The sequence below is a fragment of the Microbacterium radiodurans genome (assembly GCF_008710705.1).
Classification (GTDB): Bacteria; Actinomycetota; Actinomycetes; order Actinomycetales; family Microbacteriaceae; genus Microbacterium; species Microbacterium radiodurans.
Window position 1 is genome coordinate 57,672 of sequence record NZ_VYRZ01000004.1, and the last position, 57,671, is coordinate 115,342.

Genomic DNA, 57,671 nt, shown 5'->3' on the forward strand with positions numbered 1-57,671 from the left:
AGCGACGTCGTCGCCTCGGCCGTGCGCGCGGTCGCCGAGCGCGCCGAGCGGCGCGGCACGTCCATCCAGCAGATCGGCGTCACGCGCGACGAGGTCGTCGTCGACCCGGTGCGCATCCACCAGGTGCTCGAGGAGCTACTGGTGAACGCGGTGAAATTCAGCCCGCCGTCTTCCGCCGTCGTCGTCGGACAGCGCCTCGACGCCGACCGCATCAGCATCGCCGTCAGCGACCCCGGCCCCGGCATCGACCCGGCCGAGCGGGGACGCGTCTTCGACCGCTTCTACCGCACGAGCTTCGCGCGGCAGCAGGCCATCCAGGGCTTCGGCATCGGACTGTCGGTCGTCCGAGACGCCGTGCTCGCGCACGGGGGCTCGGTGGTGGTCGACGCGTCCGCGATGGGCGGCACCGCGATGACCGTCGTCCTGCCGACGGGCACGGCCGAGCTCCCGGTGCTGGCGACACCGCTCGCGCTCCGGCACTGACGTCCGCGCGGCCACCGACACCGGAAAGCCGGGGCGTGTCGGCGACGTGTCAAGGGTCGGCGCCGCCAGAGCTCGACGCGGCACAATATCGCTCACCACCGGGGCTGCCCGAGGCTCCGGCAGATGCCGAGGTGACCATGACGCTGTCCGCTGCGCCCCCCGACCTGCTCGCCGACGTCGCACCCGCCGACGCCGCGCCACCCGAGGCCGCACCGCCCGCCGCAGCCCCTTCGGTCGATTGGGTCGCTCAGGTGACCTCGGTCGCGATCGTGTCGCTCGATCCGTCGGGCATCGTCCGCTCCTGGAACGCCGGCGCGACGCGCATCAAGGGGTACACCGCCGCCGAGGTCGTCGGCACGTCGTTCGAGCGGTTCTACCGTCCCGACGACCGCGTCCGCGGCCTGCCCGCCCGGCTGCTCGCCGCCGCGGCCCGCGACGGCTCGGTCGAGGACACCGGATGGCGCATCCGCGCCAACGGCTCGACGTTCTGGGCGAACGTGCTCATCACCGCGATGCGCGATCCCCGGGGCGGGCTCACCGGGTTCGTGAAGATCGTCCGCGATCGCAGCGACGCCAAGCGGCACGATGAGGAGCAGGACGGGTTGCTGCGCACGTTCGCCCACGACCTCCTCTCGCCGATCACGGCCCTGCGCGGCTACGTCGACCTCCTCGAGGACGAGCAGCCCGAGCCGTCGGAGCTGCTGCAGCGCGTCTCGCGGGTCAGCGATCACCTGATCGCGATGATCGGCGAGTTCGCGGCGCACGTGAGAGGCGTCGACCCCGAGCCCGACACGGCGACGGATGCCGACATCCGCCCGCTCGTGCAAGAGGCGGCCGAGCTGGTGCTCCCCGGGGACGTCAACGAGCGCGTGCGGGTGAGCGGGCACGGGCGCGCCGCCCTGGCGACCGACCGTGCGGCTCTGCGCCGCGCCGTCGCGAACGTCGTGGAGAACGCGGCGAAGTACAGCGAGGACGTCATCGACATCGCCGTCGCCGAGACCGCCGAGGCGACGACGATCACCGTGAGCGACAGCGGCCGCGGCATCCACCCCTCCGACCTCGACGGGATCTTCGACCCGTTCGAGCGCGGTCGTCGCGCCGATGCCGACGACGGCGGCACGGGACTCGGCCTCGCGAGCGTCCGGGATCTCGTCCGTCGCTCGGGCGGCGACGTCGCGATCGACAGCGAGCCCGACCGCGGCACCACGGTCACCCTGCGACTGCCTCCGGGCGGGTAGGCGGGACCGGCGACAGCGTCACGTCGGCCTCGAGCACGACGCGGTCGCCCTCCTGGAAGATGCGGGCGGCCGCCGAGCCGAGCCCCGCCGGCGACGCCGGCGCGAGGGTGCCGGGAGACTCCACCCGCACGCGCAGCGCGTCCTCGCCCACCCCGGCGACCGCGACCGTCGCGCTTCGCGCCCCGGAATGCTTCACGGCGTTGACGAGTCCCTCCGTCACGATCGTCACGACCGCGTCCGCGACGTCCGTGCGGGCCAGGCCGGCGCGAGCGGACGGGTCGACGACGCGGGTGATCGACACGGCCGCGTGCCAGGCGCGCAGCAGCGCGTCGAGCGCGTCGACGGCGCGGGCGGCGATGAGGTCGGCGCTCGGCGGCGCGAGGATGTCGTCGAAGACCGCATCCGTGGCCCGACGGAAGGCCGCCACCTCCGACGTCGCCGGCGCCCGCTCGTCGACGAGGGCCGCGAACACGACGCACTTGCCCTGCACGCCGCCGTGGAGCAGCTCGGTCGCACGACGGAACGGCGCTGCGGCCGCCCACTCGTCCGCCGCGCCGTCGGACGCGATGCGTGCGACACCGGCGCTCGCGCGGGACTCCTCGTCCCGCGCTCGATGCAGCGCGTCGCGGCACAGGCTCACGAGCAGCGCCACGACCGGCACGGCGAGCACGGGCACGAATCCCAGCGAACCGATGTCGGGCAGGAGCGCGAAGGTGACCCCGAGCATCGCCAGTCCTGCGCCGATCCAGACCGCGCCGAAGACGACCGGGGACACCGCCGACGTCCGTCGTGCGCCGCGCACTCGTCGGCCCGCGCGCAGCAGCACGCCGGCGAGCGCGTCGACGACGACCGAGGCTCCCAGTCCGGCCGCGGCGACACCCGGGCCGCCGGCCGCCGCGGCGAACGGCGCGCAGGCGACCGCGTAGAGCGGACCGACCGTCAGCCACGGCGGCGGGACGAGACGCTCCCGCCCGGGAACCCGTTCGGGTCGGCGCGGCACGGGGGTGTCGGGGGCGGTCCGTCGTCGACGCGAGCGGGCGTCGAGGCGGTGGCTGGCGGCGCGCACCTCGTCGGCGTAGGCGCGCACGGCGTCGAAGTCGGGATCGCCTTCGAGGAGGTCCTCCCGGCTCGAGCGCAGCCCCGCCACGACCGCGGCGAGGTCGTCGCGCGCCGCGGCGGCGTCGAGTCCGCTGCGCGCACGGGCCGCCGTCAGACGTGCCGAGGCCTCGTCGAGGCGGCGGGCAGCGCGCTGCCGGGCGCTGTGCCGTGTGGTGATGATCGCGACGATCGAGAACAGGGCGAGGGCGGTGACGAGGTTCGTGACCCCGCGCGCGATCATCGACCCACCCGTGGGCAGGCCGAACAGCGCTCCACTGATCGCGTCGTTGACGCCGGCGCGGGATGCCGCCACCACCACGAGCCCGCCGAGGACCAGCGCCGCACGCCCCGCCGCTGAGCGCACCCGGCGCTCGGCGATCGCGACGGGGACGATCACGAGCGCGAGGACGACCCAGCCGACGACCGCGACGACGACCCCGCGCAGATAGCCCTCGCCCGAGGGCGCGCCGATCGACGGCACGGAGAAGACCCCGGCGACGATGAGCGACACGAGCGCGCTCCACCGCGTATAGAAGGCGCCGCCGACGACGGCGCTCCACCAGACCCTCATCGTTCGGTGCGCCTTCGGCCGCGGGGCATCACCCGGCGAGGGCGCCGACGACAGCGAGCCCGAGCCCCGTGACGTTGTACACGACGTGCGCGAGCACCGCCGGCCAGATGCGGCCGGTGAGCAGCACGAGCACGGCGCAGACAGCCCCGACGAGAGTGAGCGAGAGCAGGGTGTCGGACGACGGCATCCCGCCGATCAGATGCACCGCGACGAACGCGAGAGTGGTGAGGCTCGCCGCCGCGATGCCGGCGGCGACGTGACCGAACGGGCGACGCAGCAGCGAGTAGAGCGCCACGAGCAGGACGACCCGGAAGAACAGCTCCTCGATCACGGGCGCGACGATCCCCGTCGGCAGCGCCTCGAGCAGCCACCACGACACGGGGATGCGGCCGTCGATGAGAAGGATGCCGGGAAAACCCGCCTCGCCCTGGACGGTCTGCTGGAACCACCCCTGCCCGAGGCGCAGGACGATGCCGAACGCGATGCCGACGAGGAGGTCGGTGGCGCGGAACCGGAACAGCCCGATCGGGCGCGAGCGTCGCAGCGCGAGCACGACGGGGACCAGCATCCCGAGCCACAGCAGGACGGTGGCGGCCGCGCCGGCCCAGGGAGCGGTGGGCAGGGCGGCGACGACGGCGTAGCCGGCGAGGATCCCGAGGCCGAGGCTGAGCACCGACCAGGCGAGGAGCATCTCGCGCCAGCCGCGCACCGTCGACCCGCCGAGCCGCCAGTCGGTGCGTCGACGGCGGCCGCGGCCGCGGGACTCGCTCGGGACGACCGCCTCGCTCGCCTCGCTAGGGTGAGTGTGCACGCGCCCACAGTACCCGGGAGGTCCCCGTGCTCGAGATCCTCACCGTCTGCACCGGGAACATCTGCCGGTCTCCGCTGGCAGCCGCCCTCCTGTCGACGCGCCTCGCCGGACGCGGCGTCACCGTGCGAAGCGCCGGAACGCGGGGAATGGCCGACCACCCCATGACGGCCGAGACGCGACGACTCGCCGACGGCCTCGGCGTGCCGGGCGTCGTCTCCGACGCGCACCGGGCCCGCTTCCTGACCGAGGCGCACCTGGGCTCCCCCGACCTGATCCTCGCGATGTCGCGCGAGCACCGCCGCGCGGTCGCCGAGCTCGCCCCCGCGCGCGCCCGCTCGGTGTTCACGGTGCGGGAGTTCGCCCGACTCGCCGCGTCGATCCCTGACGCCGCTCTCGCGCAGGCCGCCGACGCCGCCGCTCCCGCCGACCGGCCCGCGGCCGGCGGCGAGAGCGCCGCGACCGCGCGGCTGCGCGGCCTCCTCGGCGCGCTCGCCGGTCAGCGCGGACTCGTGCTGCCCCCGGCGGATCCGGCGGACGACGACGTCATCGACCCGTATCGGCGGTCGTGGACGACGTACGAGCTCGCCGCCTCCCAGCTCACGCCCGCGATCGATCAGGTGGTCCGCGTCGTGGGATGGGCCGCGCCGGTCCGTGTCGCGCCGTGACTCAGCCCGGAAACACGGCTGTGGCAGACTGATCGGAGATCCCCCGCCGCCGTCTCGGCGCATGCACCGAAGGGCAGCATGGAGCTCTCCGACTACATCCGCATCCTCCGCAAGAACTGGGTCGTCATCCTCGTGGCGACGCTGGTGGGGCTCGGAGCCGCCGCCGCGTTCTCCCTGACCCGCACCCCGACCTACGAATCGTCGAGCACGGTGTTCGTCTCGACGCAGACCTCGGGCAGTGTGGCCGAGCTGCAGCAGGGGTCGACGTTCGCCCAGGCCCGCATCAACACGTACGTCGGTCTCGTCTCGACCCCGATCGTCATGAACCCGGTCATCGCCGAGCTCGACCTGGGAACCACCGCCGGGCAGCTCGCGACGCAGGTGAACGCCAGCGCCGCGCTGAACACCACCCTCATCACCATCACCGCCGAGGACACCGATCCCGTGCGGGCAGCCGACATCGCCAACGCCCTGGCCGCGAGCCTCTCGGCCGCGGTTCCCGCGATCGAGCCGGCGAGCGAGGGCGGCGCGAGCCCCATCCAGCTCTCCCGCGTGCGCGACGCGCAGCCGGCGCTCGCGCCGTCGAGCCCCAACGTGCCGCTGAATCTCGCCCTCGGCCTGCTCGTGGGCCTCGCCCTCGGCATCGGGATCGCGGTCCTCCGCACCGTGCTCGACACCCGCATCCGCAACTCGCGCGACGTGACGCAGGTCACCGAGACGCCGATCATCGGCGCGATCGCCTTCGACCCGAAGGCGAAGGAGCGTCCGCTCATCGTCCACGCCGACCCGTTGAGCCCGCGCGCCGAGTCCTTCCGGGCACTGCGGACCAACCTGCAGTTCCTCGACATGGGCGGCCGGTCGAGCTTCGTCATCACCAGCTCCGTGCCGAGCGAAGGCAAGTCGACGACGACGATTAACCTGGCCATCGCGCTGGCCGACGCCGGCAAGAAGGTCGCGCTGATCGACACCGACCTGCGCAAGCCGAAGGTCGACGAGTACCTCGGGCTCGAAGGCGGCGCCGGCCTGACGGACGTGCTCATCGGCCGCGCCCGCCTCGGAGACGTGATGGTCCCGTGGGGTGGGCGCAGCCTCTACGTCCTCCCCTCGGGCAAGATCCCGCCGAACCCGAGCGAGCTCCTCGCCTCCCCGCAGATGCACAAGCTGCTCGAGGTGCTCGAGCGCGACTTCGACGTCGTGCTCTGCGACGCGCCGCCGCTGCTGCCGGTGACCGACGCCGCGATCCTCGGGCGCGCCACGAGCGGCGCGATCGTCGCCGTGGCCGCCGGCCGCACGACGCGGCACCAGCTCACCGGAGCCGTCGACGCCCTCCAGCAGGTCGACGCGAAGGTCGCCGGCGTCGTGCTCACGATGGTTCCCACGCGCGGTCCCGACTCTTACTACAACGGATACGGCTACGGCGGCTACGGCTACGCCGAGAACCGCGAGAGCGCGAAGGAGGCCCCGCGCGGACGCACGCAGGCCAAGCGCACGCGCGGACGTCGCGGCGCCGCGGCTCCGGCTGCCCCGGAGGCGTCGCCGACCCTCGGCGATCTCGGGTTCCGCACGCGTTCGGACGACGACACCGACGGCCGACCCCGGGGCTGAGCGCCGATGGCCCCTCGTCACCGCGATCGTGATCTGAGCACATCGCCCCTGGCCCGGGCGGTCGCGCTGGTCTCCGTCTCCGCTCTCGCCGTCGGCGTCATCGCCCTGTCGGTGCTGGCGCTGCAGCGCGATCGCGGCGACGTCGGATCCGACGCATCGGCGGCGCCCGCTCCGACGTTCTCGTTCGCACCGGCCGACGGCGGAACGACGGCATCCCCCACCGCGACACCGGCCGCGATCGCCTCGCCCGGCGCAGCCGAGCGCTTCCTCGCGCGCGGCTCGGCCGGCACCCTCTGGCGAGCGACCGGCGGTGCGTGCGACGCGGGAGCGCCGGGTGTCGAGCCGCTCGTCGAGCGCTCGGACGACGACGGCCGCAGCTGGGTCGACGTGACGCCCCGGTATCGGCAGATCGGCCAGGTGCGCGCGCTTTCGGGCTTCTCGGGCACCGAGGCCGAGATGGTCGCCGACCTCGCCGACTGCGAGCCGGAGCTGCTGCGCACCTTCACGCAGGGTCGCTTCTGGGAGCCGTACCCCGAGCTGCTCGCCGCCGCCGAGTACCTGGCGGCCGGCGCGACGCCCGACGCCGCCGCGACGCTGCAGACACCGGCGGGAACCGAGCCGCTGCCGTGCGTCTCGCCGTGGAGCCTGCGTGTGGGCGCGCAGCAGTCGGCCCTCGTCTGCGACGGCACCGCGCATCTCCGCGTGGGCGACGGCGAATGGTCGCCACTCCCGGTCGCCGAGGCCCGCGCCGTCGATGTGGTCGGTCGCGAGAGCGCCGTCGCCCATCTCTCCCCGGCCTGCCCGGGCGGCGTCGGCATCTCGCTCGTCGACGCCGACGGCGCCGTGACCGCGCTCGGCTGCGTGCCGGACGTCGACGCGACCGGACCGATCGCGCTCGCCGCATTCGACGAGGACGTCCTCGTCTGGGCCGGCGATGATCTCACCGCGCTGAGCCGCTGATGCGGGCGGCTCCGCGGGCCCCCATTCCCGCGGAACCGCCCCTCCGGCGCGCGTCCCCAACCGCGTCGCCGGTCACCGATCCGGCGATGCGTCGAGTCTGCCCGCGCGGGCACCGTCGAGCGCGAGCGTTCGGGACGACCGGGGACGCCGTGCCGTCGTCGACGGCTGGGGAGGAGGCGCCGCACGTCGGTGCCGACGGCCCGTGGCGAGCCGAGGTCAGCGCAGCCGGCCGTCCCCCGGGCGGCACACCCGCATCCGGCGGGTGCCGTACCCGTCGAGCTCCATCTCGACGCGACCGTCCGCTCCCGGCTGCCAGCGCTCCCCCGATGCCAGGCACAGCAGCTCGGTGCCGGCGGGCTCATCGCCGACCGAGAGGGTGAACTGCACGGGTTCGGCCGCGAAGCTGTGAAGCGCCACGAACCGGTTCTGGTCGGTGCGGGCGCCGTGCGCGAGCACCGAGGGCGCGGTGACGTCGAGGATCTCGAGGTCGCCCCACCCGATCTCCGGCGACTGCCGATAGGTGCGCGCGAGATCGCGGATGAACGGGAACAGCGCGTCGGGATCCATCACCTGATCCTCGACGTTGACGTGCGCGGGCGCATACGGCCCGTCGGGCGCGGGGAGCGGATGCTGCGACGCAGGCGCCGTCGAGAACCCGCCGTCGGCCTGCCACTGCATCGGCACGCGCACGGCGTCGCGCTCGGGGATGTCGAGGTTCTCGCCCAGCCCGATCTCCTCGCCGTAGAGCAGCACCGGCGTACCGGGGAGCGAGAACATGAGGCTGTAGACCATGCGCACCCAGCGCGGATCGCCGCCGAGCATCGGCGGAAGACGGCGACGGATGCCGCGACCGAACACCTGCATCGATTCCTCCGGCGCGAACGCGGCGAAGACCTCCGCACGCTCGTCGTCGGTGAGCTGGTCGAGGGTGAGCTCGTCATGGTTCCGCACGAAGTTCGCCCACTGCGAGATCGTCGAGATCTCGGGACGGCTCCGCAGGGACGCGCGGAGCGGCTCGGGGTCGTGCCGCGCGAGGGCGAGGTAGAGCGCCTGGTTGCTCGGGAAGTCGAACTGCATGTGCAGCTCGCCGTCGCCGTCCTCGCCGAAGTACGCCGCCTGCTCGTCGTGGGGGACGTTGACCTCCCCGACGAGCATCGCGTCGCTCGATCGGCGCTGCGCGAACCGGCGGAGCGCCCGCAGCACGTCGTGGTCGCGCTGCGGCTCGCGGCGCTCGGGCGACGAGACGAACGAGGGGACGGCGTCGACGCGGAATCCCGAGACGCCCAGCTGCAGCCAGAAGCCCATCACCTTGGCGAGCTCGCGCTGGACGTCGGGGTTCTCGGCGTTCAGATCGGGCTGATGCGAGTAGAAGCTGTGGAGGTAGTACTGCTCGGTGCGCTCGTCCCACTCCCACACGCCGTCCTCCTCACCGGGGAACTGGGTCTCGCGCGGGTCCTCGGGGATCTCGTCGCGCCACACGTAGAAGTCGCGGTAGCGGGAGTCGCGGCTGCTGCGGGCATCGAGGAACCACGGATGGCGGTCCGAGGTGTGGTTCATGACGAGGTCCACGATGACGCGGATGCCGCGGTCCTCGGCCGTCCGGATGAGCTCGACGACGTCGCCGTGGGTGCCGACGCGTTCGTCGACGCCGTAGTAGTCCGAGACGTCGTATCCGTTGTCGCGCCCGGGGGTCGAGTAGAAGGGCATGAGCCACAGGCAGGTGACGCCCAGGTCTGCCAGGTAGGGCAGCCGCCGCGACAGGCCGGCCAGGTCGCCGGTGCCGTCGCCGTCGTCGTCGAGGTACTTGTCGACGTCGACGCAGTAGACGACGGCGTTCTTCCACCACAGGTCGCTGGTGTCGGCGATCTTCATCGCGCACCTCCGATCCGCTCGCGCAGCGCCGCGAGCAGGCGCGGCGCGCGAGCGGCGAGGAAGTGGCGCTGGTCCTGCGAGATGTCGTGGAGGTACAGCCGCTCGAAGCCGGCGCCGACGAGGTCGGCGAGGCGGTCGGCGAGATCGTCGAGCGTGTCGTCGGTGGCGATGAGCACGTGCTCGGCGAGCTCGTCGTCGGACGGCGTGCCCGCCCGCGAGGCGAACTCTTCGGGATGGGCGATGTCCCACGCGTCGGGCGGGGTGATCACCCCGTGCACCCACTGGTCGCGAACGAGCGCGAGCGCCTCGTCCCGGGTGCAGCCGATGGCGACGTGGACCTGCAGCGCGGTGTCGCCGAGGCCCCCGGCATCCAGATACGCGTCGATGACCTCCGCGACCTGCGGCCGCGTCGTTCCGACCGTCATCAGCCCGTCGGCCCAGCCGGCCGCCCACCGCGCCGTCTCGGGCGAGGCGGCGGTGGCCATGAGCACGGGCGGCACCGGCGGGAGGCTCCACAGGCGGGCGTCGCTGACGCGCACCCGGCCGCGGTGGTCGACGGTCTCACCGGCGAAGAGCCCCCGCATGACCTCGACGCATTCACCGAGACGGGCGGTGCGCTCGTCCTTCGGGGGCCAGGGGTCGCCGGTGACGTGCTCGTTCAGCAGCTCGCCGCTGCCGAGGGCGGCGAAGTAGCGCCCGGGGAACATCTCGGTGAGCGTGGAGATCGCGTGGGCCGACACGACCGGGTGGTAGAGCTGGCCCGGGGTGGCGATCGATCCGATCGGGAACCGCGTCGAGGCCAGGGCTGCACCGAGCCAGGCGATCGTGTTTCCCGAGTGCCCCTGCTGCGGCGTCCACGGCGCGAGGTGGTCGGCGCTGAAGGCCCCGTCGAATCCCACGCGTTCGGCTTCGATCACCGCCTCGAGCATGGCGCTCGGCGCGAGTTGTTCGTGCGATGCGTGGTATCCGATGAAGGCCATGCCCCAGTCTTTCCGGACCGACGCCTCGGACGCCTGTGGTTGCCTCGCTCCCGCCCCGTGAGGTATCGCCCCCTCCCAGCACGGGGGTGAGGACAGCGAGACGCCCCGGATCCGAAGATCCGGGGCGTCTCGTGTGAAGGAGCGTCTTTACTTGAAGGCGTCCTTGACGTTCTCGCCGGCCTTCTTGACGTTGGCGGCGGTCTGGTCCTTGTGACCTTCGGCTTCGAGGCGCTCGTTGTCGGTGGCCTTGCCGGTGGCTTCCTTCGCCTTGCCGGCAACGTCCTGAGCTGCGTTCTTGATCTTGTCGTCGAGTCCCATATCGGCCCCTTCCCTCGATCTGCGTCCGGAGTACGTGACCCCGGATGCCGGAACGGATCATTCCGGTCCCATCACCGTAGGTCGGCGCATTCGATCGCGCATGTGCTCGCATTTTCGGCGGATGTGCGCTACAAGGCGAGCGACGACGCGTCAACGGGGTTCCTCCTCGGCGGCGGGGGCCCTGGACTGGGGTCATGAACGAGCGAGGAATCGACGACCCCGACCGAGCCACCGACCCGGAGCTGGGGAACGAAGCCGGGAACCCCGGCGCCATCGAGCCCGGCCCCGAGCCCGACACCTCCACCGCCGCCGAGCCCGATCACGGTCAGGCGCCCGAGGGCGAGGAACCGGAGTTCGAGATCTGAGCTCGGGCGGGTCGCCGCTTCCGCGCTACCGGGGTCGCTACGGTCGACGCGAGCGTCCACCCGCGCGTCGGCCCGCGAGCCCACGGCCCCGCAGGAAGCCGGCGACGACGAAGAGGGCTGCCACGACCAGGTACAGCCACCCGGTTCCCGTCGACCCGCCGACGAAGGAGAAGACGCCCGCCAGCGCGAAGAGGGCGGCGGCGACGAACGACAGAACGGCGATCACACGGGGAGACATCGGCACCTCACAGGGGGACGCGGCCGCATCCGGCCGTCGGCGCCCACGATAGCCCACTCCGCCCGGCTCCCAGCTTCCGTTCGTCCGGATGCGCGACGATCGATGGATGGTCTCGCGAACCCGATTGCGGCGCCGACGCCGTCGCATCGCGATCGTCACGACGCTGATCCTCGTCCCCACGCTGTTCGTGGCGCTCATCGTCGCGATCGGCACGACGACGGCGACCATCATCGCGGCCGTCCCCGATCGTCCCGTGAGCGACGACCCCGCGCTGCCGCCGAACGCCGGCGAGATCGACCCCGGCAACCTCATCGACGACGCGCTGTTCTACGACGACGACGCGATGACCACGGACGAGATCCAGCGCTTCCTCGACGATCGCATCGGCTCCTGCGCGAACGATCGGTGCCTGAACGTCGTGACGGCGGGCATCTCCTCTCGCCCGGCGCGCGTCTCCGAGCGCACGGGCGAGGTCGTCTGCCGCGCGGTCGAGGGCGGCGAGCTCCGGGTCGCCGAGATCATCGATCGGATGCAGCGGGCGTGCGGCATCTCGGCCCGCGTCATCCTCGTGACGCTCCAGAAGGAGCAGTCGCTCGTGTCGGGCCGGGCGGCGCGAGCACCCTCGGAAGCCCGCCTGCGCACGGCGATGGGTGCGAGCTGCCCCGACGACGCCCCGTGCGATCCCGCCTACGAGGGGGTCGGCGCGCAGATCGTCGCGGGCACCACCGACCTCGCGTCGTACCGTGCCTCGCGATTCATGCGACAGCCCGGCACCCACTTCATCGGATTCCACCCGAACCGCGACTGCGGCGGCACCGATGTCGTCATCGAGAACGACGCGACCGCCGCCCTGTACAACTACACGCCGTACCAGCCGAACGACGCAGCGATGAGCGCCGGATGGGGCACCGGCGACGCCTGCTCGTCCTACGGCAACCGCAACTTCTCGTACTACTTCGCCCTCTGGTTCGGTTCCGTCCGCGCGGGCTGAGCCGCCCACCAGCGCGCTCCTCACCGCGCGGGCTATCGTGCAGGGTGATGAGCACGACACCCGAACGCACCGGCACGGCCCCGGGCCGTGTCCGCGGCGCCGCGCGAGACCTGCGGCGCAGCACGAGCCGCGTGCTCGCCTGGTCGCGCGTGCGCCCCGTCACCCTGACCATCGTCGCCCTGACAGCGGTGCTCAGCATCCTGCGCTTCGCCCTGCGGCCCGTCGACTGGGGCTTCGACCCGGGCATCGAGCCCGAGTCCGGAGCACGGATCGCGCACCACTGGTGGAGCACGCTCACCTCGCTCTTCGTCATCGAGAACGGGCCCGCCCTGCTGGCGTTCCTCGTGCTCGCGATCGTCGCCGTCGGGGCCGCCGAACGCGTCATGGGGAGCCTTCGCACAGCGATCGCCTACCTCGTCGGCGGGATCGCGGCATCCTTCCTCGGCCTCGCGATCGATCTCTTCGAAGAGGCGTACCTGCCGGGATTGCCGCTGAACGCCCCCGCGGTCGACGTCTTCTCGCCGACCGCGCCGCTGATCGCGACGGCGGTCGCCGCGAGCGGCTTCTTCAGTCCGCTCTGGCGCCGCCGCATCCGTCTGCTCGCGGTCTTCACCGCCGTCACCCTGTACCTCTACTCCGGCGGGGCGAACGACCTCTTCTCGCTGCTGGCGATCCCCGTCGGTTTCGTGCTCGGCTTCGCCCTCGGCGCACGCCGGACGCGCGGATTCCGGCTCGTCCGCAGCTCGTTCCACGAGAAGCGCGTGCTGCTCTCGGCGATCGTCGCGATCACCGCGATCGGCCCGGTGATCGCTACGGCCTCGGGCACGGGCGCGGGCCTGCTGTCGGTGTACGGCTATCTCTCGGTCGACCCCCTGAGCGTCGTCGACGGTCAGGTGTGCGCCTTCGGCTCGCCGGGCGCTCCGTGCCCGGGCGAATTCGACACGATCGCCGACCTGCAGGGATGGTCGGGCATCGTCGCGCTCCTCCCCCTCATCGTGCTGCTGCTGGCGGCCTGGGGCATCCGCGGCGGACGACGCATCGCCCTCTCGATCGCCGTCGTCGTCAACCTGCTCATCTTCGCCGGCATGCTGTACACGTTCGCCGTCGTCGAGCCCGAGACCGTCGCCGCCATCGGCGAGGTGCTCGACGCCGACACCACCGACTACGTCTGGCAGACCCTCACCGGTGTCATCGTCGGCGCGCTCGTGCCGCTGCTCGTGGCCGTCGCGCTCGTGCTCTTCCGCGGCGCGGCCCGCGTGTCGACGGCGACGCGGGCGAAGCGCACCTTCGTCGTCACCGTCGGCGGCACCGCGCTCGGCGTCCTCGCGGTCTCCCTCGTCGCGGCGCTCCTCGCCCCCGGCGGTTTCCGTCCGGTGGTGGATGCCGCCGTCGTGCTGCGCGGGCTGCCCCTGCGACTCGTCCCCCCGACGCTGCTGCCGTCCGACATCCTCGAGTTCGTCCCCGAGAGCGGCCTCGCGCAGGCCCTGTGGTACCTCCCGTCGCTGCTGTTCTGGCTCGTGCTGACCATGGCCGTCGCCCTCGTGCTGCTGAACCCCGCGGCGGTCCAGGACGCCCCCGACCGCCGGCGTGCCCGCACGGTGCTCGAGCGCGGCGGTGGTGACACCCTGTCGTTCATGTCGACGTGGCGCGGCAACTCCTACTGGTTCGCGCCGCAGGCCGATGCGGCCATCGCCTACCGGGTGCGCGGTGCGATCGCCGTGACCCTCGGCGGACCGTTCGGGCCCGATCACGACCGCCCCGACGTCGCCGCCGCGTTCGTCGAGTTCTGCGGTGCGCACGGCTGGACGGCGGTGTTCTACAGCGTCGATACGACCGACGGCGACGGCTACGACCGGCTCGGCTGGCAGCGGATGCCGGTGGCCGAGGAGGCCGTGCTGCGCCTGCCCGACTGGAACACGGCCGGAAAGAAGCGGCAGGACATCCGCACCGCCACCAATCGTGCGGCTCGAGAGGGCATCGCCCCGGTCTGGACGTCGTGGCAGGAGCTCTCGTCCGCGCAGCTCGCGCAGATCCGCGACATCTCCGAGGCGTGGGTGGCGGACCGGTCGCTGCCCGAGATGGAGTTCACCCTCGGCGGTGTCGACGAGCTCGACGACCCGGCGGTGCGGCTCATGCTCGCCGTGCACGAGAGCGGCCGCATCGATGCCGTGACGAGCTGGATGCCGATGTTCGGCCCCGACGGCGTCACCGGCTACACGCTCGATTTCATGCGCCGCCGGGGCGATTCGATGAACGGCATCATGGAGTTCGTCATCGGCGCGGCCGCCGACCGCATGAAGGCGGACGGGCTCGCGCTGCTGAGCCTGTCGGGGTCGCCTCTCGCGTCCACCCGGCTCGACGACGACGCGGCTCGGTCCAACGTCGCCCGCCTGCTCGATCTCCTCGGCTCGCTCCTCGAGCCCGCCTACGGCTTCCGCTCGCTCCTGAACTTCAAGCGCAAGTTCCAGCCGGAGTTCGTGCCGCTGTACGCGGTGTACCCGGATGCGACCGTGCTGCCCGCCCTGGGCGTGGCGCTCACGCGGTGCTACCTGCCGACCCTGACGCTCGGGCAGGCCGTGCGGATGGCGGGCTCGCTGCGCGAGCCGCGGCCCGGGGAGCGCGCCGGCGCCCGCTGAGTCCCGCGCGCGCCGTGCGGGGTCAGCGCCCGAGCCCCCAATGGTCGGCGATGGTCTCGAGGCCCTGCTGGAAGATGTAGCTCCACGCGGTGGCGTCGTGGGCGCTGCCCTGCGCCTCGACGTACGACGCCGTCATGCCCGCGGCCTGCGCCTCCTGGTAGATGCGCTGCACGCCGGGCAGGAACCCCGCGTCGTCGCTGCCCACCCCGAAGACGGCGATCATGTCCTGGTACGGCGCGTGCGCGGCCATGATGGCAGCGGGCTTCGCCGCCTCGTAGGCGGCCTGGTCGCCGGCGAAGCCGCGCGCGATCGTCGTCGCCTCGTCGCCGAGTGAGGGGAACTCCTCGCCCGACGCGTCGAGGATCGCGCTGAAGAGCTCGGGATGCGCCGCGCCCAGTTGGATCGAGCACGTCCCACCCTGGGACAGTCCGCCGATCCCCCAGCCGCCGGGCGCATCGAGCACCGGCAGGTTCGCACGGATCCAGTTCGGAACGTCGACGGTGAGGTAGGTCGCCGAGTTGCCGAGCGCCGAGTCGATGCACATGGGGTTCGCGTCGGGCGAGCCGAGCTGGTCGGGCGAGACGACGAAGGGGGCGAGCCCGTCGTGGGCCGCGGCGTACGCGTCGAGCGACTGCTGCAGGTGAGCCGCCGTCAGGGGGTCCTCGGGCGAGCCGGGCTGACCCGACATGATGATGAGCACCGGCAGCAGCGGCGGGTTGTCCGTCAGCGCCGCCGGGGGCGTGTAGACGACGGCCGGTCGCGCGGCGAAGCCCGACGCCGTCGCCGGAATGGTCACGGTTCCGACCGTGCCCTGCGCGGGCATGCCCGCCGGGGGCGTCCAGTCGTCGATCGTCGGACGGTCGGCGTCGCCGGGGTCCACCGGCGGCAGATCCGCCGCGCCGAAGGCCGGCAGACCGAGAGCGGCGCGGAGGGTCGGGTACTGCCCGAAGGCGATGTTGACGCCCATCGCCCCGGTCAGGGCGAACAGCACGATCGCGAGCGGCGCCGCGATCGCCCGTCGCCACGTCGCGCGCCACAGCGACGCGAGCGCGATGCCGATGCCGGCGAAGGCCAGCGCGATCCACATGCGCGAGTCCGCGGTGAGGACGACGCCGAACAGGTTGTAGTGATCGGCGAGCAGCCAGGTGAGGGCGATGCCGACGACGCCGAAGCCGACCGCGGCGACGGCGGCGGTCAGCATCCATCGGCCACGGATCCATCGGCGGCTCGGCCGGATCGCTATCAGCAGCAGCAACGCCACGGCGGCGAGGATCCAGGTCGCGATGACGGCCGGCCCCGAGAGGATGCCGATGTCGAGCACTCGGTCCATGTCGCCTCCCGCCGCGCCGGCGCCGCGCCGCCGGGGCACAGCGTAGTCCCCCGGCTTGTGGGGGCGGATGGGGATACGTTCGTCGGGCCGCTGGGGCTGGTGATCAGCCTGAAGCGGTTCGAAGCCATACCAGCACCACCGACCCGACGGATGTATCGGGGGAGCAGACCGGCGCGGTCAGTCGGCGTGCTCGGGCGGCCAGACGACGGCGAAGCGCTCGAACACGATCTCGTCGGACTCGGACCAGACCGCACCGCGGGCTGCGCTCACCCGATTCCAGTAGACGCGGTGCTCGCGCTGCCAGCTCTCGAGCGTGCCGTCGTCCTCGCCCTCGTCGGCGGCGAAGGCCGCATCCGCGCTCGTGAAGGGACCGATCCGCAGCTCGGTGCTGCGGATCACGATGCGCGGTGCGCCCGTGCTGTCGCAGGCGATCCAGTGCGAGCCGACCCGCGGCAGTCCGTCGCCGCGGGCGACGAAGTCGGCGACCAGCTCGGCGGTCGCGCGCTTACGGCCTGACAGCACGATGTCCAGGAGCTCGTCGGCCAGACGCGCCGAGTCGCCGAAATGCTCGATCGTGTGCTCGGGGGCACCGGCGACCGCCTCGGGGCGCGCCGCCCGGTACTCCTCCCACATCCGCTCGGCGGCGGCGGTGTCGAGGGGCAGGGCGCGAGAGGATGCGGCGGAGTCGGGCATTCCGTCATCCTCCCACCCGCGACCCCGCAGTTTCGCGCCGAGAGCGCGGGGGAAACCCGGGCTCTCGGCGCGAACGTGCTGTCTCGCGGGCGGTGGCGGAGGGTCAGCCGGTCAGGCCGCGCTCCAGGGCGACGCGGCGGCGGTGCTGCCAGAGGGTCGTCGCGCCGATGGCGAGCGCGAGGGCGCCGAGCAGGCTCACGATGCCGACCGTGCCGGCGGTGCCGCCGGTGAAGGGCAGCGCACCGGCGGCGGCGGCATCGGTCGCGGCCGGTGACGGCGACGCGCCGTCGGTCGCGCCCGGGGCGGGCACGGCGCCGTCGGTCGGCGCGGGCGCGGGCTCGCCGGGGGTTCCGGGCTCGGTCGGGGCGCCGGTCTCGCCGGGTTCGGGCTGCGGCTCGGGCTCGGGCTCGGGGTCGACGACGCGCGTGGGCGGCACGGTGTCGGCGAGTGCGGACGAGTCGAAGGTCGGCGACCCGAGGGTCTGGAACCAGCCGCGGGCGACAGCGATGTCCTCGGTGAACGAACGCGAGAGCATCAGGAGCAGGCGGGCCTTCTGCGGCAGCAGGTCGCCGCCGGCGATGATGTTGCCCGATCCGCCGCTCACCGAGCCGCTTCCGGTGCGCGTGGTCGAGACGAACCAGACGCCCTTGTCACGGGCAGCCGCGGTGCGCGCCGTGCCGGCGGCCGACGAGATGCCGCCCGCGCCGGTGCCCGCCGTGACGACGCCGGCGACGCCGGCATCCGCCCACGCGGTGATCGCCTCGCCGCCGACGGCCTGCGCGTTGTAGAAGATCTCGACGCGCTTGTGGGCGTCGCGGGCGACCGTCCGGAGGTCGAACGGGGTGAACCAGTCGTTCGTGGCGCAGTCGAGCACGCGGGCGGGGGCCCGGTTGATGATCACGTCGGAACCGTCGATCCAGCCGAGCACGCCCGACATGCGGGTGACGAACGTGTCGTTGCGCGTGGAGTTGCCCTTGGTGACATCGCGCGCGGCGTGCACCTCGTCGTTGAGCGAGAGCACTGTGCCGAAGCAGTAGGTCTCCTGGCTCGCCGCGAGACGGATGGACTGCAACAGGTTCGCGGGCCCGTCGGTGCCGAGCACCATCGACTCGGATGCCGTGTTGCCCGCCGCCCACGGACGCATCGCGCCCGTGATGACGACCGGCTTCTTGTTCTGCACGGTGAGGTCGAGCCAGTAGGCGAACTCCTCCATCGTGTCGGTTCCGGTCGTCACGACGACGCCGTCGGCGTCGGCCAGGGCGTCTTCGACCGCGATCGTGAGGTCGTGGTACTGGGCGATGGAGTAGCCGCCCGACCCGGCGTTGCCGAACTGGACGACCTCGACGTCGGCGAACGCCGACAGCTCGGGCTGTAGGACGCCGACCATGTCGGCCATCGGGTACGTGCCGGCGCGGTAGCTCGTGTAGGTGTCGCGACCGCCCGCCTTGCCGGCGAGGGTGCCGCCGGTGGCGACCACGACGATCTTGGGCTTGTCGCCGTCGGCGGCGACCGCGGCCGGGGCGAGCGGTTCGAGGGCGACGGCTCCGGCGGCGGCGAGCAGGCCGGCAGTGGCGGCGGCGACGGCGCGGCGCAGACCGGCGCGCGGTCGGGAATCGGGTGTGTTGCGGGCGGGACGGGTGGTGACCACAGGGGTCCTCTCGATCTTCCGGCGCGACGAAGCATCGCTCCGGGTGAGCGGCGGATGGGTGCAGGAGTGGTGCAGTAGTGGCGCAGTGGTGCTCGTGGTGCGGGGCCGCCGGATCTGGCGTGCGGCCTGGGTCCGAGAGTGGCCCGCGCGCATTTCGGCGGCGTTTCGCCCGAGGGCACGCCGTGTAACCGCTTGCGCGGGATACGTTCGTCGGGCCGCTGGGGCTGGTGATCAGCCTGCAGCGGCCCGAAGCCACACCAGCACCACTGGTCCGACGGATGTATCCCGCCCGTCAGCGGGCGGGCGTCCGGGCGCGCAGCGCGTCCGCCGCGAGGGTCGCGTCGGTGCCGACCGGCTCGCCCGACGCGCTCACGACGGCTTCGTGCCCCATGCCGGCGATCAGCACCGTGTCGCCTGCGCCCGCGGCGGCGATCGCCTCTCGGATCGCCTGCGCGCGATCGCGCACGACCCGGACGGCCGACGCATCGCGGAACCCGGCGAGCACCTCGGCGACGATCTCGTCGCCGTCCTCTCCGTGCACGTCGTCGTCGGTGACGACGACCAGGTCGGCGCCCGCCTCGGCGATCGCCGCCATCTCCGGGCGTTTGCCCCGGTCGCGCTCTCCGGTGCACCCGAACACGACGATGAGGTCACCGCTGCGCGGCGAGAGGGCCGCCAGCGCCTGCCGCAGCGCGTCGGGCGTGTGCGCGTAATCGACGACGACGCGCGGCCCCGCAGCGTACGGCTGCACGACCTGCATCCGTCCCGGAATGCGGCGCACCGCCGCGAGCGCGTCGACGATGCGCTCGATCGGCTCGCCCTGCGCGTGCAGGATCGCCGCCGTCATCGTCAGGTTGTCGACGTTGAAGCGTCCGAGCAGCGGGGAGGAGATGTGCGCGCGGCCGCGCCCGACGACGAGGGTGAAATCGGCGCCGCTCGGATGCAGCCGGACGGCCTCCGCCCGCACCCCGGCGTGCGGGGCCCCGCGCGTCGAGACGCCGACGAGGTCGAGGCCGCGCGGCGGCACGAGACCGGCCACGTAGGGATCGTCGACGTTCATCGCCACGGCCGAGAGCCCGGGAAGCTCCAGGATGCGGCGCTTCGCCTCGCCGTACGCGTCCATCGACGGGTGGTAGTCGAGGTGATCGCGGGTGAGGTTCGTGAAGGCGGCGACGTCGAACCGCGCACCGTCGACGCGCCCCTGCATCAGCGCGTGGGAGCTGAGCTCGACGGCGACCGCAGCGGCGTCCGCTCGTCGGAAATCGGCGAGCAGTTCGTGGAACTCGACGACCCCCGGCGTCGTGAGGCCGGTGGGCACGAGGGAGCCGTGCATCCCGGCTCCGAGCGTGCCGATCGTCGCCGCGGGAAGGCCGAGACCGGTCCACGCCTGCGCGAGCAGCTGCACCGTCGAGGTCTTGCCGTTGGTGCCGGTGACTCCCACGACGGCGAGATGGGCCGACGGGTCTCCGGTGTACTCCGACGCCAGGGCTCCGATACGGATGAGCAGATCCGGGATGCGGCGCACCCGCGGATCGGGATGACCGACGTCGTCGGCGGCCAGCACCGCGCCGGCACCGCGCACGAGCGCCTCGTCGATGTGCCTCCGCGCCGGCGCCCCCGAGCAGAGCGCCACGAACACGTCGCCGGGCGACACCGCCCGACTGTCGCCGCGCAGCCGCGGCCGCGGCCGATCGTGCGCCCCGTCGTCGCCGATCGTCCGTCCGAGAATCGAGCTCGCTCGATCATCCGCGTATCGCACCATCGCATCCCCCGGGGACGATAGTGCCCTATCGGAGGGTAATTTCGGGGTGCGGGCGGCGAAGATCGTCCGTTCGGATGATGCCGATCTGCCGTCGGCGGCAGAACGGGGTCGGCTCGGCCTCAGCCCTGCGGTTCGGGCACCATCCGCAGGCCGTCGGCGCTGTTGGCCGACTCCATGAGCGACTCGACCCATCGGTGGTTGATCTGGGGCGGACGGCTTCCCGCGAAGTAGAACTGCACCGCGATGGTCGGGTGCATCCAGAAGTCGCGGCGGCCGGTGCCGTGCGGCGAGCTGGTCTCGAACATGAACGGCTCGCCGCGGCGCAGCTTCGTCATGATGACCAGTCGGAGGTGCGCGAGCGCGCGATCGTCGACCTCGACCGAGTTCGCCGCGTTCTGATACAGGAATCTGCCCACCGCAACAGCCTAGGCGCGTGCGGCGGCGCGGGCTCCGGCGAGTATGATCCCGCCGCCGGTCAGCGCCCCGAGCCGAGGATGCGCGTGATCTCGCGGCGGTTCGACGCCCCGAGCCGGCGCATGATGTTCGCGACGTGGTAGTCGACGGTCCGCTTCGACAGGTGCAGGATGCCGGCGATCTCTCCGCTCGTGTATCCCTGACCGACGGCGTCGGCGACGCGCCGCTGCTGCTCGGTCAGCCGGAAGGCCGGATGCTCGCCCTGGCTGTGCGCGAGCTCCGCGATCGTCGCGGCGACGGCCTCGTCGCACCGGGCGCTGAGCGCCGTGGCACCGAGCTCGCGCAGCTCGGCGCTCGCCTCCTCGTACACCGCGAGCGCTCGCGCCGGGTCGGGCTCGCCTCCCGAGCCGAACCGTCCGAAGCAGATGCCCGCGACGACCCGCACCCACGCCCGTCCGAGCGGATCCTCGTCGAGCGTCAGCAGCTCGAGCGCCCGCTCGACCGCGGTGATGGAGTCCCCCGTGCGCTCGTCGTGCTCGGCGAGGATCGACACGAACGCCCAGTAGTAGGGGTCGCGCGCGGCATCCGCCTGCTGTCCCCAGCGGCCGACACCGCGCCGGAACTCGGTGATGCTCCGCAGGTGCCAGGCGGCCAGCAGCGTCAGCGTGTTCCACTCGCCGCGCCGGTAGGGATGCCGGTAGCCCGGCTCGGCGGCATCCTGAAGCGCACGGCGGAGGTCCCGCCAGTCGCCCCGCGTGATCGCGACGAGCATGCGGGCGTGGGTGAGGACCATCGAGGCCAGGAACGACGGGGTGTGACGCAGCAGCAGGGCGGCGCGGTCGAGCACCGGACGGCTCGAGTCGAGGTCGCCTCGGATCGCCAGGAGCAGGCCGTGCATCGCGAGCGCCTGAGGCTCGAGCCAGTCGTGCTCCATCGACTCGCGCGGCGGCGCGGTGCGGCGCACGACCGAGACGGCGTCGTCCCACCGGCCCTGTCGGATGCGCACGAAGGCGAGCTCGACCTCGGCGTGCACCCGGATGCCGGGACGCGAGGCATGCGCGAGCCGCGCGCCCCGGGCGAGGTTGAGCGCCGCCTCGCCGAGCTGACCGGAGACGTGCTCGACGTCGCCGAGGCAGACGAGCGCGAGCGCGTGCGCGGTCGTCAGACTGTTGCGGGCGCGCAGCGGAGCGAGCGCCGCCGACAGGGCCGCTCGGGCCGAGCCTCCCGAGCCCGTGTGCGCCTCGACGACGGCGTCCATGCCGAGGATGTCGAAGTGGAGGGTGGTGTTGTGCCAGTGCTCGATCGTGCCGACCTCATCGGGGATCGGCGGGAGCGCGGCGCGCGCCGCCCGCAGGCACGAGCGCGCGGCGCTCCACGCGCCGGAGGCCACGGCACCGAGGGCGACGTGGGCGAGAGCCGCGGGCAGGAGCGAGCCGTGGTCGGCGAGCGGGTCCTCAGCGCCGGCGCCTTCGGGCTCAACCGATCGGACGAGCGCGATCGCACCCTCGAGGTCGCCCGCCCCCAGCAGCATGACGGCTCGCACGCTCTCGCGGACGATCCCCGGCGCCAGCGCCTCGACGTCGGCGCGCACCGGCAGCAGCAGATCGACCCGATGCGCTCGGAAGGCCATCGACGCGGCCAGCCGCAGCGGCAGGTCGTCCGCCGGATCGGCGGCAGCGGCGGCGAGCGCACCCGAGATCGCCGATTCGAGCTCGCGGCGACGCCAGGCCGCCAGCGCCTCGACGACGAGGGGGTGTGAACTCATCCGGGCATCCTCCGCTCGCGCCCAGTCTCGCAGTATCCCGCGTGCTCAGTATCCTTCGAGCTCGGGATCCCAGGGGTCGGGTTCGATGATCGGCGAACCCGAGCGTGCCGGATCGGCGTCGCGGTACGGGAAGTAGCTGTGCATGCGCAGCAGAGTCGCGCCGGTCGAGAAGTCCGGCTCCTCGCCGTCCCAGCCGATCGGCCCGGTCATGAGGGCGATGCCGGCGCCGAGGACGACCTGCGCGGTTCCGACTCCGCCGGAGGAATCGGCGACGACGGGGAAGCTCACCGCCTCGGTCTGATTGAAGTTCGACACGGCGACGGTCAGCCGCACGAGCGCGTCCGCGACATCGTCCGTGGTCACGACGGTCGCCGCCCCGTAGAAGATCCGCCGCATCGCTCCAGTGTCGGCGCGGACGGCACGCCCGGAAAGGGGCTTGACCTCTTCGGAGCGCGGGTGACACGGGCGCGGCCGTCGCGTCCGCGGCGTGCATTACCCTGGAGCCCGAGCGCCGCTCGTGCGCCCATCCCCCGGCATCCTTCCCGCGCCCGTCGCGCGCCGCATCGCCATGTGCCGCGTCGCCCCCGCCGACCCGCCCGGAAGCGCCCGCACCCGAAGGGCATCCCGTGACCGCCGCACCGTCCGCCCGGCCCGCGCGCCGGCATCCCTCGCGCCGTCCGATCGAACCGACCGTGCTGCAGGCGCTCCGCAGCCCGCGCCTGCTCACCCGCGAGGTCCTCGCCGGTCTCGTCGTCGCGCTCGCCCTCATCCCCGAGGCGATCGCGTTCTCGATCATCGCGGGCGTCGACCCGCGCTACGGCCTGTTCTCGTCGTTCATCATGGCCGTCGCGATCGCCTTCCTCGGCGGCCGTCCCGCCATGATCACCGCGGCCACGGGCGCCGTCGCCCTCGTCATCGCCCCGGTCGTGCGCGAGCACGGCATCGAGTACTTCATCGCGACGGTGCTCCTCGGCGGGCTCATCCAGATCGTGCTGGCGGTGCTCGGGGTCGCCAAGCTCATGCGGTTCATCCCCCGCTCGGTCATGGTCGGCTTCGTCAACGCCCTCGCGATCCTCATCTTCACGGCGCAGCTGCCGCAGCTGTTCGGCGACGGAATCCCGTGGCTCGTCTACCCGATCGTCGTCGCGGGCCTCGCGATCATGTACTCGCTCCCCCGGCTGACCAAGGCGGTGCCGGCGCCGCTCGTCGCGATCGTGCTGCTGACGGCCGCAGTCGTGCTGTTCGCCTGGAACGTGCCGACCGTCGGCGATCAGGGAGAGCTGCCCGACAGCCTGCCGTCGCTGTTCATCCCCGACGTGCCGTTCACGCTCGAGACGCTGCAGATCATCGCGCCCTATGCGCTCGCGATGGCGCTCGTCGGACTGCTCGAGTCGCTCATGACCGCGAAGCTCGTCGACGACATCACCGACACGCACTCGTCGAAGACCCGCGAGGCGCTCGGTCAGGGCGCGGCGAACATCCTCTCCGGCGCGTTCGGCGGCATGGGCGGCTGCGCGATGATCGGGCAGACGATGATCAACGTGAAGGCCTCGGGCGCCCGCACCCGGATCTCGACCTTCCTCGCCGGATCGTTCCTGCTCGTGCTCGTGCTCGTCCTCGGCGACATCGTCGCCATCATCCCGATGGCGGCCCTGGTGGCGGTCATGATCGTCGTCTCGGTCGGCACGTTCGACTGGCACAGCATCCGTCCGGCGACGCTGCGACGGATGCCGCCGAGCGAGACCGCGGTCATGCTCATCACCGTCGTCGCCACCGTCTGGACGCACAACCTCGCGATCGGCGTCATCCTCGGCGTGCTCGCGGCGATGACGATGTTCGCCCGTCGGGTCGCCCACTTCACCACCGTCGAGCGCCGCGTCGATTCGGGCTCGGGCTCGGATGCCGCGGCCGCAGACGGCGCCGTCGCGCACTACGTCGTCGACGGCGAGCTGTTCTTCGCCTCGAGCAACGATCTGACGACGCAGTTCTCGTACAGCGACGATCCCGACCGGGTGGTCATCGACATGAGCCGCTCCCACGTCTGGGACGCCTCGACCGTCGCCGCCCTCGACGCGATCGTCGCGAAGTACGAGCGGCTCGGCAAGACCGTCTCGATCGAGGGCCTCAACGCGGATGCCGCGGCCTTCCACGGCCGTCTGACCGGCCGCCTCGACGGCGCCCACTGACCCGCCGGTCGCGCCGGGCGGCATCGGGCGCAGGCGATCTCGCCGACGCAGGAGGATCTGGGCGGCATCCACCTGTGTGCGACGAATCGCCTGCCTCCGCGTCGCCACCCCCACCGTGGGCGCCCTCATCGGGCTGCTCGGTACGATGAGCGCACACGCCGGAAGGACTCGGACATGACCACACCCGCGCTCGCCGTCACCGGTGCGACCGGCTTCCTGGGCGGCCGTGTCGCCGCCGACCTCGCGGCGCGCGGCATCCCGCAGCTGCTCGTCGTCCGCTCCCCCGAGCGGGCACCGCGGCTGGCGGGCGCCGAGGTGCGATCGGCCTCGTACGGAGATCGGGATGCGGCCGTCGCCGCCCTCCGCGGCGCGGACACCCTCTTCCTGGTCTCGGCCGCCGAGAGCAGCGACCGCCTGCAGCAGCATCGCACCGTCGTGGACGCCGCGGCCGAGGCGGGCGTCGCGCACGTCGTGTACACGTCGTTCGCCGCCGCTGCGCCCGACGCGGTGTTCACGCTCGCGCGCGACCACTTCCACACCGAGCAGCACATCCGGGAATCCGGCATGGCCTGGACCTTCCTCCGCGACAGCTTCTACGCGGAGTTCATGGAGCTGATGGTCGGCGACGACGGCGCGATCCGCGGCCCGGCCGCCGACGGCCGTGTCGCGATCGTCGCCCGCGATGACATCGTGCGGACGGCCGTCGCCGTGCTGCTCGATCCGTCGGCGCACGCCGGCCGCACGTACGACCTGACGGGGCCCGAGGCGCTGACCCTGACCGAGGTCGCCGACACCCTGTCGCGGGCGCGGGGGCGCAGCATCCGGTTCGAGAACGAGACCGTGCCCGAGGCGTACGCGTCACGGGCGCACTACGGCGCGCCCGACTGGGAGGTCGACGCCTGGGTGAGCACCTACACCGCGATCGCGAGCGGCGACATGGCGACCGTGAGCGGTGACATCGAGACCGTCACCGGGACACCGGCGCAGTCGTTCTCGTCGTGGCTCCGCACCCACGACCGGTGACGTCGCCGGGGGCCGACCAGGGGTCGCAGCCGGGGCCCGGGGCGGGCGTCCTCGGGCCGTCGCTCGTGGTCATCGGACTGATGTGCCAGGAGGTCGGCGCCTCGCTCGCCGTGACGCTCTTCCCGGCGGTCGGGCCGATCGGGATGGTCGCGCTGCGCCTGGTCTTCTCGGCGATCGTGCTGCTCGCGCTCGTCCGCCCGGGGCTGCGCGGTCGGACGCCGATCGCGTGGCGCACCGTCGCGGGGTTCGGACTCGTGCTGGGCGGCATGAACGTCTTCTTCTACCTCTCGCTCGAGCGCCTGCCGCTGGGAGCCGCGGTCACGATCGAGATCCTCGGCCCGCTGACGTTGAGCGTGCTGGCGGGACGCCGGTGGCTGAGCGCCCTGTGGGCGGGGATCGCCCTGGTCGGTGTGCTCCTGCTCGGCGGCGGTCTCGCCGACCTCGATCCGCTCGGCGTCGTGTTCGCGGTGGCGGCCGCCGCCCTGTGGGCGGGCTACATCCTGTTCTCGCAGTCGACGGGACGGCACTTCGCCGGTGTCAGCGGACTCGCCCTCGCCACCGCCCTGGCCGCCCTCATCACCGCGCCGATCGCTCTCGTCGTCGTCGAGCGCACGGCTTTGTTCGACCCGCGCATCCTCGTCGCGGGATTCGCGATCGCGGTGCTGTCATCGACGATCCCGTACGCCCTCGAGCTGACCGCGCTGCGGCGCATGTCGGCGTCCGCGTTCGCGATTCTGCTGGCACTCGCCCCCGCGATCGCCGCCGGAGCCGGGTTCGTCCTGCTCGGTCAGACACTGTCTCCGCTGTCGCTCATCGGCATCGTGTGCGTCGTCGTCGCGAGCGCGGGCGCAGTGCGCACGGGAGCGCGGGTCCCCCGACCCGCGCTCCCGCCCCCCATCAGCTAGGCCGACCGGCGCGCCCGTCCGGCGGCCGCCAGCGACAGTCCCGCCAGCAGCAGGATGCCGCCGAACAGCGCTCCCGCGACCGGGAGCTGTCCGCCCGTGGCCGCCAGGCGCGCGGCGACCGTGACCGGTTCCCATCCGGCCACCTCTCCCGTCGCGGCATCGACCGCGACGATCCGGTGCGCGCCGGGGGCGAGGCCCGCCGGCACCCGCACGAGCGCCGTGCCGACCGCATCCGCCGTCACCGTGCCGGCGAACGTCGGCGTCGAGAAGAACCACACGTGGTAGGTCCGCCCCGCATCGAGCCCCGACATCCGCACGGTGTCGCCAGGAGCGACCGTGCCCGGCGCGAGGGTCAGACCCCCGCGGCTCGCATCGGTCAGCGATGCGGATGCGGGTGCCACCGGCTGCGCCGACGGTCCCGTCGACGGCAGGCCCGGCGCGGTCGTGCCGGGTGTCGGGCTCGGCGCGGGCGTCGTCGGCGCGGGCGTCGGCTCCCCCGTACCCGGCCCGCCGGTGCCCGGCTCACCCGTGCCCGGGTCGGTCGCGGTGAGCGTCCGCGCCTCGGCGCGCGCGCCCGGTCCGGCGCCGACGACGTTGCGCGCCGCGACGACGATCTCGTAAGCGGTGTCGGGCGCGAGCCCCGACACGATCGCCTCGGTGCCGTTCACGACGATCTGCGCGGCGACAGGCTCGCCGCCGGCGAGCACGACGATGTCGTAGCCGAGCACGGCCGCTCCCCCGTCGGACTCGGGTTCGCCCCACGTCACGACGACCGAGGTCACCGTCGCAGCTCCCGCCGAGACCGCCGTCGGGGCTTCCGGAACCACCGCGGCCGGCGTCGCCGTCGTCACCGGCAGCGGCGTGGACGGTGCTCCCGTGCCGATCGCGTTGACCGCGGCGACCGAGATCTCGTACGCGGTCGCCGGAGCGAGTCCGCCCACCAGCGCGCGTTCCCCGTCGATCTCGACGGCTGCCGCGACCACCTGACCGCCGGTCGCGACCGTCACGACGTATCCCGTGATCGGCGAGCCGCCGTCCGAGGCAGGAGCCGTCCACCCGAGCACGATCGACGCGGTGCCGACATCGGTCGTGCGCACGTCGGTCGGGGCGCCCGGCACGATGAGCACCGGCGGCTTCTCGGCCGTGCGGGCGGTCGTCGTCGCGGGCGCGCCGTCGCCGACGGCGTTGCGCGCCACGACCGCGATCTCGTACTCGGTGTCGGACGCGAGCGCCGTCAGGGTCGCGGCCTGCAGACCGGCGGCCACCTCGACGACCGTCGTCGGCATCGCCGCTCCCGCGGGGCGGGCGCTGACGACGTATCCCGTGATCGGGGTGCCGCCCGTCGACGCGGGAGCCGACCACGAGACGGCGATCGACGTGGGCGTGGTCGTGCCGATAGCCAGGCCGGTGGGCGCACCCGGCGCGGTGAGGGCGAGCGTCGTGACGGCCGCACGCGAGGATGCCGCGCCGACGCCGACGGCGTTGACCGCCGACACGGAGACCTCGTACGCGATGCCCGGCGTCAGGCCGCCGATCGTCTGTGCGCGCACGTTCCCGAGCGGCACGGTGCGGACGGGCGTCGCGGCATCCTTCTCGAACACCTCGACGCGGTAGCCCGTGATCGGCGAGCCGCCGTCGGCGGGGGCGCTCCAGGTGAGGGCGACAGAGGTCGTCGTGACCTCGCCGATGGTCGGCGCGGCCGGGGCGGCCGGGGCCGACGCGGGCTCGGTGACGCTCAGCCGGGCGGGGCCGGACGTCAGGGTCTCGGCTCCCCGCGCGAAGACGGCGCGGTACTCCGAGCCGTCGTCGGCCGCCGTGACCGCCGGCACCGTCAGGCGCGAGTCGATCGCGCCGACGATGTCGGCCCACTTGCCGCCGCCCGGGCGCACCTGCCACTGCACGGTCGGGGCCGGAAGCCCCGAGGCGAGCGCGGTGAAGACGGCGTCGGTTCCGGCATCCGCCGAGACGTCGACGGGGTTCGCGATGATCGCGAAGTCGGCGCTGAGCGTCTGCTCCGGGCTCAGCGGCTCCTCGCCCTCGGCGAGGGCCGGCAGCTCGATCGACCCCGCGAAGGTGACGGTCTGACCCGGCGTGATGCGGATGACATCGGCTTCGGCGCGCGTCTTCGCGCCGTCGAACCAGATCGTGCCGAGCCCCTCGGACGTGACGTACATCGTGTAGTCGCCGGCCTCGAGCGGCGGCAGGCGGAACTCGCCGTTCGCGTCGGTCGTGACCTCGATTCCGAGGATCGGGTTGCCCGCGGGCGCCCCGCTCACGAGCGACCACGCGTCGGCGAAGAACCGGGCGATACCGGTCTGCGGCGCCGTCGCGACGCCGACCCGTGCTCCGGCGATCGGAGCGCCGGCGCTGTCGACGACCCGGCCCGAGGCGGTGCCGCCGAGGCCGAGCATCAGGTCGAGGTCGACGTCGCGGTCGACGATCTCGATGATCCGGGCGTCGGCGAAGGTGTCGGCGCCGTCGAACCACTGCGCGACGTACAGGCCCGACGGGTTCGACGCCTGCAGCTTGTACCGACCGGGCGCAAGCGCTTGCGTCGAGAACGTGCCCCCCGCGGAGTAGGCCGAGCCGCGCCAGTCCATCGCGGAGCCCGCGTCGTACGCCGTGACGCTGACCCCCGACAGGGCCGCGCCGTTGTTCTCCGCCGAGACCGTGCCGCGGATCACGTAGCCGCGCTCGAGCGCGATCTCGACGTCTGCGAGACCGGCGTCGGGAACGTCGAAGGTCAGGGTCGCGGCGACGTAGCGATCGCCGCCCTGCGTCTGCAGGTCGAAGCGCCCGGGAGCGGGCGCCGTGGTGCGGAAGCGACCGTCGGGGCCTGTGTACGCGCCCGAGTTGACGTACACGCCCGCAACGGGCTCGCCCGAGACGGCGTCGATGAGGCGTCCGCTGACCGGGATGCCGGCGGGCAGCTGCGCGTTCGCGACGACGGGCTCCGCGCCGATCGTGATGGGGGTCGCGGCATCCTTCGTCGCTGCTCCCTGCCACCACTGGGTGCCGAGGCCGGCGTAGCGGCCCGAGAATTCCAGACGCACCTCGGCGCCCTGGGGAACTCCGTTCAGGCGGTAGGCGCCCGTCGTCGAGTTCGTGTAGGTCGTTCGCGTCGACTCCCACTCCATGCCCGGATCGGTCCAGTGGGCGGTGACCTCCGCGTAGGCGGGGGTGCCGGTCGGGCTCGTGACGATGCCGGAGAGTTGGGTGGCCGGGAGCGCGAGGGCGATGCCGCCCGTCACCTCACCGCGCTCGATCGTGATGCGGCCGGCACCCGTGAGGCTGTCGGATCCGAGCGAGGCGAGCAGGTCGTAGTCTCCCGCCGGAAGGCCGAGCACCGCCCAGGATCCGTCGCGCTGGATGTCGCCGACGGTGACCCGTCTGTCGAGGAAGAGCCCGGTGTCGACCTGTCGGAACGAGAGGTACAGCCGGTCCCACGTCGTGAACTGCGCGGTGTCGGCGAGAGTGCCGCTCACGCCGCCGCCGAGGGTGAGGGCGAGGTCGGCGTCCGCGAACCTGCCGCCGTCGCCGATCTCGATGGCGGTGGCGTCGGAGCGGCCGCCCGACGGGCCGAACCAGCGGTCGACGTAGAGGCTCGCACCGCCGACTGCGCGGACGGCGTAGTTGTTGATGCCGAGGCCGGCGAAGGCGAAGGCGCCGTCGTCGCCGGTCACGGTGGTCGCCGTGGGCGAGCCGTCGAGCTGGTCGGCACGGTAGAGCTCGACGGCGATGCCGGCGAGCGCCGCGGAGCCGTCGATGTCGACGATCGTGCCCGAGATCTCGCCGGTGCCGCCCGTGAGGGTGATGGCCTGCGGGGCGTCCGGGGCGACGGTCAGCACCGTGGCGCCGCGCGGCGACGTCGACGCCGGGAAGTAGGTCGCGACGCCGCCCGCACCGGTGAAGCGGACGAGGTAGTCGCCCGCCGGCACGCGGAACGTCGCGGTCTCACCCGAGGCCATCCAGCGCGAGGCGACGACGGTGTTCGTGCCGGCGTTCGAGCCGGCGTCGACGAGCGCGATCTGGGAGCCGGTGAGGTCGGCGGCGACGGTGACCGTCAGGTCTCCCGCGCGCAGGCTCGACAGATCGAGCGCGACGGTCTCGGCACCGCGCATGACGACGGCGCCGGGAAGGAACAGCTGCGTGCGGCCGTCCACGGCGAGGACGTAGGTGCCCGGAGCGACGTCGGTGACGGCGAACGAACCGTCGGCGCCGAGGGCGGCGCCCAGGTAGCCGGAGGTGCGGTCGCCGGTCAGCGACACCCGGGTGGCGTCGCCGCGCAGCTCGGCGGGGATGGTGCCGGTGACGGTTCCGCCGCGGACGACGGCGACGTCGAGTCCGGTGCGGACGGTGTCGGTGCCGACGACGATGCGCTCGGCATCCGCGGCGGTCGCTCCGCGGAAGTGTGCGGTGAGACCGTCTCCGGCCCGAGGGCGGAACTCCAGCCGGTACTCGCCGGCGGCGAGGTTCGACAGCAGGTAACGGCCCTGCGCGTCGGTCGTCGCCCAGGCGCTTCCGTTGCCGTTGCCGCTGCCGCCGATCGCGGTCACGGCGACGCCGGCCAGCGGTGCGCCAGCGGCGCTGCGGACGGTGCCCGAGAGTCGGTTCGCGCCGAGCGTGAAGGTCGCGTCGATGCCGGTGCGGCTCTGCCCGACCGCGACGGCCACCGGGGTGGCGGACGCTGCGGTGGTGGCGTTCTGCCACCAGACCGAGGCGAACTGGCCGCGGTTCGAGAACTCGACCGTGTAGGTGCCGGGCGCCACGACCGTCTGCCAGGCGGTCGACCCACCGGCGGCGATGTCGCCGCCCCACCAGAACTGCGGACCCGATCCGCCGACGGGAACGATCGAGACGTACGCCTCGAAGCCGGCGACGTCGGCCGTGGGCGCCGCCATGCGCCCCGACAGGAGCGCTCCGCGCTCGACGGTCAGAACGCCCAGGTCGTAAGCGTGGTCGAACGCGACGCCCGCGAGCGAGCCGTACGCGCCGAGGTGGATCGTCTCGACGGACTGCCCGATCTCGAATCCGTAGAAGCCCGAGCCTTCCGCGATCGTCACGGTGAAGGTGCCGTCGGATGCCGTGCGCACGGCGTTGGCGGCGGGGACGTTGTCTCCGCCCGAGCTCGCCGCCCAGACGCGGACGCCCGCGACGGGTGCGCCCGAGCCGGCGTCGACGACCGTGCCGGTGAGCGTCGCGACGCCGGCGGCGCCGGGCGTCGCGACGATCTCGCGAGGGTCGCCGTCGAAGAAGAACTCGGCCGGTTCGGCGGATGCGGCGAACGCGGCCGCGGGGTCAGCCGCGGCGTCGCGGGCCGGAGCCTCCTCGCGCGGCGGGGCGGGCGCGGCAGGCGCGGGCGCGGCAGGCGCGGCATCCGGGGCAGGGACGGGTGCAGGCGCGGCAGGGGCGGCAGGCGCGGGGGCCGGCTCGGCGGCGGGAGCGGATGCCACGGCATCCGTCGACGGCGGGGCCACCGACGCCGGCACCTCGGGCGACGCCGGATCGGTCACCGCCGCGACTTCGACCGCGGCCGGCGGTGCAGCCGGTTCGGCGGTGTCCGCGAAGCTGATGCTCGCGCCCGAGAGCACGAGCGCGACGGCGGCCGCGGACGCGACCACGGATGCGAGCAGGCGCGATGGCGCGCCACGGCGAGATGCCATGTGTTTCTCCCCCTGAGAAAGCAGAGCCCCCCAGCGAGCTCTCCGGCCGACGTTATCGGCGCGGCCGCATCCGATCGGGGCCGAATGCGTCGTTCGGGGCGTCGGGATTGTTCGGGAATGCCGCCGAGAGCCCGGAAACGCGCGCATCCGAGCCGGTCGCGGCATCCGCTTGTCCGATGACGCGGCCGGGCGCAACCCGTAGACGAGGCCGTCTCCGCTCGCTGAGACTGCCCGGACCTGTACTCCACGAAAGGATCCCCATGTCCGATCTGCGCATCGCCGTCATCCTCGGAAGCACCCGTCCCGGACGCAACGGCGCCGCCGTCGCCGACTGGGTGATGGCGCAGGCAGCCGGCCGCTCGGCGACGTACGAGCTCGTCGACCTCGCCGACTTCCCGCTGCCGTTCCTCGACGAGCCGACGCCGCCGAGCTTCGGCCAGTACCAGAACGACCACACCCGCGCCTGGGCCGAGAAGATCGCCGGCTACGACGGATTCGTCTTCGTGACGCCGGAGTACAACCACTCGACCTCCGCGGTGCTGAAGAATGCCATCGACTTCATCTACGCCGAGTGGAACAACAAGGCCGCCGCCTTCGTCGCGTGGGGGTCGCTCGGCGGGTCGCGCGCGATCGAGCACCTGCGCGGCATCTCGGCCGAGCTGCAGATCGCCGACGTCCGTCAGCAGCTGAGCTTCTCGCTGTTCACCGACTTCGAGGACTTCTCGACCTTCACACCCGGCGACCAGCACCTCGATGCCGCGCAGACGATGTTCGACCAGCTCGAGGCGTGGGCCGGGGCGCTCAAGCCGCTTCGCGCCTGACCCGCGATACATCCGTCGGACCGGTGGGGCTGGTGTTCACGTGCGCCACGTCCGAGGCACCACCCGCCTCACCGGTCCGACGAACGCTGCACCCCCGAGCGCGGAATGAGCCCCGGGTGGGGATGTCGGCGGGGTCGACGTACGATGGGGATCGGCCGGAGAGAGGGGACTCCCGGCCACATGGGGACCAACAGGCGCTACGCCGAGAGCATCGATCAGCGGATGCCGGATCCCGCCGCGCAGACGCTGATGCGCATCCCGCCGTGCACCATTCCGATGCAGGCATACGGTCCGCAGGATCTGACGTGGGCGAAGGAGCGGCCGCCGGTGTGGGCGTGGATCTCGTGGCCGCACAAGCCGGCCGAACGGGTCGCCGCCGTCGCGCACGGCTGGAACGACCGGGTGGTCATCGTGTCGTGGATGGGCCCCGCGGGCGAGGTCAACACCGTCGTGTGGCGCAACGCCGTCACGCGCCGCCGCGGCTGACCCCGGCCGCGCGCGACGACTCCTCGATCAGATGACGAGACCGGCGGCGACCCCCGGGATCCTCAGAGTCACAATGCACGGCGCCGCGCGACGAACACCCCGCCCCCGACCACGAGCAGCAGCACTGCTCCTACGGCGAGTCCGAGCGGCCGTTCGGCACCGGTCGCCGCCAGCGATCGAGCGCTGAGCACGCTCCCGCGTGCCGTTCCGACACCGGTCGACGTCGCGGACGTCCCCGACCCCACCGGCGCACCGGGAGCGTCCGTCCCACTCGGCACGATCGGTCCGCCGGGAACCGCCGGGGGCTCCGGCACGACGGGCCCGCCCGGCACCACCGGGGGCTCCGGCTCCACGGGCGGCTCCGGCTCCACGGGCGGCTCGGGCGCGATCACCGCGGGCCCTCCGAACACGGCGACCTCGGCGACACCCGTCGACCCGGTGTAGTCGGCGTCGCCCCACGCGGCGAACACGACCCGGACCGCCGATGTGGTCACGCGATCGAACGTGACCTCCCCGGTCAGCTGGTCCCGCGTCGGCGGAGCGAACGCGGCGCCCTCGACCGCGACCCATCGGGCGGTCTCGGCATCCCATCGCTCCACACGCCAGCCGCGCGGCGGCAGCAGGCCTCGCGCCTCGTCGTCCGCGGCATCCCGCGTGACGAGCGCCGACACCCGGTCGATCGACATCGGCGCATCCCACGCCAGCTCGAGCCACTGCTCGCCGACCATCGGCCACGAGCTCCAGACGCTTCCGGCGTCGCCATCGGCGGCCGCGGCCGCGCTCGACCACTCCGGAACGTAGGACGCGCTCACCCGGGCCGTACCCGCGATGTCTCGCGACACCGTCGGGTCGGCGCACGGCACCGTCACGGTCACGGTGGCCCGGCGCACGGTCTCATCGATCGCGTCGACGTGCACGACCATGCCCGAGTTGAGCTCGACCGTCTCGCCCGCGCGGATGAACTCGTTCGCCTCGGTCTCATCACCCGGCCGCTCGAGCAGATCCGCGCCGTACGGCTCTGTGGGATTGGAGCGGAGGACCTGCACGCCCGACACCGACCGGTCGACCTCCCACGGGCTCGCCGAGACGCCGCCGTCGCTCGTCGGGTCGGACTTGTCGCTGTACTGCACCCAGTACCGCGCGTCGGGGTTCTCGGGGTCGGTCCAGGTGAGCGTCCGGGATCCGGCCGGCCCCGCCCCCAGGCTGTCGAGCACCGCGGTCCGGGCGTCGCCGCACACCGGTTCGCGGACGTTCCGGAGCACGCCCAGGCGAGCCAGGGTCGGGCTGGAGAGCGGCAGGAACGACCAGGCGCCGCCCATCATGTCGGTGCGGTTGCCGTACTCCTCCCGCGGGCATTCGACACCGGCAGAGTAATCCCAGCCGGTCTCGCACCGGATGCTGTACGCGTGGGGCAGCGACAGGTTGTGTCCGAGCTCGTGAGCGAGGAAGTAGGGGTCGGGACTGGGCTGGAACGTCCCGCCGCCGTCGTCGGGATCGCCGGGCTGCTCGCCGTTGGCCCAGCCCGGGCAGGGCTCGCCGGGCGGGACCATGATCACCAGGTGCCGCGCCGCACCGCCCTGCCAGCCGATCTTCTCGCGCAGCCACTGGTGCAGCCCGCCCGTGTCGCTGCATCCGATCGGCTGGTCGACGCTCTGCCAGTCGATGAGTTCTTCGAGCTCGAAGCGGATCGCGCCGCCGGTCTCACGGTCGTAGAACTGGTCGACGAGCTCGAGAGAGCGCCGTGCCTCCTCCGCCTCGAACGACGGCTCCGAGCCCTGCGGGGCGAGGAGCGCGATCGTCACGCGATGGTCACGGACGTCGGCTCGCGGCGCCACGTCGAACTCGACGAACCCGGGCTCGACCTCGACGGCGGGCGCCGCCACGGCCGCGGGAGCCCCCGCGAACACCGCCGCGCCGATGACGAGGGCACCGCTGAGGACGGCCGCCGTCCGCCGGATCGCGGTCACCGCCCGACGCGCGCTCACGAGCGCGACTCCGAGCGTCCGCCGCGGCCGGCGCGCGATCCGGTGACACCGGCGGTGCGGAGCACGCCCGGCACGAGCACGCCGCCGCCCATCAGGAGCAGCATGAGGGCGGCACCCGCGAGCACGATCGGAGCATCGGCACCGGTGGCCGCCAGGCGCCCGCCCGCCGTCGCGCCCGGGCGCACCGTCCCGGCAGCGGCGACCGATCCGCCGGCGCTTCCCGACGGGGACGGTAGACCGGGCACACCGGGCACACCGGGCACGCCCGGCTGATCTGGCACGGTCGGTCCGGTCTCGACCCGCAGCGAACGCTCCGCCGAGACGTTGCCGGCGATATCGGTCGCCCGGAACACCACGTCGACGGCTCCGCCGCCGCGCGGCAGCCGCACACCGCCGCCGAGAGGCAGCTGCACCGCGCCGTCGGCGGCGACCCGCAGCTCGCCGCCGCGCACCGCCACCCAGGTGTCACCGGAACGCACCTCGACATCGCCGACACCGGACCCGGCATCGGTGGCCTGCAGATCGACGAGGAACCCCGCGTCGTCCTCGCTCACCGAACCCGAGACCTCGGGCGCGATCGTGTCGATCCGCACCGTCACCGCCGCGCGGGTCGAGACGTTGCCCGCCGCATCGACGCCCTCGGCCTCGACGAGATGGATGCCGTCCGCCGCCACCTCGACGTCGTCCGAGAGCTGCTGCCAGACGCCGCCGTCGACCCGAACGCGCACCGCCGGGGCCGCGTCCGCATCGTCCTGGGCGTCGGCCTCGAAGCGCACGCCCTCACGGAACCATCCCGATGCCGGCGCCGCCGCTGCCGTGTCGAAGGTCAGCGTCGGCGCGGTCGTGTCGACCGGCTCGGGCGCCTCGGCGGCCCACGCCTCGAACTCGTGCATCGCTGCTGATCCCTGCCCCTCGGCTGACCCCCACGACTGCATCAGCGCACGGAGCGCGGTGGTCTCCAGGGCGGCGAAACGGACCTCGTTGCGCTCGGTCGTGGAGCGGCCGTACGCGTCGTCCGTCTCGACGTCTCGCCACGCACCGCTCGTGTCGCGATATTGCAGAACCCACGACCGCGGCGGGATGAGGCCGGCGTTCTGCTCGTCGGCAGCGTCGCGGGCGAACACCACCGCCGCGCGGTCGAGGTCGACGGGTCGCTCCCACGCCAGCTGCACCCACTGCTCGCCGACGCGCGGCCAGGTGCCCCACGAGGCGCCGTCGATGGCGCCGTCCACGACGGCGTCGACGGGTGCCCACGGCGACGCCGACGACGCGGTGACGGACGCGAAGCGCGCGATGTTCCCCGTCAGCGGGGCGTCGGGCGAGCGCGGGATGGTCACCGGCACCGGCATCGACGTGTTGCCGGCCGCGTCCGTCGCGCGGAGGTAGACGACGTGCCGCTCGAGGTCGGGCGCCGGGATCGGGTCGCCGTACGTCAGCCACGCGGTCGGCTCGTCGATCGCGTACTCGAGATCCGCGAGCCCCGACCCGATATCGGTCGCCGTCGCGGTGACGGTGCGCGCCGAGGCGTCGACGACACCCGTCGCCGTCGGGGCCGTCCGGTCGATGCGCACCGAGACGGTCTGCTCGGCCGAGACGTTGCCCGCGGCATCCGTCGCCCGCGCCGACACCGTGTGCGTGCCGTCGCTCTCGAGCAGCGTGTCGACGCGGCGGACGTCCGGCGTCGTCGTCGGCGCTCCACCGTCGACGGCCACGGCGATGCTCGAACGCACGTCGCGGTCGTCGGCGGCCTCGGCCCGCACGGTCACCGGCCCGACGAACCATCCGCCGGCGCCCTCCGCGCCACGAGCCGTCAGCTGCAGGACGGGCGCGCTCACATCGGGCTCGCCCGTGTCGCTCGGGTCGACGACGGTCACGGTCGCCTCGACGCGTGCCGCCGCGTAGCCGGTGGCCACGCCGCTCACGGTGAAGGCGCCCGGCGCCGCGTACGCGGCGGGGTCGACGGCGTCCCAGCGAACCGGGGCGGGCATGCGGTCGTCGCCGTAGCGCAGCGCGACGGTCTCGGGCAGCTCGGGAGCTTCGCCCACCGCGGTGCGGGTGGCGGCGGGATCGTAGCCGTCGGCCGCGACGGCGCCCACCGACCACTCCTCCACCGCGAGAGCCGAGTATCTCGGTGTGGTGCCGGTGCCGGGCGCAGCGTCGAGCACGGCCCGCAGGCGCGTCGTCGTCACCGGAGTGAAGGTCACCTCGTTCGGCGTCCGCGTCGCGGTCGGGTATCCGCTCGCGCCGGCGACGTCGCGCCATCCGCCGTTCACCCAGTACTGCAGCTTCCAGGCGCGCGGTGCCGAGACGCCGTCGCCGCTGCCGGGCTCGCGGTCGCTCCAGAACTGGATGCTCGAGCGATCGATGCGCACCGGCTCGGCCCAGTCGTACTGGATCCACTCGGTCGCGGCGCGGTCGCCGTCGTACGACCCCCACATGTCCGGCGGCAGCGGGTTCGGGCGGACGATCCCGTCGTTCAGCGCAGCGATCCAGTACTGGGCGGGCACCGGCTCGTTCGACGCCGACGCCGTCGCCCGCGGCGCGACGTTCGCGCTCGGGGTCTCGACCTGCTCGGCGCCGAGGGTCGGCACGACCGGCAGGATGCGGGCGGGGCTGACCGAGTCGTCCCACTGCAGGGCGTCGACGGCCACCGAACGGCGGAAGTGGTTGCCGCCGGCGGCGTCGGCCGTGTGGTACGCCATGTACCACTCGCCCTGGAACTCGGTGATCGCCGGGTGGCTCGTCGTCGACGACACCGGCGCGAGGATGCGACCCTGCGACGTCCACGGGCCCAGGGGTCCGGGCGCCGTCGAGTACGCGATGCACGCGTGGTAGACGGCCGGGGTGCACCAGCTGTCGGGGCCGGCCGTGTTGGCGGCGTAGGCGAGGTAGTAGGTGCCGGCACGCTCGAAGAGCCAGGCCGCTTCGAAGAAGCCGTCGACCCCGCTCGTGATCGCGGTCGACTCGCCGACGAGGCTCGTCATGTCGGCGCCGAGCTCGATCGCGAACAGGCGGCTGAAGCTGCCCCAGTACATCCATACGCGCCCGTCGTCGGCGACGTACACGGTGGGGTCGATGTTGTGGGCGTCGTTGCCGAGGATCTCCTGCGACACGATCGGCCCGCCGACGGCGTCGGTCCACGGACCGAGCGGCGAATCCGAGACGGCGACGCCGATGCCGAACGGGTCGGGCGAACCGCTGCCTGCCTCGTGGACGGGCACGTACCAGTAGAAGCGGCCGTCGGCGCCTTCGACCACCTGACCGGCGTACGCACGTCCGGGAGTCGCCCAGTCGAACACCTGCTCGGGGCGCATGAGCGAGGGATGCCGCTCCCACTCGCCCCCGGCGACATCGCCCGTCGAGAAGGCCTGCCACTCGTTCATGATGAAGTCGTTCGTGGTCGGATCCGCCTCATCGCGCCCCGCGTAGACGTAGAGGGTGTCATCGACGACGAGGGTCGCGGGGTCGGCGGAGTACACCGAGCCGTCGCCGAGGATCGGATTGTCGAGGGCGACCGCGGCCAGGGGCGGCGCAGCGGCGACGAGACCGGCGACGACGGCGCCCGCGGTGAGGGCGGCCGACGCGCGGCGCGGGACTTTTCGGAACATGTCGGTCTCCTTGACCGGGCGACGGGGGGATAGGCGAAGCAGAGGGGCGGAGGGGCCGGCCGGCCGAGGCGACCGGCCCCGGGGAGAATGGTCAGGGCTTTGGGGGGCCTGCCCACTCGGGTAAAGGGCCGGGGCTGGGGGACCGCCGGCTCTCGTCGACACGACGCGCGACCTGATCGTGCGGGACCGCCGCGACCGTGGACCGTCGGGTGCAGTTCACGGTGGCGGTTTCCTCTCGACGCTGTCTTCTTCGAGCAGCGCGTGCGTGTGTGGATGGAACGTACCGAGCCGGCGACTGCCACCGCAATCCTTTTCGATGATTTCGAAACGGCCCGAAATCGAACCGCTCGCGCACGCGCCGTGGAGCGCCATCCCGCGGGAATGCGAGATGGCGCTCCGCGGTGGTGCGGGGTTACCGGCGGTCGTCGGTGGTCTGTCCGTAGACGTTCTGGTACCGGTCGTACAGCTTGTCGATCGCGTCCTGCGGAATCGGGATCAACTCCCCCGCCTGGCGGGCGAGATGCACCGTGCGGGCCACGTCCTCGACCATCACCGCAGCCTTCACGGCATCCTTCGCACTGGACCCGATCGTGAACGGCCCATGGTTCTGCATCAGCACCGCCCGGGAACGATGACCCGACAGCGTGTCCACGATCCCCCGACCGATCGAATCGTCCCCGATGATCGCGAACGGCCCCACCGGGATCGGACCCCCGAACTCATCCGCCATCGCCGTGATCACACACGGGATCTCCTCACCCCGCGCCGCCCACGCCACCGCGAACGTCGAATGCGTGTGCACCACACCACCCACCTCGGGCATGTTCCGATACACATACGCATGAGCGGCCGTATCACTCGACGGCGCCCGATCACTGCCCGGCGTGCCCGCCACGACATCCCCGTCCAGATCACACAGGATCATGTTCTCCGGAGCCAGATCGTCATACGACACCCCCGACGGCTTGATCACGAACAGATCAGCACGGGGATCATCACCACGACGAACCCGCCCCGACACGTTCCCACCCGTCCACACCACCAGGCCGTACCGCACCAACTCCGCATGCAACGACGCCACCTCAGCCCGCACCCGAGCAACAGCGTCATCGAACATCGTCGGCGTGAGGTCGGTCATCGGGTCGCTCCTTCGCCGTTGTCCCCGCGACGTCGGTGCGCGCGCGCGAGCGCGGCGCCCGCACCGGCGAGCGCGGCTCCACCGATCACCCACGCACCGAGCGCGAACGCACCGCCCGTCGCCGCGAGCGAGCCCGCCTCGACGACGGTCACGCGATACCAGCCGATGACACCGCCGTCCGCCGCGGTGATCGCGAGACGATGCCCGCCGAGCGGTGCGCTCGTCGGCACACGGAGCGTGACGGTGCCATCCGTGGCCACCGTGCCCGATCCGAGCGCGGTCGGCGTCGAGAGCAGCCAGCCCGAGACGTTCCGGCCGGCCGCCGCGGTTCCGACCGTGATCTTCACGGTCTCACCGCGCACGATCGTCGCCGGACCCGAGACCGCGCCCTGCGTCGCCGCGGAGAGATCCGCCGACGACGGCGCTCCCGCTGGTGCCGGCTGGGTGGTCGGACCGGTCGTCGGAGGCGTGGAGGGACCCGGGTTCGGGTTCGGGTTCGGCTCCGGCTCCGGCTCCGGGCTCACCGGTGCGGCGAGCGCCGACACGACGATCCGGTCGATGATCGGGGACAGCTCCGCCCGCAGCGGGATGCCCGGGAAGTTGTCCTCGGCGAAGGTCTCGCCGTCGAAGTTCGGCTGCTCCGACGACGCGAACCGGATCTCGTTCCGCCCCTGCTTCAGATCGAGCACCAGGGTGCGCTCCCAGAAGTTGTTGCGATGGAACGTCGGGACGAACAGCACCCGCTGCGCGTCACCGTCGTTGACCGAGATGTCGGCGTGGCGCGCCATCGGGTTGGGGTTGTAGTGCGTCGCCGGAACCTGCTCGGGGTTCGAGAAGCGCACGACGACCGCGTGGGGTCCTGCCTCGGCGGCATCCACGTCGAAGGTCAGCGTGTTGCCGTTGCCGGGGTCGCCGCCGATGCCGTCGACCGCCTTCCCGCCGTCCGCGAGATCGGCGTCGACGACGGCGGCGGTGCCGGCCAGCGAAGCCTCCTCGGCCTGGTAGGTGCGGTGCTCGATCTCGCCGCGCGAACCCGAGACGGTGATCTTGTCGACCGTCGCCGCGCCGTGAACGACGATCTTGTTCACACCGCCCTGCAGCTGGACGTCCGCCGCTCCGCCGCGGGAGAGGTCGAGGACGTCCTCGCCGTTGAGCGAGACCGTGCCGCCGCCGGTGCCGTCGACCTCGAGGCGCGCTTCTCCGTCGGTCTCGCCGTAGACCCAGAACGTCGCCGATTCGTCGGCATCCAGCGCGACCGAACCGGGGTCCTGCGCCGAGACCTCACCGTTGTGGTCGGCGTGCTCGGCCTCGTACACCGTGCTCGGAGCGGAGACGGTCCTCTCGAGCGTGATGCGATCGAGGATGGCGTCACCGCGCGTCGTGCGCGAGCCGTCGAGGCTCGACGTGGACAGGGCGATCTCGTGGCGCCCGGCGGTCAGCTCGACCCGGGTGTCGGCGTGGTCCCAGACGACCCACTTGTAGCTGAGCGGCAGGTGGACCTCCTGCTCGCTGCCGCCGTCGACGGTGACGAACACGTTCGTCGGGCCGTTCTCGGCGATCTCGGCGTCGGTGTTGAGGCTGCTCGAGAAGACCGACAGGTCGTACGAGCCCGCTTCGGGGACGTCGACCGTGAAGACGGCCCTCGAATCCGCACCGGTTCGGAAGCCGCCGATGTCGAAGCCGCCCGACGTGTAGTAGTTGCCCACCGCGTTCGGCGAGCCCTCGGGCCCGTTGCGGGTCACATCGCCGGTGGCTGCGGCATCCTCGGCCTCGTACGAGCCGCGCCAGGTCGAGTCGACCTCGGTCGGCTCGGCGTTCTCGCCCGGCGTGACGATGATCTCGTACGCGTCGGAGTCCGTCATGGCCGGCAGCCCGTCGCGACCGAACGGCACGGTGACCGTGCCGTTCTCGACGGCGACGACCCGGTCGCTGAGAAGCCGCGGCGCCGACGAGTCGCCGATCTGACCGGTCCACCCGATCTCGCGCACCTGCACGCGCACCGAACCCCCGAAGGTCTCGCTCGAGATGCCGGTGACGTCGACGGGCGCGCTGCCGTTCGCCCCGCCCACGAGGGCGCGCGCGACGCGCTTGTCGGCGTCGACGGATGCCACGCCCTGGAGCGTGTAGTTCACTCCGGGCGAGGGCGGGGTGACAGTGGCGGACTGGCCGCTCATCTGGGCGTAGGCGTTGTAGAGCCACCACTGGCCGTTGCCGCGGTTCTGCTGCACCGCCGAGTCCGACAGGTTGCCGTTGATGTTCCAGAAGGCGATCATCGCCTCGACCTTGGTGTCCTCGATCGCCGAGATCCACTGCACCATCTGCCCCGGAACCGAGGTGTGGTAGTTGAACGCGTACTCGTTGATGTTGATCGGACGCGGCTTGCCCTCCCAGGCCGTGCCGGCGAAGGCTGCGCTCTCCCACCCGCGGTACCGCGCGACGGACTCGCGGATGGCCTGCGGGTGCGACAGCTCGTGCCACGTGACGATGTCGGGCACGGTGTTCGCCTGGACGGTGTGACGGAGGAACCCGTTCACCTGCTCGAACAGGTGCTCGGTGCCCGGGCCGGCGACGCGGAGCGGGATGCCGGTGCGCTCGGACCAGGCGCGGATGGTGCGGTACGTGTCGTCCCACATGGCGTAGTAGACGGTGGGGTCGTCGAGCCACGACACGTTGCCCGACAGCGACCACGGCACGCCGCGGTTGCTGAACATGTTGCCCTCGGGCTCGTTGAACGGCTCGATGACGAGGTGGTCGGCGACGTAGCCGCGCTGGGTGTCGTCGACGGACGCGAACTGCTCGATCATCGCCAGCTGATCGGCGAGGCGATCGGCGTAGTCGGCGCGCCGCTCGGCGGGCGTGCTGCCGGGCACCTGGTAGGGGAAGCCGCGGTAGTAGTCGGTGATGCGGAGGTAGACGTCGCCGCCCGCGCGCGCGAGGTTCGGCAGGATCTCCAGTGCGTCCGAGCCGGGGTGCTGGCCGCCGTCCTGGGCCTTGGTGGCCACCGACCGGACGTTCATGCCCTCGATGAGGTTGTCGGTCGGCATCCCGTCGCCGTAGAGGCCGTAGAGGAGTCCCGACGCGCCGCCCTGGAACTCGCCGGTGGGCTTCGACAGGTCGACGGTGAGCTGGCCGCGGGCGACGGTCACGTCGGTGCGGACGCTCTGACCGGCCGCCGTGCCCTGCACGGTGAAGGTGCCCGCGACGGCGTAGCGCTCGGCCGGGACGTCCTCCCACGCGATGGCGACGTCGCGGGCGTACCCGTCGGAGAACTGTCCGCGCACCGCCGGCGCGAGAACGGGAGCTTCTCCGATCCGCGTGGCCGCGGTGAAGGCCTGCTGGGTCAGCGACTGCAGCGCCGGCTGCGCTGCCAGGCTGATCTCCGCCACCTCGGCGGCGGTCAGCGCCGAACGATAGATGCGGAAGTCGTCGACAGCGCCGTCGAACGCGGGATCGGGGTAGAACGAGCTGCCGATGGTGCCGCCGAACTCCGAGGTCGCCGTCACCAGTTCGCCGGGGGTGATGTCGGTCGTCGTCGTCGACAGCGCGGTGCCGTTGACGTACGCGGTGAGCTGGTCGGCGTCGGTGTCGAGGGTGAACGCGAGGTCCACCCATTCGCCGGCGCGAAGCGGGTTCGATCCGACGATCTGCTTCTCGGCGCCTCCGCCGCTGGCGCGCGTGATCGCGGTGCGGAGATTGCCGTCGCCCGATGACGGGGTGAAGAACAGGTACTTCTGGTTGTCGGTGCCGAGGCCGAAGAGCCACTGCCAGTTCGCACCGCCGTCCCAGCGCACGCGGGTGGTGACGCTCAGATCGGTGGCTCCGGCGATGGGCTCGCGCGGAATGCGGATCGAGCCTCCCCCCAGATCCAGCGCTGCGCCGTCGGGTCCGTCGACCGTCGACGCCTCGCCCGACAGCGTGCCGTCCCAGCCGTTGCGCGACGAGTCGGGAACCACGGCTCCCGCGACGTCGTCCATCGAGTAGTGCAGGTCGGGTTCGGGCGCCGCGGCTGCGGCGGGCAGGACGGCCCCGCCGAGTGCGAGGCCGCCGCCGACCGCGAACGCGGTGGTCGCAGCCGCGACCCTGCGCAGGTGGCGTGAGGGTGGGTGGGTCATGTCGGTACCTCTCTGGGGAGCCGGTGTGGGATCGGGTCGTGCAGGTCGTCGGGAGGATCGGGTCGTCGGCCGTCAGCGTGATGCCGGACGCGCGACCGAACCACGGTCGGTGAGGACGGGAGGGAGGAGCTGGAGAGCATCGCCGGGCAGGCCGTCCTCGATGGCGGCGATGAGCCGGGCGACGGCGCGCCGCCCGAGCTCTGCGGCGGCGCTGTCGACCGCGGTGTAGGGCAGCGAGAAGGCGCGGGCGAAATCGTCCGAGTATCGTCCGATCACCGAGACGTCGTCGGGGGCGCGCAGTCCGCGTTCGCGCAGCACGAACGGCAGTGCCGCCGCGGCGGCCTCGTTGTTCAGCAGGATCGCCGTCGCATCCGGATGCTGGTCGAGGAGCTCATGCAGGCGGCGACCGACGTCCGGCTGAGACGCAGCGGCGTGGTGGTGGTGCAGGATCATATCCAGCTGATCCGCCGTCTCTTCGGCGCCGGCGGCCAGACGCCAGACGTAGGCGCCGCCTCGGTCGACGACGTCGCGAGGCTGCGACACGAGGATGACCTCGCGGTGATCGTAGGCGCGGAGGTGATTCACCATCAGGCGCCCGGCCGATCGGAAGTCGAGGTCGAAGACGATCGACCCTTCGGGGTTCGCGGGGAGCCCGATGAGGGCGCTCGGCTGATCGATCCGCCCGAGGATCGGCAGACGATCGTCGGTCTCGCCGACGTTGAGCAGCACGATCCCGTCGACCATGCGCGACGCCGCCACCCGCCGCAGCGCCTCGGCCGCGTTCTCGTCCGAGACGAGGAGGGTGTCGTACCCCAGCTCACGTGCCGCATCGGTCACCGCGCGGATGAACTCGAGCATGGCCGGCGCGAACTCGTCCGACAGGAACCGGGCCATCAGCGCCAGCACCTTCGTCTGCGACGTCGCGAGCGCGCGTGCACCGGCGTTGGGCGTGTAGCCCAGGGACGTCACGGCCTCCCGCACGCGCCGGCTGACGGGCTCGGAGATCATCCGCTTGCCGGAGAGGACGTACGAGACGGTGGCGCGCGAGACGCCCGCTTCGCGGGCGACGTCGGTGATGGTGACCATGATTCGTTCCTCGTTCGACGATCCGTCGGTGAACCGGTTAAACACGAGCGGGATGTTCGTGGTGGCGATCGGGAGAAGGGGCCGGGGGTGCGAACCCCCGGCCCCTCGGCGTCACGCCGCGCGGCGGCGGCGGATGATGCCGATCGCGAGAAGCCCGAGCCCCAGCACGAGCACGCCCGCACCGATGCCGATGTTCGTCGCGACAGCGCCGGCATCCTGACCCGTGGCCGGCAGGCCCGTCACCGTGGGCGAGCTCGCCCCGGGCGTGACCACCGTCACCTGTGCGGTCAGCTCGCCGCCCGGAACCACCAGCGCCACGGTGTGCACACCGGCGGTCGCGTAGGCCGGGACGGTGAACACACCGGATGCCGTGCCGTCGGCGCCCACGGTCAGGGTGCCGAGGCGCACCGGCGCCGACCGGAACTCCACCGCGAACACCGTGCCCGGCGTGGCGCCCGAGACGCTGACCGGCAGCTGCCCGCCGGGAGCGATCTGCGAGACGCCGACCCGCAGCACCTCGGCGCCGTTGAGCGAGCCGCTCGGCTCCTGACCCGGGTTGCCACCCGGGTTGCCGCCCGGGTTGCCGCCCGGGTTGCCACCCGGGTTCCCACCCGGGTTCGTCGACTTCGCCGGGATGGCCGCCTCGGCGACCGCGGAGACGTTGCCGGCGACATCGGTCACCCGAACCCGCGCGGTGGTCGCGGCGTCGCCGACGGAGACCGCTCCGCCCGCCGACGTCAGCCATGCGCCGTCACCGAGCCGGTACTCGACGAGCGCCACTCCGGAGAGGGCATCCGTCCCGGCGGGGGTGATGGTGCGAGCCGTCGCGTCCCAGCCGACGGTCGCCTCGGGCGCCGCGGTGTCGCGCTTGACCTCGACCGAGCCGGGCTCGGAGGTGTTGCCCGCGGCATCCTTCGCCCGGAACCACACCGTCGTCGTGCCGTCCGCGGTGACCTCGATGGGCGCCGTGTAGGCCGCCCACGCGCCGTCGCCGACGCGGGCCTCGATCACCGGAGCGTCGTCGCGGTCGTCGATCGCCGTCGCGGCGACCGTGACCGTGCCCGTGTACCAGCCGCTGGCCGGCGCCGCCGGCGACACGGTGGACGTGACCACCGGCGCCTGTGTGTCGGGAACGACCACGTCGGAGTGCTCCCACACCTGCCATTCCTTGATGCCGACGCTGCCCTTGCCCGATTCGGTGCCGACCGGGGTCAGGTTCAGGCGCAGGCGCGTCGTCTCGACGGGGGCGAACTCGACGGTGTTGTAGGCGTCCTTCGCCACGCCGTACGCGCCGGTCGCCTCGACCGGGACCCACGCCTCGGTCTCGGTGTCCCAGTACTCCGCCGCCCAGTCCTTCGGCACGTCGATGCCGAGTCCCTGCGCGTCGATGTTCGAGACGAAGTACACGCCCAGCGAGCCGATGCGGACCGGTTCGGTCCACTCGTACTGCACCCACTGCGGCGAGACCTCGGGCCACACACCCCAGACGTTCGCGTTGTCATTCGGGGTGACATCGCCCGACGAGGTCGGCTGGACGTCGTCGTTCAGACCGTCCACCGTGTTCCACCCCGCCGTGCCCGACGCCGTGGGCGTCGCCAGCAGCGCCACGTTGCGACGCTGCTCGCCGTCGGCCTTCGGGACGGTGCGCTCGACGACCTGCGACACGTTGCCCGCGGTATCGGTCGCCCGCACCGCGACCCGCGTCTCGTCGAGGCCGACGAGCACGTTGCCCGTGATCGCCGTCCACGCCGGGTCGTCGTTCAGCCGGTACTCGACCGATGCGACGCCCGAGGCGGCATCCGTGGCCGCCGCCTTGACCGTCCGCGAGACGGCGTCGGCGGTGACCTCCACCACCGGGGCGGTGGTGTCGATGCGCACGGTCTGCTCGGCCACGGCCGACTGGTTGCCCGCGGCATCCGTCGACCGCGCCTGGAGAACGTGGCTGCCATCGCCCTGGACCGACACCGCACCCGTGTAGGCCGCCCAGGCGCCCTGGTCGACGCGCACCTCGGTGCGCGGGGCCGGATCCTGGTCGTCGGTCGCGGTGACATCCACCGTCACCGACTGCTTGTGCCAGCCCGAATCCGGTGCCGCAGGCGAGACCTGGAAGGCCACCGTGGGCGCCTTCGTGTCGTCTCCGCCGCCACCGACGGTCACAGCAGCCGATGCGGCCTTCGTGCCCGGCAGATCGCTCTGCACCGTGCCGGCGACGGTGAAGTCACCGGCCTGCGCGTACGACGCCGGATCGACGGAGTCCCAGGTCACCGGAAGGTCCTGGCGCGAGCCGTCGTTGAACAGCACGCCGATGGCCTTCGGCAGCACCGGGGCCACACCGACGAGGGTGCGCGTGGTGACCGCGTCGATCTGGTTGATCTGACCCGGGTTGGTCGCGCGGACCCACACCGTCGCCTTGGCCGGCAGCGGCGAGCCGGGCACGATGCCCGACAGCGGGAAGCTGCCCTCGCCCGCGACCTGCGCCTCGGTGACCGGAGCCCACGAGACCGGGAGGTCGGCGTGGCTGCCGTCGGAGTACGTCGCGTCCACCGTCGCGGGCAGCTGCGGCAGGGTTCCCACGGACGTCCGGACATCGATCGGCTCGATCGCCGTCGGGGTGTCGGCATAGACCTCGAGCTCGCTGACCGCCACGGCCGCCCGCGTCGAGCCGGATCCGGCCGCCTCGAGCACGACGCGCAGGCGCGTCGTCGTCACGGCGTCGAAGGTCACCGAGTTGCCGGCATCGCGAGCGACGCCGTATCCCGAGGCCCCCGAGACGTCAGCCCACTCCGAGCCCGTCCAGTACTGCGCCTTCCAGCCCTTCGGAACGTTCACGCCGCTGCCCGAGTTCGGGTCGGACTGGTCGCTCCAGAAGCTGATCTCGGCACCGGCGATGCGCTGCGGGGTCTGCCATTCGTACTGCAGCCAGCGGGTCGCCGGGTGGTTGCCCGACCAGGTGCCCCAGATGTCACTCTGGCTGCCGCCGGTGAACAGCACGGTGCCGTCGTTGACCGCGCGGACGTCGTTCCACGACGCGGTGTATTCGGCGGTCGGCACGGCGTCGGGGGCGACGTTCGCACCGGCCGTCGCCGGCTCGCCCTGCACCGTGACGTCGGCCTGCGACGTCCTCTCGCCGTCGTCGGCGGTCAGGCGCAGCACGTACTCGCCCTCGTCCGAGAACCGCGCCGTGGTCGAGGCCGAGGCCGGATCGTCGAAGAGCACGGTCGCACCCTCGGGCGCGCTCTGCACCGTCCACTGCGCGCTCAGCTCGCCGCTGGGCAGGCCGTCGTCCTTCACCGTCCCGACGAGCGCCGCTGCGCCGCCGACCGAGGCCTGGCGGTTCTCCCACGCCGTCACGAGCGGCGCCTGGTTCGTCGACTCCGGCGCAGCGATGCCGGTGCGGAACACCTGCAGCTCCTTGACACCGGTCTTCGCGCCGGCCGCGTGCGTCGCCGTCAGTCGCACGGCGTCGCCGGTGACCTCGGGGAACTGCACGTGGTTGTAGTTCGCCCGCGGGTAGGCCGGCATGCGCGCCTGCTGCGGGATCGGCGTCCACTGCCCGTCGCGGCGGACCTCGAGGGTGTACACCGACGGCTCCGCGTAACCCGCGGCCGTCGCCGACGACGAGCTGTCGTAGAAGTAGACCCGCGCGTCGTCGAAGGTCTGCTCGCCGCCGAGCTCGACGGTCAGCGCGTCCTTGTCGTTCGGCGACCCGGCGGTGCCCCAGAAGGGCTCGTTGATCGTCGTGCCGTTGACGGCGCCGGCGGGCTCACGCCCGGGAGCGGAGAACGTCGCGGTCGCCGACGCTGCGAGGTTGTCGCTGCCCGTGCTGGCGGTGCGGATGTCGGCGCCGGCCTTGGCGAACAAGTCGACCACGCGGGCGTCGTCGGCGAAGCGCACCTCCTGCGGCGTCTGCACGGCGGATGCCGCGGCCGTCACGACCTCGGCGTCGCCCTCGAGCACCTCGACCTCACCGGTGGCGGGGTCGTAGACGACGTGCGCGAGGTCGTCGACGGTGAACGCGAGCTCGCCGTCGAGGAAGACCGAGTAGCCCTCGGGCACGTCGTCGCCGTAGTGGCGCTCGCCGCCCGGCTGGTCCCACGTGACGGTCAGGTCGCGGTCGCGGAAGCGGATGTTGTTCGCGGTGAAGTGGTCCCACCCGATCGCGATCGGGTCGAGCTCGATCTTGGCGTCGCTGCGGGTGCGGACACCCATCGCGTCCTCGATCATCGTGAAGTTCGTCGCGCCGAGGATCGTGTGGTGGATCCACGAGCGGTAGTCGATCTTCTGCGGATCGGCCGAGCCGTTGGCCCAGAACTCGTTCTGGTCGGGCAGGCGGTTGTCACCGCCGTTCTGGTAGTGGGCCCACGCGTTCCAGTAGAGGAGCTTCTTGTACCACTCGGCGTCGATCGCGTCGGTCGGGTAGTCGCGCAGCACGGAAGACAGCATGCGGAACATCACCGTGGAGTTGATCACCGAGAAGTTGTTGCTGCCTTCGCCGCCGGTGGCGTTGTACGCCGCCTGATCCGCCTGGTTCGCCGTGAAGAACGGGAAGATCGGATACTGCTTGTCGTCGGCGAACAGCCGGAGCGCGTTGACGTAGTCGTCCTTGTAGTCGGCGTCACCCGGCTTCGGCACCAGCCCGACCGCGAAGGGGTAGTAGTTGTTGATCTCCTTCCACGGGACGTGCTCGCCGTTGTTCGCCATCGCGTGCTCGAGCAGCTTGCGGTCGGGGTTCCAGAGCACATCCATGACCTGGGTCTTGATGTTCTGGGCGAACGCGGTCATCTCGTCGGCCTTGGCCGTGTTGCCCGCGGTGCGGTAGGCCTCGGCAGCGGCGAGCGCGTTCGAGTAGAGGTAGGCGTTCTCGGCACGGTCCTGGAAGCCGCCCTTCCAGTGGAACGACACGGCATCCGCGTCGTTGCCGGTCATCGCGCCCCAGTCGTATTCGATGAGCCCGTTGCCGTTGTGGTCGTAGGCGTCGACGAGTCCCTTGACGTCGTACTCGGCGTACTCGGCGAGGTTCTGCGCGATCGCAGTCGGTCCACCGTGCAGCTCGTATGCGCGCCAGGCCGCCTCGGAGATGTACTGCGTGTAGCTGTTGGACCAGTTGGCCGGGTCGCCGGGGTTGTCGACGAACTTGTAGCTCTTGCTCGTCTCGCCCGCCGAGACCCAGGGGCCGTATGAGTAGATGGGGTCGCGGAAGTACTTCAGGTCGTCGATGAACATGCCCGTCGTGAGCACGATCGCGTTGTTGTAGCCGAGCACGCCCTCCATGGACGTCGGGAACTGGTACGTGTTTCCCGGCATGTCGGCGTCGAGGAAGTTGTAACGCATCAACCACCAGCGGTAGTAGAGCGTCTTGTCGATGTTGTCCTCGGGGGTGTCGAGGTAGGGCACGTTCTCGGCCCACCACCGGTTGTAGAGCGTCACGTGAGCGGTGTACGCCGCAGCCGAGGTGGCTTCGCGGATCGAGTCGTAGTCCGTGCGCGAGTCGGCGATCTCGTCGGTCACGAGGCCGAGCTGGACCTTCGCGGACACCGTTCCGCCCGCCGGAACCGAGAGGGTGCGCACGAGCGTCTCGCCGGCGGGGACGAAGTCGTCTCCCGACAGACGCGGCGAGAGCTTCGTCAGGTCGTTCAGCGCCTGCACGTGGCCGACGAGCTCGTCGCCCTCGGCGGTCGTGGCGTACGGCGAGGTCGCGACGAGCTCGACGTCGACCGCGCCGCCCGTCGCCCGGACGTCGAGGTTCGTCACCAGCACGTTCGCGTCGGTGATGAACTTCGTCTGGACGACCTCGATGCCGGCTGCGGCGTTGGTGTGCACGCTCTGCCAGTAGCTCGGGGTCTGCTTGCGCTTCGCGGTGTCCTCGGTGAGGGCGATGTCGGCGCCGCCGATGCGGGCGGTGATCGTGTAGCCGCTGCGGCCGTCGATCGCCTCCCAATAGGCCAGCTGGCCGGCGAAGCCGAGGACGGCCGGGTTGTGCTCCTTCATGAAGGCGGCGCGGCCGCGGGTGAACAGCCACTGGTTGTTGTCGCCGAAGCTGCCCGCCGTGCCGGTGCGGGCGAGCATCTCGTCCATCCAGAAGTCGCTCTGCGCGGTCGATCCGGCCCCGGACGCGACGTCGGCGTCGAAGATCCGCATCAGCTGGTTGCCGGGGGTGTACGTCACCCCCGTGTCCGGCACCGGGTTGGGGCTGCCCGAGAAGGTCGGGTAGCCGATGTCGGTGTTGGCGGCGTAGGCCGGCGCGACCGCGAAGGTCGTCGCCAGCACGGCCGTGACCGCTGCTGCAGCGATCGCGGTTCGCCCGAGCCGACTGGAGGTCGTCGGAGTGCAGTCCACGGTGGTTGATTCCTCTCGGCGCCGTTCGTCGATGAGCAGCGCGTGCGTGGCTGGCACGCTACAGAGAGGTCGAGGAGTTCCGCAACGCTTTTCGGTTATTTCGAAACGCCCCGAAAACGGCGACCCTCCGAAGACTCAGCGGTGGGCGATCGTCGAGCCGCGGATGACGAGCTTGACGGGCAGCTGGTGCGTGCCCGATCCGATGTCGGCGCCGTCGATCGCGTCGAAGATGCGCTGCGCGGCCTGGCGGCCGAGCTGCTGCAGATTCGCGTCGATGCTCGTCAGCGGCGGGCGCGCGTTGGCCGCGAGCAGCTCCCAGTTGTCGTAGCCGATGACTGCGAGGTCCCCCGGCACGTCGCGCCCGAGATCGCGCGCCGTGTCGATGACCCCGCGCGCGATCTGGTCGGAGCCGCAGAAGACCGCGTCGACATCGGGATGCCGCTCGAGCAGCATCGCGGTGGCGTCCCGTCCCCAGTGCTCGGTCCACGCGGCGAACATCGGCTCGGCGATGAAGTCGAGGCCCGCGGCGCCGAGCGCGGCTCGGGCGCCGGCGAGGCGGTCCTGCGCGGCCGCGTACGTCGGGTCGCCGGTGATGTGGGCGATGCGGGTGCGGCCGCAGGAGAGCAGGTGCTCGATGGCGAGCCGGCCGCCTGAGTAGTTGTCGGGCGTGAGCGAGAGATCACGGGCGTCGTCCGACGGCGAGTAGGCGTACACGACGGGGACGGGGATCTCCTGCCCGAGGGAGGGACGCGGGTCGGTCTGCCGCCCCACGACGATGATCCCGTCGACGCGGCGGCTGAGGAGAGCCCGCAGGTGATGCTGCTCGCGGATGGCGTCGCCGCGCGCATCGCAGAGGAAGACGTTGACCTGTCCGGCCCCGAAGGCGTCTTCGGCGCCGGAGAGGATCGGGATCATGAAGCGGCCTTCGAGGTCGCTCGTGAGCAGACCCACCGTTCCGGTGCGCCCGGCGAGGAGGCTGCGCGCGGCCGCGTTGGGCGTGAACGTCAGCTCGTCAGCGGCGGCGAGGACGCGCTTGCGCGTGGCCGGTGCGACATCGCCGCGGCCGTTGAGCGCTTTGGATGCGGTCGCGATCGAGACGCCGGCGCGACGTGCCACATCGCTGAGAGTCGTGGCGCGTTGCCCATCGGTCGGTGCCATCCTGATCCGTTTCCTCATCGTTACATTCGGCCGTCTTGACGTCGGTCATGACCTAGGTTACCTTCCCGAAAGGGATTTCGGTTATTTCGTATTTCCCGACTCACGCGGTGCCCGGCCCGAACGCCGCATCCGCTCAAAGAAGAGCTAGAGGAGACTCCCATGACCCTATTCCGGCGCCGCTCGGCATTCCGCGCCGCGACAGCCGTGCTCATCGCGGGCGCGCTCGTCGGCGGCCTCGCCGCTTGTGCGGGTGGCAACAACGGCGGCACCAACGCCGCCCCCGCCGACATCCCCGCCGAAGGCACCGACGACGGCACGACGCTGACGCTCTGGACCCGCGCGCCGCTCGAGCGCCAGGCGAAGCTGCTCGTCGAGGCCTACAACGCCAGCCACGAGAACCAGGTCGAGCTCACCGTCGTCCCGAACGACGACTACGTCGCGAAGGTCGGCGCCGCCGCAGGCTCGGGCGGCCTCCCCGACCTCTTCGCCGCCGACATCGTCTACGTCCCGAACTGGGTCGAGCAGGGCCTGTTCCAGGACATCACCGACCAGATCGACGGCCTCGACTACAAGGACGAGATCAACCCGGGCCACCTCTCGGCGGGCACGGTCGACGGCCAGGAGCACGTGCTGCCCTTCGTCCTCGACCTGTCGATGCTCATGTGGAACAAGGAGCTGTTCGCCGAGGCGGGCCTCGACCCCGAGAAGGCGCCCGCCACCCTCTCCGAGTTCGCCGACGCCGCCAAGGCCGTCCAGGGCCTCAACAAGCCCGGCGTCTCGGGCACCTCGACCGGTCTCAACTGCGGTGGCTGCCTCGTGTTCACGTGGTTCCCGTCGGTCTGGGCATCGGGCGAAGAGGTTCTCAGCGACGACGGCACCGAGTCGCTCCTCGCGGGAGACGCCGCGAAGGAGGTCTACAGCACCTGGCAGGATCTCGAGTCTGCCGGGGCCGTCGCGCCGGGCTCGGCCGACGAGACCGGAGCCACCTGGGTCGCCGGTTTCCAGGAGGGCAACGTCGGCGTCATGCCGTTCCCCGCCACCCTGCTGTCGGGACTCGACTTCGAGGCCGGCGTGGCCGGCATCCCCGGCGTCGACGGCGGCGCGTCGACCTTCGTCGGCGGTGACGGCATCGGCATCTCGAAGGACTCCGACCAGTCCGCGCAGGCGTGGAACTTCCTCTCGTGGATGATGTCGGAGGACGCTCAGGTCGAGGTGCTCGCCAAGGACGGCAACGCCGTCTCGCGCGGCGACCTCGCCGAGAACACCTACGCGTCGGAGGACCCGCGTCAGGTGACGATCAACCAGGTCGCCGCCGAGGGCAAGACGCCCGTCGCGCTGAACTTCCAGCAGGCGTTCAACGCCCCGGGCAGCCCGTGGCTGAACCTCGTCCGCAACGCTGTGCTCGACGGAACGTCCACCGTCGACGCCGACAACGACGAGATCACCGCGATCCTCGGTCAGTGACACCCCCGGGGGCGTCGCCGCACGGCGGCGGCGCCCCCACCCTCGCTCCGGAAGGAATGACGTGGCACTCACCACATCACCGCGCCGCACCCGATATCGGCGCACCGCCCTCGGCGGACCGATCCAGGGGTGGCTCTACGCCGCCCCGACCGCGATCTTCGTCATCGCCCTGTTCCTCATCCCGCTCGTGCTCGTGCTGCAGATGTCGGGCTCGGACTGGCCGCTCCTGCGCGGCAACATGGGCGCGAACTTCCCGACGAACTTCGCCGAGGCGCTCGATCACCGCCTCTTCTGGGACTCGGTCCGCTTCACGCTCGTCTACACCGTCATCACGACGGTGCTGCTGATCGGCCTCGGCCTCGGTCTCGCTCTGCTCGTGCAGGAGTCGACCGCCTGGAAGGGGTTCCTGCGCACCGCGTTCCTGCTGCCGAGCGCGCTCGGCCTGGCCTCGGCATCCCTGCTCTTCTACGTCCTCTACTCCCCCATCGCCGGCCCGTTCGCCGGGCTCATGGAATCGTGGGGCGTCACCTTCCTCGGCACACCCGACGGCGCGCTCTGGTCGACGGTGTTCCTCATCGTGTGGCGCTACGCGGGCTTCTACATGCTGCTGCTGCTCGTGGGCCTGCAGGGCATCCCCGAGGACATCTACGAGGCCGCCCGCATCGACGGCGCCTCACGGTGGCAGATCTTCCGCGACATCACGGTGCCGCTGCTGCGTCCGACGTTCGCACTGACGACCGTCATGTGCGTGACCGGGTCGCTCCTGGCGTTCGACCAGTTCTACATCCTGACCAAGGGCGGTCCGGACAACAGCACGATGACCGTCGTGCAGCTCATCTACAACATCGCGTTCCAGGGGCAGAACAATCTCGGCGTCGCCGCGGCCCTGTCGGTGATCATCCTGCTCGCCCTGGTCGTCATCAACGTCGTGCAGCTGCGCGCGTTCCGTCGCCCCGAGGAGGCCTGACATGGCTCTGACCGACGCCCCCGCGGGCTCCATCCCGCCCGCCGCTCCCGACACCACCCGAACGATCGTGATCCCGAAGGGGCGCGGCCGCGAGCGTCGACGTCCGACCGGACGACTGCTGTGGGGCATCCCCTCGACGGTCTTCACGGGCGCGCTGGCGATCATCTTCCTGTACCCGCTCGTGTGGACCGGCGTCGCCTCGGTGAGCCCGCAGGCCGGCACCAGCCAGACCGATGGCTGGGGCTTCGGCAACTACGTCACACTGGCGAACTTCCAGTCGGGCATCTGGGTCTACCTCGGCAACTCGCTGTTCGTGTCGCTGCTGACCGTGGCTCTGACCCTGCTGACGTCGTTCCTCGGCGGGTACGCCTTCGCCCGGTTCAGCTTCCCCGGCAAGAACATGCTGTTCCTGCTGGTGCTGGCGATCCTGATGGTGCCGTACGCGACACTCCTCATCCCGCTCTACGTCATCCTCAACGCGGTGGGCCTCCAGAACTCGCTGGTGGGCGTCGCGCTCGTGCTGACGATGTTCCAGCTGCCGTTCTCGATGTTCATGATGCGGATCTCGTTCGAGTCCGTGCCGCGCGAACTCGACGAGGCAGCCCTCGTCGACGGATGCACGAGCTTCGCCGCGCTGTGGCGGGTGCTGCTGCCGGCGGTGAAGCCGGGCCTCATCACGGTGGGCCTGTTCGCGTTCCTCACCGCGTGGAACGACTTCATCGCTCCCCTCATCCTCATCAACGACACGTCGCGGATCACGCTGCCCCTCGCGGTGGCGAACCTGCGCGGTCAGACGATGGGCGTCATCGACTACGGCGTCACCGAAGCCGGTGTCGTCGTGCTCGCCCTGCCCTGCATCGTCCTGTTCCTGATCCTCCAACGCCACTACGTGCGCGGCTTCATGTCCGGCGCCTTCAAGGGATGACCATGTCCACCACCTTCCCCGTCCTCTCCTCTCCCGCGCTGGCGCCCGCACCCGTCGCCGCCCCCGTCGTCCCCCCGCAGTCGCGGCTGCGCCCGCTCGGCCTGGGCGAAGTCCGCATCACCGGCGGCTTCTGGGGCGAGCGTCAGCGCGTCAACGCCGCCCACACCCTCGACCACGTCCTCGGACGGCTGGAGTCGGAGGGCTGGCTGCCCAATTTCGATCTCGCTGCGGAAGGCGCTCTCCCGCGCGGTCGCCGCGGTCGCGAGTTCGCCGATTCCGAGATCTACAAGTACCTCGAGGCCGCCGCGTGGGAGATCGGGCGCAGCAGCGATCCGAGCCTCGAGGCGACCTTCCGCTCGGTCGTCGCCCGCGTCGGTGCGGCGCAGGAACCCGACGGCTACCTCAACACGGAGTTCGGCCGCCCCGGGCAGGGCGAGCGCTGGTCGGACCTCGAGTGGGGCCACGAGCTGTACTGCCTCGGCCACCTCTTCCAGGCGGCCGTCGCCCGCGAGCGCACCCGTCCGGGAGCCGACGACGGCCTGCTCGAGATCGCCCGACGCGCGGCGGACCTCGTGTGCGAGGTGTTCGGGCCGAGCGGCATCCCCGCCTTCTGCGGACACCCCGAGATCGAGACGGCCCTGGCCGAGCTCGGCCGTGTGACCGGCGAGGCGCGCTACCGCGAGCAGGCCGAGCTCTTCGTCGCGCGCCGCGGGCACGAGACCCTGCGCGACATCGAGTGGGGTCGCACCTACTTCCAGGACGACGTGCCCGTGCGCGACGCCGAGGCGCTCGCGGGGCATGCCGTGCGGGCGAACTACCTCGCCGCCGGGGCGGTCGACGTTGCGGTGGATGCCGGCGATGACGAGCTGCTCGGATCGCTCCGGCGCCAGTGGGCGCGCACCCGCGGCCGCCGCACCTACATCACGGGCGGCCAGGGGTCGCACCACCAGGACGAGGCGTTCGGCGACGACTTCGAGCTGCCGCCGGACCGCGCCTACTCCGAGACGTGCGCCGGCATCGCGTCGATCATGTTCTCGTGGCGGCTGCTGCTGGCGGAGGGCGATGCGGCCTACGCCGATCTCATCGAGCGCACCCTGTACAACGTGGTAGCGACCTCGCCCGCCGCCGACGGACGCAGCTTCTTCTACGCGAACACGCTGCACCAGCGGGTGCCGGGCATCCCGGCCGATCCCGAGGGCACCTCGCCCCGGGCATCGTCGTCGCTGCGCGCCCCCTGGTTCGAGGTGTCGTGCTGCCCGCCGAACGTGGCGCGGACGCTCGCGAGCCTCGACGCGTACGTCGCGACGGCGGATGCCGACGGCATCCAGCTGCACCAGTACGCGCCGGCCGAGATCCGCACGACTC

The 57,671-nt window shown here is 72.2% G+C and carries 38 protein-coding genes (2 of these 38 cut by a window edge); 17 read left to right on the top strand and 21 right to left on the bottom strand.

Going from position 1 to position 57,671, the window contains the following annotated elements; genetic code table 11:
- Positions 1-483: the 3' portion of a sensor histidine kinase gene (locus F6B42_RS14010; protein WP_150420345.1), read on the top strand. Its footprint begins 1,191 nt before the window's first position; only the last 483 of its 1,674 coding nucleotides appear in the window; its start codon lies beyond the left edge, outside the window; its stop codon occupies positions 481-483.
- 137 nt (positions 484-620) lie between these two features.
- Positions 621-1,721, top strand: coding sequence for a PAS domain-containing sensor histidine kinase (locus F6B42_RS14015; RefSeq protein WP_223878537.1), 1,101 nt, complete (start codon positions 621-623; stop codon positions 1,719-1,721).
- On the opposite strand, the gene F6B42_RS14020 is transcribed toward F6B42_RS14015, so the two are convergent.
- Together F6B42_RS14020 and F6B42_RS14025 are read right to left on the bottom strand one after the other, a co-directional pair.
- The gene (locus F6B42_RS14020; RefSeq protein ID WP_150420347.1) at positions 1,693-3,390 is read right to left on the bottom strand and encodes a sensor histidine kinase; all 1,698 of its coding nucleotides are present in this window, start codon (positions 3,388-3,390) and stop codon (positions 1,693-1,695) included. The genes F6B42_RS14015 and F6B42_RS14020 overlap by 29 nt on opposite strands.
- Positions 3,391-3,418: 28 nt before the next feature.
- The gene (locus tag F6B42_RS14025; protein WP_223878528.1) at positions 3,419-4,201 is read right to left on the bottom strand and encodes a CPBP family intramembrane glutamic endopeptidase; all 783 of its coding nucleotides are present in this window, start codon (positions 4,199-4,201) and stop codon (positions 3,419-3,421) included.
- Between the two features lie 26 nt (positions 4,202-4,227).
- Here F6B42_RS14025 and F6B42_RS14030 point away from each other — a divergent pair, with 26 nt between their 5' ends.
- The 3 genes from F6B42_RS14030 to F6B42_RS14040 all read left to right on the top strand — a co-directional run bounded on the left by F6B42_RS14030 (position 4,228) and on the right by F6B42_RS14040 (position 7,431).
- Positions 4,228-4,866, top strand: coding sequence for an arsenate reductase/protein-tyrosine-phosphatase family protein (locus tag F6B42_RS14030; protein WP_150420348.1), 639 nt, complete (start codon positions 4,228-4,230; stop codon positions 4,864-4,866).
- Positions 4,867-4,944: 78 nt separating this feature from the next.
- The gene (locus F6B42_RS14035; RefSeq protein WP_150420349.1) at positions 4,945-6,471 is read left to right on the top strand and encodes a polysaccharide biosynthesis tyrosine autokinase; all 1,527 of its coding nucleotides are present in this window, start codon (positions 4,945-4,947) and stop codon (positions 6,469-6,471) included.
- A 6-nt stretch (positions 6,472-6,477) separates the two neighbouring features.
- Complete coding sequence (locus F6B42_RS14040) at positions 6,478-7,431, top strand: hypothetical protein (RefSeq protein WP_150420350.1); 954 nt, start codon at positions 6,478-6,480, stop codon at positions 7,429-7,431.
- A gap of 216 nt (positions 7,432-7,647) precedes the next feature.
- Here F6B42_RS14040 and F6B42_RS14045 read toward each other — a convergent pair whose 3' ends face one another.
- From F6B42_RS14045 to F6B42_RS14055, 3 genes are all read right to left on the bottom strand, one after another.
- Positions 7,648-9,303 (bottom strand): alpha-amylase family protein, encoded by a 1,656-nt coding sequence (locus F6B42_RS14045; protein ID WP_150420351.1) that lies wholly within the window; start codon positions 9,301-9,303, stop codon positions 7,648-7,650.
- Complete coding sequence (locus F6B42_RS14050; RefSeq protein ID WP_150420352.1) at positions 9,300-10,283, bottom strand: LLM class flavin-dependent oxidoreductase; 984 nt, start codon at positions 10,281-10,283, stop codon at positions 9,300-9,302. Before F6B42_RS14050 ends, F6B42_RS14045 begins: the two co-directional genes overlap by 4 nt.
- Positions 10,284-10,430: 147 nt before the next feature.
- The gene (locus tag F6B42_RS14055) at positions 10,431-10,601 is read right to left on the bottom strand and encodes a CsbD family protein (RefSeq protein WP_094260399.1); all 171 of its coding nucleotides are present in this window, start codon (positions 10,599-10,601) and stop codon (positions 10,431-10,433) included.
- Between the two features lie 194 nt (positions 10,602-10,795).
- Here F6B42_RS14055 and F6B42_RS14855 point away from each other — a divergent pair, with 194 nt between their 5' ends.
- A complete protein-coding gene (locus tag F6B42_RS14855) occupies positions 10,796-10,966 on the top strand; it encodes a hypothetical protein (RefSeq protein WP_191089386.1) in 171 nt (56 codons plus the stop codon).
- A 37-nt stretch (positions 10,967-11,003) separates the two neighbouring features.
- Here the strand turns inward: F6B42_RS14855 and F6B42_RS14060 are convergent, their stop codons facing one another.
- The gene (locus F6B42_RS14060; protein WP_150420353.1) at positions 11,004-11,204 is read right to left on the bottom strand and encodes a hypothetical protein; all 201 of its coding nucleotides are present in this window, start codon (positions 11,202-11,204) and stop codon (positions 11,004-11,006) included.
- 106 nt (positions 11,205-11,310) lie between these two features.
- On the opposite strand from F6B42_RS14060, the gene F6B42_RS14065 reads away from it, so the two are divergent.
- The gene (locus tag F6B42_RS14065) at positions 11,311-12,195 is read left to right on the top strand and encodes a hemagglutinin (RefSeq protein ID WP_150420354.1); all 885 of its coding nucleotides are present in this window, start codon (positions 11,311-11,313) and stop codon (positions 12,193-12,195) included.
- Between the two features lie 47 nt (positions 12,196-12,242).
- Positions 12,243-14,831, top strand: coding sequence for a phosphatidylglycerol lysyltransferase domain-containing protein (locus F6B42_RS14070; RefSeq protein ID WP_191089387.1), 2,589 nt, complete (start codon positions 12,243-12,245; stop codon positions 14,829-14,831).
- Between the two features lie 22 nt (positions 14,832-14,853).
- On the opposite strand, the gene F6B42_RS14075 is transcribed toward F6B42_RS14070, so the two are convergent.
- From F6B42_RS14075 to F6B42_RS14105, 7 genes are all read right to left on the bottom strand, one after another.
- Entirely contained in the window at positions 14,854-16,161 is a 1,308-nt protein-coding gene (locus tag F6B42_RS14075) for an alpha/beta hydrolase (RefSeq protein WP_150420356.1), read from the bottom strand.
- 177 nt (positions 16,162-16,338) lie between these two features.
- Positions 16,339-16,854: an ASCH domain-containing protein gene (locus F6B42_RS14080; RefSeq protein ID WP_150420357.1), complete on the bottom strand. Its 516-nt coding sequence runs from the start codon at positions 16,852-16,854 to the stop codon at positions 16,339-16,341.
- A 103-nt stretch (positions 16,855-16,957) separates the two neighbouring features.
- Entirely contained in the window at positions 16,958-18,502 is a 1,545-nt protein-coding gene (locus tag F6B42_RS14085) for an asparaginase (protein WP_223878529.1), read from the bottom strand.
- Positions 18,503-18,794: 292 nt separating this feature from the next.
- Positions 18,795-20,264 (bottom strand): Mur ligase family protein, encoded by a 1,470-nt coding sequence (locus F6B42_RS14090; RefSeq protein ID WP_191089388.1) that lies wholly within the window; start codon positions 20,262-20,264, stop codon positions 18,795-18,797.
- A 119-nt stretch (positions 20,265-20,383) separates the two neighbouring features.
- Positions 20,384-20,680, bottom strand: coding sequence for a DUF7882 family protein (locus F6B42_RS14095; protein WP_150420359.1), 297 nt, complete (start codon positions 20,678-20,680; stop codon positions 20,384-20,386).
- Between the two features lie 59 nt (positions 20,681-20,739).
- Positions 20,740-22,443 (bottom strand): LuxR C-terminal-related transcriptional regulator, encoded by a 1,704-nt coding sequence (locus F6B42_RS14100; RefSeq protein ID WP_150420360.1) that lies wholly within the window; start codon positions 22,441-22,443, stop codon positions 20,740-20,742.
- 45 nt (positions 22,444-22,488) lie between these two features.
- The gene (locus F6B42_RS14105; protein ID WP_150420361.1) at positions 22,489-22,839 is read right to left on the bottom strand and encodes a hypothetical protein; all 351 of its coding nucleotides are present in this window, start codon (positions 22,837-22,839) and stop codon (positions 22,489-22,491) included.
- A 230-nt stretch (positions 22,840-23,069) separates the two neighbouring features.
- Here F6B42_RS14105 and F6B42_RS14110 point away from each other — a divergent pair, with 230 nt between their 5' ends.
- From F6B42_RS14110 to F6B42_RS14120, 3 genes are all read left to right on the top strand, one after another.
- Positions 23,070-24,629 (top strand): SulP family inorganic anion transporter, encoded by a 1,560-nt coding sequence (locus F6B42_RS14110; RefSeq protein WP_150420362.1) that lies wholly within the window; start codon positions 23,070-23,072, stop codon positions 24,627-24,629.
- 174 nt (positions 24,630-24,803) lie between these two features.
- Positions 24,804-25,652 carry an SDR family oxidoreductase gene (locus F6B42_RS14115; protein ID WP_150420363.1) on the top strand — a complete coding sequence of 283 codons (849 nt, stop codon included), beginning with the start codon at positions 24,804-24,806 and terminating at the stop codon, positions 25,650-25,652.
- Positions 25,649-26,557 carry an EamA family transporter gene (locus F6B42_RS14120; RefSeq protein ID WP_317983686.1) on the top strand — a complete coding sequence of 303 codons (909 nt, stop codon included), beginning with the start codon at positions 25,649-25,651 and terminating at the stop codon, positions 26,555-26,557. Before F6B42_RS14115 ends, F6B42_RS14120 begins: the two co-directional genes overlap by 4 nt.
- Here the strand turns inward: F6B42_RS14120 and F6B42_RS14125 are convergent.
- Positions 26,554-32,220 carry a fibronectin type III domain-containing protein gene (locus tag F6B42_RS14125; RefSeq protein WP_150420364.1) on the bottom strand — a complete coding sequence of 1,889 codons (5,667 nt, stop codon included), beginning with the start codon at positions 32,218-32,220 and terminating at the stop codon, positions 26,554-26,556. The two genes, F6B42_RS14120 and F6B42_RS14125, sit on opposite strands and share 4 nt — an antisense overlap.
- Before the next feature lie 260 nt (positions 32,221-32,480).
- Between F6B42_RS14125 and F6B42_RS14130 the strand changes: the two genes are divergently transcribed.
- Positions 32,481-33,041: an NADPH-dependent FMN reductase gene (locus F6B42_RS14130; protein WP_150420365.1), complete on the top strand. Its 561-nt coding sequence runs from the start codon at positions 32,481-32,483 to the stop codon at positions 33,039-33,041.
- Between the two features lie 180 nt (positions 33,042-33,221).
- The gene (locus F6B42_RS14135) at positions 33,222-33,527 is read left to right on the top strand and encodes a hypothetical protein (RefSeq protein ID WP_150420366.1); all 306 of its coding nucleotides are present in this window, start codon (positions 33,222-33,224) and stop codon (positions 33,525-33,527) included.
- 68 nt (positions 33,528-33,595) lie between these two features.
- Here the strand turns inward: F6B42_RS14135 and F6B42_RS14860 are convergent, their stop codons facing one another.
- From F6B42_RS14860 to F6B42_RS14170, 7 genes are all read right to left on the bottom strand, one after another.
- Positions 33,596-35,512: a zinc metalloprotease gene (locus F6B42_RS14860; protein WP_191089389.1), complete on the bottom strand. Its 1,917-nt coding sequence runs from the start codon at positions 35,510-35,512 to the stop codon at positions 33,596-33,598.
- Entirely contained in the window at positions 35,509-39,120 is a 3,612-nt protein-coding gene (locus F6B42_RS14145; RefSeq protein ID WP_150420367.1) for an OmpL47-type beta-barrel domain-containing protein, read from the bottom strand. The genes F6B42_RS14860 and F6B42_RS14145 overlap by 4 nt, the downstream gene beginning before the upstream one ends.
- 412 nt (positions 39,121-39,532) lie before the next feature.
- Positions 39,533-40,258 (bottom strand): L-ribulose-5-phosphate 4-epimerase, encoded by a 726-nt coding sequence (locus F6B42_RS14150; protein ID WP_150420368.1) that lies wholly within the window; start codon positions 40,256-40,258, stop codon positions 39,533-39,535.
- Positions 40,255-44,370, bottom strand: coding sequence for a LamG-like jellyroll fold domain-containing protein (locus tag F6B42_RS14155; protein WP_150420369.1), 4,116 nt, complete (start codon positions 44,368-44,370; stop codon positions 40,255-40,257). The genes F6B42_RS14150 and F6B42_RS14155 overlap by 4 nt, the downstream gene beginning before the upstream one ends.
- 72 nt (positions 44,371-44,442) lie before the next feature.
- On the bottom strand, positions 44,443-45,456 hold the full coding sequence (locus F6B42_RS14160; RefSeq protein ID WP_191089390.1) for a LacI family DNA-binding transcriptional regulator: 1,014 nt from the start codon (positions 45,454-45,456) through the stop codon (positions 44,443-44,445).
- A 111-nt stretch (positions 45,457-45,567) separates the two neighbouring features.
- Positions 45,568-51,849 carry an OmpL47-type beta-barrel domain-containing protein gene (locus F6B42_RS14165; protein WP_223878530.1) on the bottom strand — a complete coding sequence of 2,094 codons (6,282 nt, stop codon included), beginning with the start codon at positions 51,847-51,849 and terminating at the stop codon, positions 45,568-45,570.
- A gap of 78 nt (positions 51,850-51,927) precedes the next feature.
- Positions 51,928-52,950 carry a LacI family DNA-binding transcriptional regulator gene (locus F6B42_RS14170; RefSeq protein ID WP_150420370.1) on the bottom strand — a complete coding sequence of 341 codons (1,023 nt, stop codon included), beginning with the start codon at positions 52,948-52,950 and terminating at the stop codon, positions 51,928-51,930.
- Between the two features lie 159 nt (positions 52,951-53,109).
- On the opposite strand from F6B42_RS14170, the gene F6B42_RS14175 reads away from it, so the two are divergent.
- The 4 genes from F6B42_RS14175 to F6B42_RS14190 all read left to right on the top strand — a co-directional run.
- Complete coding sequence (locus F6B42_RS14175) at positions 53,110-54,414, top strand: ABC transporter substrate-binding protein (protein ID WP_150420371.1); 1,305 nt, start codon at positions 53,110-53,112, stop codon at positions 54,412-54,414.
- Between the two features lie 61 nt (positions 54,415-54,475).
- Positions 54,476-55,381 carry a carbohydrate ABC transporter permease gene (locus F6B42_RS14180; protein WP_223878531.1) on the top strand — a complete coding sequence of 302 codons (906 nt, stop codon included), beginning with the start codon at positions 54,476-54,478 and terminating at the stop codon, positions 55,379-55,381.
- A 1-nt stretch (position 55,382) separates the two neighbouring features.
- A complete protein-coding gene (locus tag F6B42_RS14185; RefSeq protein WP_223878532.1) occupies positions 55,383-56,306 on the top strand; it encodes a carbohydrate ABC transporter permease in 924 nt (307 codons plus the stop codon).
- Between the two features lie 2 nt (positions 56,307-56,308).
- Positions 56,309-57,671: the 5' portion of a glycoside hydrolase family 127 protein gene (locus F6B42_RS14190; protein WP_150420372.1), read on the top strand. The gene runs 623 nt beyond the window's last position; the window shows 1,363 of its 1,986 coding nt (coding positions 1-1,363); the start codon lies at positions 56,309-56,311; its stop codon lies off the right edge, out of view.

Bases quoted from the DNA above. Each gene is read 5' to 3' on its own strand.
- F6B42_RS14015 (WP_223878537.1), top strand. From the start codon at position 621: ATGACGCTGTCCGCTGCGCCCCCCGACCTGCTCGCCGACGTCGCACCC.
- F6B42_RS14020 (WP_150420347.1), bottom strand. From the start codon at position 3,390: ATGAGGGTCTGGTGGAGCGCCGTCGTCGGCGGCGCCTTCTATACGCGG.
- F6B42_RS14035 (WP_150420349.1), top strand. From the start codon at position 4,945: ATGGAGCTCTCCGACTACATCCGCATCCTCCGCAAGAACTGGGTCGTC.
- F6B42_RS14040 (WP_150420350.1), top strand. From the start codon at position 6,478: ATGGCCCCTCGTCACCGCGATCGTGATCTGAGCACATCGCCCCTGGCC.
- F6B42_RS14045 (WP_150420351.1), bottom strand. From the start codon at position 9,303: ATGAAGATCGCCGACACCAGCGACCTGTGGTGGAAGAACGCCGTCGTC.
- F6B42_RS14050 (WP_150420352.1), bottom strand. From the start codon at position 10,283: ATGGCCTTCATCGGATACCACGCATCGCACGAACAACTCGCGCCGAGC.
- F6B42_RS14055 (WP_094260399.1), bottom strand. From the start codon at position 10,601: ATGGGACTCGACGACAAGATCAAGAACGCAGCTCAGGACGTTGCCGGC.
- F6B42_RS14855 (WP_191089386.1), top strand. From the start codon at position 10,796: ATGAACGAGCGAGGAATCGACGACCCCGACCGAGCCACCGACCCGGAG.
- F6B42_RS14060 (WP_150420353.1), bottom strand. From the start codon at position 11,204: ATGTCTCCCCGTGTGATCGCCGTTCTGTCGTTCGTCGCCGCCGCCCTC.
- F6B42_RS14065 (WP_150420354.1), top strand. From the start codon at position 11,311: ATGGTCTCGCGAACCCGATTGCGGCGCCGACGCCGTCGCATCGCGATC.
- F6B42_RS14070 (WP_191089387.1), top strand. From the start codon at position 12,243: ATGAGCACGACACCCGAACGCACCGGCACGGCCCCGGGCCGTGTCCGC.
- F6B42_RS14075 (WP_150420356.1), bottom strand. From the start codon at position 16,161: ATGGACCGAGTGCTCGACATCGGCATCCTCTCGGGGCCGGCCGTCATC.
- F6B42_RS14080 (WP_150420357.1), bottom strand. From the start codon at position 16,854: ATGCCCGACTCCGCCGCATCCTCTCGCGCCCTGCCCCTCGACACCGCC.
- F6B42_RS14090 (WP_191089388.1), bottom strand. From the start codon at position 20,264: ATGGTGCGATACGCGGATGATCGAGCGAGCTCGATTCTCGGACGGACG.
- F6B42_RS14100 (WP_150420360.1), bottom strand. From the start codon at position 22,443: ATGAGTTCACACCCCCTCGTCGTCGAGGCGCTGGCGGCCTGGCGTCGC.
- F6B42_RS14105 (WP_150420361.1), bottom strand. From the start codon at position 22,839: ATGCGGCGGATCTTCTACGGGGCGGCGACCGTCGTGACCACGGACGAT.
- F6B42_RS14115 (WP_150420363.1), top strand. From the start codon at position 24,804: ATGACCACACCCGCGCTCGCCGTCACCGGTGCGACCGGCTTCCTGGGC.
- F6B42_RS14125 (WP_150420364.1), bottom strand. From the start codon at position 32,220: ATGGCATCTCGCCGTGGCGCGCCATCGCGCCTGCTCGCATCCGTGGTC.
- F6B42_RS14130 (WP_150420365.1), top strand. From the start codon at position 32,481: ATGTCCGATCTGCGCATCGCCGTCATCCTCGGAAGCACCCGTCCCGGA.
- F6B42_RS14135 (WP_150420366.1), top strand. From the start codon at position 33,222: ATGGGGACCAACAGGCGCTACGCCGAGAGCATCGATCAGCGGATGCCG.
- F6B42_RS14145 (WP_150420367.1), bottom strand. From the start codon at position 39,120: ATGTTCCGAAAAGTCCCGCGCCGCGCGTCGGCCGCCCTCACCGCGGGC.
- F6B42_RS14150 (WP_150420368.1), bottom strand. From the start codon at position 40,258: ATGACCGACCTCACGCCGACGATGTTCGATGACGCTGTTGCTCGGGTG.
- F6B42_RS14155 (WP_150420369.1), bottom strand. From the start codon at position 44,370: ATGACCCACCCACCCTCACGCCACCTGCGCAGGGTCGCGGCTGCGACC.
- F6B42_RS14160 (WP_191089390.1), bottom strand. From the start codon at position 45,456: ATGGTCACCATCACCGACGTCGCCCGCGAAGCGGGCGTCTCGCGCGCC.
- F6B42_RS14170 (WP_150420370.1), bottom strand. From the start codon at position 52,950: ATGGCACCGACCGATGGGCAACGCGCCACGACTCTCAGCGATGTGGCA.
- F6B42_RS14175 (WP_150420371.1), top strand. From the start codon at position 53,110: ATGACCCTATTCCGGCGCCGCTCGGCATTCCGCGCCGCGACAGCCGTG.
- F6B42_RS14185 (WP_223878532.1), top strand. From the start codon at position 55,383: ATGGCTCTGACCGACGCCCCCGCGGGCTCCATCCCGCCCGCCGCTCCC.